Raw genomic sequence first — 57,671 nt, 5'->3', positions numbered from 1 at the left:
ATGCCGCGCCGCTACGCCGACTACCTACCGTCCGACGGCTTCACCACTCTGAATGTCGTCTCCACGATCGGTGCGTTCATCTTGGGTATATCGACGCTTCCGTTCGTGTGGAACGTGTTCAAGAGTTGGCGTTACGGCGAGCCGGTCACTGTCGACGATCCGTGGGGCTACGGCAACTCACTGGAATGGGCCACAAGTTGTCCGCCGCCGCGGCACAACTTCACCGAGCTGCCGCGTATCCGTTCGGAACGACCGGCTTTCGAGCTGCACTATCCGCATATGGTCGACCGCATGCGCGCCGAGGCGCACGTCGGGCGCGCCCATGGGCCAGACGACGGGGACGTGACGCGGCTTGACGATGAACATGTCCGTACCTGATTGAGCGCGGTCGGGCCGGGGCAGGGCGTCGGGCGACGCACTTCATCCGCACCGAACGATCAAACGTAGGTATTGACTCAGTACATGCATACATGCGTATAGTCGCATGTATGACACGTCGCGACGAGTGCGATATGAACCGCGATGCTGATCGTCTCCGGGCGAACGAGACATTGGCGCTTGACCTGGCGGACCTCTTGCCAGGCCGTGACGATCGCTGCGCGGACCGTCTGACGCGCGATTTGGCAGCTAGTCCGCTGATTGACGAAGTTCACGTCGTCGACGGCGGGACGCTCACGCCGCGCCTGTGCGTGCACTACGACGCTGCCGCGGCGACGGCAGTTGATGTGCAACGACGCGCTTGGCAGGTCGCCGAAACCATCAGTTCGCATTACGGCCATCTGCGCTGGTTGCTGACCGGAACCGCCGAGGATGACGAATCGACGAGGACGGCACTGGTCGGCAGGTTAACCAGCATGCCCGGCGTCGTCGCCGCAACCGCTACGACGACCTCACTCGAAGTGGAGTTCGAACGATCTTCGGTCACGGCCCAGGAATTGGTAGACGTGATCGCCGCCGTCGCCGGGCCAGACACGACACCTGCGACTGTCGCCGAGACGGACCATGCAGTGGACCACGGTGTAAAAGAAGGGGAGCACACCGGGCACCAGCATGAGCACGGCGGAATCTTTGGCGAGCGCACCGAGCTGATCTTCGCGGGCCTGGCGGGGACGCTTCTCCTGGTGGGTTGGTTGCTAGCGACCTTCGCCGACACACCGCGTTCCGCGGAGTTGGTGGTCTACTCCCTGGCCTTTTTCTTCGGTGCGTTCTTCACCGTGCAGGAAGCCTTCGCCAGCGTCCGTCAGGGTCGGTTCGAGATCGACTTCCTGATGCTGGTGTCGGCCGCCGGTGCGGCGGCGCTCGGTGAAGTCGCCGAAGGCGCGCTTCTGCTGTTCTTGTTCAGCGTCGGCCACGCGCTGGAGGGCTATGCGATGGGGCGAGCCCGCCGGGCGATCGAAGCGCTCGCCGAGCTCGCTCCGAAGACGGCACTGGTCCGGCGCGGCGGCACGGGCGACACTGTGGAAGTGCCGGTGGGCGACCTGCGCATCGGGGATATCGTCGTCGTGCGACCCAACATGCGGCTTGCTGCCGACGGCTTCGTCGTGGCTGGCGCCACTAGCGTTGATCAGGCCCCCGTGACCGGGGAAAGCGTTCCCGTCGATAAGTATCCGGTTCCGGATGTGGCGGCAGCCGCGGCGTCGCCCGACCTCATTGACGCGGCATCGCGGGTGTTCGCCGGGACGATTAACGGTGCCGGCGCCATCGAGATCCAGGTGACTCGGCTCGCCAATGACTCCACTCTGGCCCGAGTCGTCCGGTTGGTGGCCGAGGCGCAAACCAAGACGACATCCACCCAGCGGTTCACCGACCGGTTTCAGCGGATTTTCGTGCCGACGATCCTCATCGGAGTCGTCCTGCTGCTGTTCGCAGGTTTCGTGGTCGATGAACCGTTCACTGCCACCGTGTATCGCGCACTCGCCGTGCTGGTGGCTGCCAGTCCGTGTGCGCTGGCGATCGCCACGCCCAGTGCGGTTTTGTCGGCGGTGGCGCGAGCGGCCAGAGCCGGAATCCTGATGAAAGGCGGAGCCGCGCTCGAAGAGTTGGGCCGGGTGGATGTGCTGGCTTTCGACAAGACCGGCACCCTCACCGAGGGCAGGCCCAGGATCGCCGACGTCGTTGCCAGCACGGACAGCGATGAGGTGGAGCTTCTTACTGTCGCCGTCGCCGTTGAGGAGCAGAGCGATCATCCGCTGGCCCGTGCCATCGTCCGCGACGGCCGCGAGCGCCTCGCTGGGGCGACGGTACCCCGCGCGACGGACGTTCGAGCTCTCACAGGCCGCGGCATCGTGGCGTCCGTCGAAGGGGTCGACGTCCGCATCGGCAAGACCGAAATGTTCACCGGCGCCAACGAGCGACCGCCAGCCTATTTGGCCGGCGAGGTGGAGCGCCTCGAACAGGCCGGGCGCACCACGATGCTCGTCCGCGCAGGCGAGCGTTGGCTGGGTGCGATCGGACTGATGGACGTTCCTCGCGCAGAAGCGTCGGCGGTCATCGCCCGTCTCGCCGAGATCGGGGTTTCAAAGACCGTGATGCTGTCCGGAGACAACCAGCGGGTGGCCGACGCCGTCGCCGACGAAGTCGGTGTTGCCTACGCCCGCGGCGACCTGATGCCCGAGGACAAGGTGGCTGAGATCGCTGCTCTGCGTGAGCGTTACGGACGCGTGGGCATGGTGGGAGACGGCGTCAACGACGCGCCCGCAATGGCGGCCGCAAGCGTAGGCATCGCGATGGGTGCGGCCGGTTCCGACGTTGCCTTGGAAACCGCTGACGTCGCGCTGATGGCCGACGATCTGCGAGCGTTGCCGTTCGCCGTGAGCCTGAGTCGCCGCTCCTCACGGATCATCAAGCAGAATCTGTGGGCGAGTCTCGGCATCGTCGCGCTTCTCATTCCAGCGACGATCCTCGGATTGGGCATCGGTCCCGCCGTGCTCATTCACGAGGGCTCGACACTGATCGTGGTCGCCAATGCACTTCGGCTCTTAGGGATGCGGATGGAACCCGTGAGAGCCCGAGCGGGGGACCGGTCGCCATCACCGAGTCCCCCAGAACCGAGCGTTACGGCGGACGCGAGGCTCGGACAGGATCCGTGATGATGTTGAGTGCAGCAGCGAACTTCGAGCACGCCGATGTCGAAGCAGCCGTCGTCTTCGTCGACATGTCTGGCTTCACCGCGTTCACCGAAACCCACGGCGATCACATCGCTGCACAGCTGGCAGAAACATTCGCCGCCTCAGCCACACGGGTTCTCGGTCCCGCCGACGAGGTCATCAAGACAATCGGCGATGCGGTGCTGGTGGTGTGTGAGAACCCGGCTACGGCAGTGACTTTCCTCCGAAGACTCACCGCCGAGATCAGTCGCGTCCAAGGCTTTCCGATGTTGCGGGCAGGCATCGCCGCTGGCCCCGTGGTGAAGCGGAACGGAGACGTCTTCGGTTCGACAGTCAACACCGCGGCGAGGCTCGCTACCGCCGCGCAGGCCGGACAGATCGTCGTCAACGACGGTGTCGCATTAGCGCTTTCGGCAGCGGATCTCGCTGCGATGACCGCGTTGGGATCGCTGGCGCTGCGCAACGTCGGATCGCCTATCGACGCATTCGCCCTCGACATTGGTACTCATCACCAAGAGCATGTGGATCCGGTCTGCCGGATGCACGTCGCGGAGGGCGCCCCAGAATTGACGATCGCACATTCGGGCACGTCGTACCGGTTCTGTTCAACGGCCTGTATGCAGCAGTTCGCCCAGCCCATCGTCCGCGACAACGCCTCGCCTCCTGATAACGAGGGGGCGTGGCCGTCGACTCGCTGAGGCGAGAAGACCCGTCACGGGACAGCTAGATTTGCCAGTCCTGCGCACCATCGTTCTCGTCGTAGACACCGACGGAGTTCTTGACCACGACCGGGTCGCCGCTGCCAAACGTGTCGTAGAACCATTGGGCGTTGGCCGGACTGAGGTTGGGGCAGCCGTGGCTGACGTTGCGTTTGCCTTGGTCCGCCACCGACCAGGGTGCGCCGTGAACGAAGATGCCCGCGTTGTTGATGCGCACCGCATCTTTGACTTTGAGCTTGTAGCCCTCGGCGGAATCGATGGGCACGCCGTAGGTCGAGGAGTCCATCACCATGTCGGCGAACTTCTCGAGCACATAGTAGGTGCCGTTGGGCGTGTCATAGCCCGGCTTCCCTAGAGACACCGGAATTGTCTTCTCGAGTACACCGTTTCGCATCACCTCCATCTGAAGGGTCGCGTTGTCGATGGTCGCCACCAACGAATCACCGGTGCGAAAGCTCGACTTCGTGCCTCCCGCGTCAATCGTGACAGTGGTGTTGGCGGGCCAGAAGTCGATCGGGCGCCACCTGAGCTGGGTAGCGCTCATCCAGTAGAACTTCCCGGGAACCGGCGGGTTGGAGGAGACGTGGACTGCCTGCTCGGCCATAGGCCGATCGGCGATTGGCCGCTGAAAGTTGATGATGATGGGTTTGGCCACGCCGACCGTCGCGCCGTTCACCGGATTGAACGAAGGAGGCGCGAAGACCGGCGGGCCGAGGTACGGCTCGGGATTCTGGCCTGCGGGCGGGTTTGCCGCAGCTGCCGACAGCGGAGCGGGGACGGGAGCGAACGGGTTCGGTGCTGTGGGCGCGGGAATCGCCAGCGGGTCGCCAGGCGCCGGCGCAGGTATAGGCGGCTGAGCGGAGGCCGACGTCCCAGTAAGCAGCGTCATCGCCGCTAAGGCCGATACCATTATCGCTGCGACTGGCCTGAGCGGCGGACACCGCATATGACTGCTCCTATTCAACGCCCCCCAGCTTGCTACGTAGCTACATAGTAGATGATGCTGCAGTCGGTACTGGAGCATCACTGCTGACCTACGTAGTAGATGTCCACCGTTGAGGACAGGTGAAGGTGAAGAGTTTGGAAACCCGTGTCTAGTTTCACGGAGATCGCCACGTCGGGACACGTGCTGCTGGCCGTGTTGGTCTCGGTCTTGGCTGGGCTGGTGTCATTCGCATCGCCGTGCGTTGTTCCGCTCGTACCTGGATACCTGTCCTATCTGGCGGCCATTGTTGGCGTCGACGACGAGGCACGTGCCCAGCCGCACATCATTGCGCGCTTACGGGTGGCCGGCGCCGCGGGATTGTTCGTCGCCGGCTTCACGGCGGTGTTCCTGATGGGCACGGTCGCGATCCTCGGGCTGACGTCAACCGTCATCAGCAACGGATTGTTGTTGCAACGGGTGGGTGGCGTCATCACGATCGTGATGGGTCTGGTGTTCATGGGTGTCATCCCTGCACTGCAGCGCGAAGCACGCCTCGCGCCCAAGACGCTGTCAACGGTCGCGGGTGCGCCGCTGCTTGGGGCGGTCTTTGGGCTCGGCTGGACCCCCTGCTTGGGTCCGACGCTGACGGGTGTCATCGCAGTGGCCTCTGCGACTGAAGGGTCGAATGTCGTGCGTGGCGTCTTGCTCGTCGTTGCCTACTGTCTTGGGCTGGGTGTTCCCTTCGTACTGTTGGCAGTCGCATCTGGTCGCGCAGTTGGGGCGCTGGGATGGCTCCGTCGAAACACGCGGCGAATACAGATTTTCGGCGGCGTGCTCCTCGTCGTCGTCGGCATTGCCTTAGTGACCGGATTGTGGAATGAGGTGGTGACGTGGGTGCGCGATGTCTTCGTCAGCAACACCACACTTCCGATATGACGGTGCGTGAGCGGCCTCCTGCGCTGACGGAGCGCAAAACGTGACGGCGACTTCCGTTGCCGGCGAGCGTCGCCGGGTGGTGTGGCCGGTGTTGCTCGGTGTCGCATTGGTGGCGGGCGTGACCGCCGGCGCGATCGGCGCCCTCATGTTGGACGACGCGCTTGAGGTAACAGGACTCAAAGATCCTGGGCCGATCACTGCCTACGGGCTGCCCTTCCTGCGCGGCGCCGGTGAGATCGCTGCGATGGTGACGATCGGGCACTTCTTGTTCGCCGCCTTCCTCGTGCCGCCACAAACCGGTGGAGTGCTCGACGTTGATGGGTACCGCGCGGTGCGGGTCGGCGCGGTCGCTTGTGTGGTGTGGGCGATGTGCGCTGCGCTATTGGTGGCGCTGACCGTCTCCGATGTGTCGGGGGTGCCCTTAGCTGAGCTGACACCGCTGGATGTTTGGTCGGCGGCCGGCCTTATCGAAACCACTGCGGCGTGGCGCACCACCTCCATCCTGGCCGCAGTCGTCGCCGTGGCGAGTCTGACGGTATTGCGGTGGTCGTGGACACCTGGCCTATTGATCGGGGGGCTGGTGACTTTGGTGCCGGTCGCCGTGACGGGGCACTCTTCCACGGGCGGTTCACACGATATTGCGACCAACAGCCTGCTCATCCATCTGGTTGCCGGGTCGTTGTGGGCCGGTGGACTGCTCGCGCTGGTCGTACACGCGCTGCGCCGTGGCAGTTACACCGACCTCGCCGTTCGACGATTCTCGCGACTGGCGCTTGGATGCTTCGTCGCGATGGCTGCCAGTGGGTTCATCAATGCCGCGGTTCGGATCGACCTGACGAACCTCTGGACCAGTACCCATGGACTCTTGATTCTGGCGAAGGTGGCGGCGCTTGTTAGTCTCGGTGTTCTTGGCTGGCGCCAACGGCGTTCGGCAATCGCTGCGCTGCAGCATGATTCGACTGCACGTCGACCGCTCCTGCGGCTCGCGCTCGGCGAGGCTGCCCTGTTCGGCATCGCGGTCGGAGTCGCGGTCGGGCTTGGTCGCACTCCGCCGCCTCCGACGAGAAGCGAGCCCTCGCCAGCTGAGGTTGCGCTCGGATTCGACCTTTCCGAGTCGCCAACGATTGCTGCAGTGTTTACCGATTGGCGATTCGACCTCATCTTCGGTACAGCAGCGGTCGTCATGGCAAGCATCTACCTCGCTGCGGTGTACCGGCTGGCCCGCCGTGGGGACCCGTGGTCGAAGCGACGCACCATATGTTGGCTGATCGGTTGTATCACAATGCTATTCGCTACCTCGTCGGGACTGGGCATGTACATGGCGGCGATGTACAGCATGCACGCCATCGTTCAATTGCTGCTCACCATCGCGGTGCCGGCGCTGCTCGTCCAGGGCGCGCCTGTGACGCTGGCACTCAAGGCGCTGAAGGCAGCTGAGCCGAATTCTGCTCCCGGCCCACGCGAATGGGTTCAGAGCGTCGTGGCCGCACCGATGACGCGCCTACTCACCCAACCGTGGACGGCGCTGGCGATACTCATGGTGGGCGTCTACGGCCTATGCATTGCGGGCGTCTACGACGTCGCAATGAGCGACCATGCCGCGCACATGGCGACGATCGGCTTTTTCCTGTTCAGTGGCACGCTGTTCTTCGTTGCCGTCAGCGGCGCGGGGCCAATGCCAGGGCCGATGTCCAAGCAGCGTCGAGTCGCAATGACGTTGTTCGCGCTGTCCCAGTTCGTGGTCGCAGGCATTGTGGTGGTGCAGATGCAGGCTGTCCTTGGTGGCAACTTCTACCGTTCACTGAGGCTGAACTGGCAGACGAACCTTCTGAGCGACCAGAGAATGGGCGGTGTAATCGTCTCAGTCAGTAGTGCTGTGGCGATGTTGACGGTCATCGCAATCGTCGCCGCAAAGCGTACCGGTTGCCTGCGAACGGACAACCTACGTGCGCCGACCATTGACGCGTGAAGGTGGCCACCTACCGCAAGAGGGCATACCCGCCCATCCTTTACGGCTGCTCCTTCAAGGCTTTCTCAACCGCGGCCGACAAGTCTTCGTAGCTTCTGAATTCCACTTGGTTTCCGTTGAGGAAGAAGGTCGGGGTGCCCTGGACGCCGAGGGCCTGACCGTCGGCGACGTCCACGTTGACGCGCTCGAGCGTGGCGGGATCGTCGTATGCGGCGTCGAACGCGGCCATGTCGAGTCCCAGTTCGGTGGCGAAGCCGCGGAAGGTGGAGTCGGCCGGAGTCCGCTGTTCACCCCACTGGCTCTGGGTTTCATACATCTTCTTGTACATCGGCTCGAACTTGCCCTGCTGGGCGGCTGACTCGACCGCACGTGCTGCTCGCTCGGCGTTGAAGTGAGACGGAATGGGGAAGTAGCGGATGACGAAGTTGACGCGGTCCCCGTACTGGGATCGCGCCTGCTCGACCATCGGGAATGCTGCGCGGCACGCCTCGCATTCGAAGTCGAGAAACTCGACAAGGGTGACATCGCTGTCCGGGGCGTTGTTGAGGCGGCGGCTGTTGTCCCGGACCAATTGACCTTCCTCGCCGCCTCCGGCCTGCGCTGCGGCGGGCGTGTCCTTATTCTGGACCGAGAGGTAAACGCCGGCCCCGATGATCACGGTGATGACTGCAAACGCGGTCAGCAGAATACGTGTGATGGGTGCCATCTAAGTACGTCCTTCTGTCACAGAGCGTCCGTTCTGCGTGGGCGGCCGCGCACCGTAGCGGCGCATCGGAACGGACGTGAAAATATGCATCTCTCCTGTGACTATATACGTAGCGACACCGTAGAACTGCGGCGTGCCCGCTGGCGCACAGCTAACCGACGATGAAGCAGCAGCGCCGTGCGTTACCGTTTGCACGGTCGCCTTAGGTGATGGATGGCGCTCGAGCGAGACGCCACATTCCCCACCAGGCGGCTGGAGCGAGCGCGATCACGCTCCACATTCCGGGCACGTAGCCGGCGCCGGTGGGATCGAGCCACGGAAACACCAGGAAGTGCGCCAACTCGGTCAGGCCCATCGAGGCAAAGAACGTCCATGCGAGATAGCGGCCGATTGGCCGCCGGCGCTGCATGAGGACTGGCACCAGCAGCCAGGCGCCAGCCGAAACGACGACCAGCAAGACCACGGGAACTGACGTCACCGCGGGAGTGGGCACCCCTGTGACCTCCGCCAGGAACGCGAAGAATTCCATCTGCTTTTCTTCGACGCGGTGAATCACAAACAATGTCAACGCCATCCAATATGGCGCGCGAATGTCGGCCCAGGTGCCGCCATCCGGCCGCACCAGCCATAGGAGTAAGCCTCCGACGAACCCGGCGGTGAAGATGAGCATGGTCGCCAGCCCCAGGGCCCAATAGCCCACGCCCAGCGTCCCGGCCGTCAACGCTACGGCGATAGCGACGGCCGGCGCGGGCAGAGCGCTGCTGTTCGATTTCGTGACTTTCATGGTGATGGCGTCCGGCTAACCTCTCGCAAGCGAGGCAAACTCAAATTTGCGGGTTGTCCGCTGAACCCCGTGATGCGGAATTCGAGCGAGCACCACACGACAGCTTGTACCGGAGGCGTTCAGCATCATTCCGCCGACAGCGACCGGTCATGCTAGCGCGAGGAACAACTTCTCCAGTTCGGCTTCGGTCATCGGCTCGACACCCTCGGTGCTGTCTCCGGTGATGCATTCGCGCAGACCGGTCGCGACGATCTTGAAACCCGCCCGGTCCAGGGCGCGTGAGACGGCGGCGAGTTGGGTGACGACGTCTTTGCACTCGCGTCCCTGCTCGATCATCGAGATCACACCGGCGAGCTGTCCTTGAGCGCGCCGCAGCCGATTCAATACGGCGGCAAAGCTGTCTTCGTCGCCAACCATCGCGGTTTCCCTTCTGCGGTTTCGAGCAGGTCAACATTACCCGTGGGGGTATTCTTCCCGGTGCCTTCGCCTGGTCAGGCCGCGGCGGCTGGGTGCACGCGAGGGATGAGCCGCCGCAGGGGACAGTAGGCGGTTCGACGGCAGGTGACATAAGTGCCGACGCCGATCATGATCAGGGCTGCAGACGCGGCACCGACAGCCAGGGTTGTCTCCTGCGCGAGGAGCACCGACGCCATCACCAGAACGAACCAGCCGAAGAGCGTGCGCAACGCATCGGGATCGACCGCGCCGGTAAAGCGTGCGCCGATCAGAGCGCCCACAACGGCGGCGGCGGTGACCACAGCGGCCACTGGCCAGTCGACCTGTCCGCTGGCCAGATGCCCCGTCAGACCGGCGAACGATTGCATCGCGATCACCACCAGGGAGGTGCCGACCGCGGCGGGCATCGGGAGCCCGGTCAGCACGGCCAGCGCAGGCACCAACAGGAAGCCGCCACCCGCGCCGACCAGCCCGCTGACCGCGCCGACGGCAACACCCAGCACGGCCATCTTTACCATGGGCACGCGCCGGACCGCGTCGCACGCATGGGTGTTGCTGCGGCCGCGCAGCATCGCACCCCCGGCGGCGAGCATGATCACCGCGAATGCAATCAGCAGCGCGGTCCCGGGAATGAAGCGGGCTAGCAGACCGCCGCCCACTGCCCCGGTCATGGCCGCCGCGCCGAACGGCAGCGCGACGCCCCACCGCACCCGCCCGGCCCGCACATGGGCGATCGCGCCGACCGCGCTGGTGACCGCGATCACCAGAAGCGAACTTGCGATCGCCCGCGTGGCGTCCAGGCCCCCGACATAGGCCAGCAGCGGGACGGTCAGGATCGCGCCGCCCCCGCCCAGCAGCCCCAGCGCGACCCCGACCAACACGGCCAAGGCGACGGTCAACGCCATCATGGCGACCTCATCGCGGCAGATTCGAACCTCGCCTTGTTCAACATCTCGTGTCGTCCTGTCTGTCGGGGCCGGGACCGAACCGCGCCATCTCCGGAATACCTCGGGGGGTATGCGGGCTATAGTAGTCGATACCCCCCTGGGTATACATCGGATGACGCCGGTATGCGCCAGGGGTATCGGCTGAGACCGCACGGGTTTCTGCGTATCCGCGGGACATAGGAGAAACGGATGATTCTGGAGCAGTACTACATCGAGTGCCTGTCGCACGCGTCGTATCTGGTCGGCGACGAAACCACCGGGCGCGCAGTCGTTGTCGACCCGCGCCGCGACATCACCGAATACCTCGACGACGCCGCCAAACACGGTTTGACAATCGAAGGCGTAATCAACACCCACTTTCACGCCGACTTCGTCTCCGGTCACCTGGAATTGGTGCAGGCCACCGGGGCGTGGATCGGCTTCGGCGCGGCCGCCCAGACCGACTACCCGATCCGCCGGTTGTCTGACGGGCAGCACCTCTCGCTCGGTGAGGTCGACCTGGAGATCCTCTCCACCCCCGGGCACACCTGGGAATCGATCAGCGTCCTGGTGCGTGAACGTGCCGGGGTCGACCCGGTCGCGGTGCTGACCGGTGACGCGCTGTTCATCGGCGATGTGGGACGCCCGGACCTGGCCAACCTTGGTGATGGCTCAACTACCGACCTGGCTCGGGCGATGTATCGAACCATCCACGACCGGCTGCTGAGGCTGCCCGACCACGTCACGGTGATGCCGGCCCACGGCGCCGGGTCGTCGTGCGGCAAGAACCTCTCTGCTGAACTCACCTCAACCATCGGTGTGCAGCGCCGCACCAACCCGTCCACGCAGCCGATGACCGAGGCCGAATTCGTGGAGCTGATCACCCACGGCCAGCCGGCGGCGCCCGCCTATTTCTCGGTTGACGCCGCGATGAACAAACGCGTGCATCCACTGCTGGATCAGCACCGCAACATCCCCGAACTGACCGCGGCCCAGCTGTGGTCCGCTCTGGCGGCCGGTGTCCGCATGGTGGATGCCCGGTCGGTAGACGACTTCGCTGCCGGTCATCTCCGCGGATCGGTCAACGTCGGTTTCGACGGCCGCTTCGCCGAGACCGGCGGCATGGTTGCCGAGGTGGGTGCGACCATCGCGCTGGTCACCTATCCCGGTGAGGAGCAGGCGGCGGCCATGCGGCTGGCCCGCGTCGGCTCCGACAACGTGATCGGCTATCTCACCGTCGCGCATGACGGAAATTTCCCCGCCGAGCTGACCGACCTTGTTCAACCCGCACCGCGAATCGATGTCGCTGAGCTCGACCGCTTGCGGGCCGCGCATGCGGTGACGGTGATCGACATCCGCAATCCCGGCGAACGCGAAACCGGGACGATACCCGGCGCGGTGCACATCCCGCTGGCACAACTGCGCACCCAACTGGCGCACATTGCCGGTGACAAGCCGATCGTGGTGCACTGCGCCGGCGGCTGGAGATCCAGTGTGGCCGCCTCCATGATGCGGGCCGACGGATTGGGACGGGTGAGCGACCTGATCGGCGGTTACAACGCATGGGCGCAGACCCACGCCGCAGCTGAAAGACAACAGGGCGAATCGATCTGAGCCCCGGCGCCAGGTGAGCCGGATTGGCGCTCAGTCCCGGGTAATCCCACGCTGCTGGTGATCGCTGACTGTGTCGACACTCGCGTATTGCGCTGGTGCGGCGGCGAATCGTTGAGCGCACTCTGGTGAGCAGAACCACCAGTCATGATCGGCGTGACGCAGATGGCTGGCCGCCGTGCCAGGGTCGACCCGCACGCGGCACACCGGGTCGGTTGGGTAGCGAGCCGCCGCCAGGCCCACCGCGTACACCTCCATCGGTGTCGCAATGTTGCGGAGTTTCTTGGCGCCCAATGGATCTGGCGATAGACCGAGCTGCGCGCAGGCCTGACGAACATTGTCGGTGACCACAGCCTGCCCGGCGCCGGCCAGCGCCGTGATGCGGGCGGCCACATTCACGCCGTGTCCGAAGTAGTCGTTGTCGCGGTGCACCGCGCTGCCGTGGTGCATGCCAGCCCGCAGTGCAAGGAAGCCGTCCTCATCGGCGGCCCGGTCAGCAAGCTGCAGGATGGTCGCCACCATCTGCTCGGGTTTGCTGGAGCGCAGCATGACCGCATCACCCATCGTCTTGACGATGGTGACGCCCGGCCACAGCGCGTCACGGGTCACGGTAAGCAGGCGGCCCGCCAGACTGGCCGCCTGTTCATCACCGCACATTTCAGTCAGGACGCTGAACCCAGACAGATCGACGAACGCGAACGTCGCCTCGACACTTTCCGATTCAGTCACCTGATCGTCCCTCCATCATCGGATGCGCTGATGTCTGGCGGCGCATCTGAACCGAAGCATCACCCGCCACGGGCTCAGCAGCGCTCGTACCCGCAAGCCCATGGCGGACATGCGCGCTATTCGCAGCAGGCCGCGAGATCCTCGAGCATCATTCGGTGCCACCTCCTCGAGCATCCTTGTGCCGGCGGTGTTCGACCGCCAACAAGCGCCGGAGTGATTCGGTTGTGACGCAGCACTTTTGGCGGCTACTTTTGTGGGCCGCAGCCCGCGATCACGGCGCGGTGAGTAACGCAACGGATCGCTCCATTTCGCCCGCATCGGTTAGCTCCGGTACTGGTGTTCGGGTTGCAGGCGTCCGATCCCGGGTAGGAAGCGACCCACGCGGGAGGCGTAGCTGGTGTAGGCCACGCCGTGGACGCGGCGTAGGTAGGGTTCTTCGGCGAAGCGCACCTGTGCTTCTATGCCGATCACCGAGACCACAAGGCCGGCGACTGCCACCGCGTTGGGCACCATGAGCGCCAGGCCGATAAACGCGACAGTTGCGGCGGCGAAGACCGGGTTGCGAACGACCCGGAAGGCACCGGTGGTTACCAGAGTCGTGCGTTCCGCCTCGTCGATCCCGGTCCGCCAGGACGCGCCCATGGCCATTTGAGCGGTGAAGGCCAAGACTATGCCGAGCACTGCTACCGCGACACCGACCCCGCGCAGCATCGAATGATCCAAGATCGCCAGCGGCGACATGCCGGCCAAGTCGGCGACGGGTGCCCCGATCCCCACAGTCAGCCAACCGAGGTCGGTTCCGGCCAGCGCCCACCACTCCAGGGAGCCGTCAGGGCGCATCGAGCGCCGCGTGCCGATCTCTCCGGTGTGGCGCCGTTGAATCGCTGCGCGCAGGGCGCCCATCACCAACATCATGGCGGCGAACAGGGCCAGCACAGCATTCGCCATCACCGCTCACCCCCGGTGGGCACGGGCTTGGTTGCAGCGCCGAGCAGGTAATCACCCTGGGTTCGGGTGAGCGATCCGAGCACCACCAGGCCGTGGTGGGCCAGTTCATCGAGGAACTGTTCGGCGCTGAATCGGTCGTCGGTGGGGTGATCGAACAGCCGCCGGTAGATGGGGCGCGCCAGGGCGTGCGAGGTGACCTCCTCGAAGTAAAACCGCCCACCCGGTGCGATCACCCGGGCGACTTCGGCGATGGCTTTTCGCCAGTCCTGGATGTGGTGCACGATCCCGAAATCGAAGACCCCGCCGTAGCTGTCGTCGTCGGCATCCAGTGCGGTGCGCAGATCGGTGGCGCTGCCCTGGACCAGCCGGACCCGATCCCCGTAGCGGGCGAGGCGCCGGCCGGCGCGACGGATCATCGCCGGGTCCAGATCCACCGCGTCCGCGGTACCCGCCCCGAACCGTTCCAAGATCAGCTCCAAGCCGTATCCGGACCCACACCCGATCTCCAAGGCTGGTGGGCCGGGCAGCAGGCGACCGCCAAACCGCAGCAGCACCGGCACCTCATAGATGCGTTGCAGCCAGCGCCGCGGCGGCGAATTCACCAGCCCGATCTCGGCCCGGTTCATCAACATCGCAGCCATCCCTTTCTACGATCGACGACGGTGTTTGAGTCATCCCACCGCTCGGTCCACTGATTGGGTTGTGACCGAACGCTTTTCGGCCCGAGAACGGGTGGGTTGTGTGTCGAGCAGACGCCACGTTCATGATCGTGATGTCGAACCCGCGATCAGCGACCCCGCCAAGATCCACCACCGCTTGCGTTTCCTACTGGATCTTCTCCGCCTCCCGAATCAGCGCCATTGAACGCTATCACCGTAATTTGACGATCGATGCACCTCGCACGCTATCATCGTCGAATGGCGATGACAACGGGTAGATCCTCAACGCGACCCACCACAGACCTGGCACCGGCTGTGGCGCTGTTTCACGGCCTGTCCGACCCGACCCGGCTGGCGATCCTGGAGCGACTCACCGAAGGCGAAGCCCGCGTGGTGGATCTGACCGGCCTGCTGGGAGCGGCGCAGTCGACCGTGTCGGCGCACCTGGCCTGTCTGCGCGAGTGCGGCCTGGTCACCGGCCGTCCCGAGGGCCGGCAGATGTTCTACTCGCTGACCCGCCCGGAGCTGATGGATCTGCTGGCCTCGGCCGAGACGCTGCTGGCCGCCACCGGCAACAAGGTGGCGCTGTGCCCCACCTACGGAGTCCGCGCCGGGGCAACGACCAAGACGAGGGGAAGTAAATGAGCGACGCGTGCGGCTGCGGCCACGACGAACCCACCACCGACGAACAGGCCGAAGAGCACGAGCCCGAACGCCTGTGGCAAGTGCGCGAACTGCAGTTCGCCGCCATTTCGGGGGTGCTGCTGCTGGCCGCTTTGATCGCCGGGTTCGCTGATGCCGCACGCCCAGTGGTGCTCACGCTAGAAGCGCTGGCCCTGGTCGTCGGCGCCTACACCTTCGTCCCCTCCACGCTCAAGCGGCTGGCCAAGGGCAAGATCGGCGTCGGCACACTGATGACCATCGCCGCCGTGGGCGCGGTCATCCTCGGCGAGGTCGGCGAGGCCGCCATGCTGGCGTTCCTGTTCTCCATCAGCGAAGGCCTAGAGGAGTACTCCCTAGCGCGCACCCGCCGCGGCCTACGCGCACTACTGTCGCTGGTGCCCGAAGAGGCCACCGTGCTGCGTGAGGGCACTGAAACCGTTGTCGCACCAGGAGAATTAAGGGTCGGCGACCGTATGCTGGTCAAGCCAGGCGAGCGGATCGCCACCGACGGGGTCATTCGCGAAGGGCGCACCGCGCTGGACGTTTCGGCCATCACCGGTGAATCGGTGCCCGTCGAAGCAGGACCCGGTGCCGAGGTGTTCGCCGGGTCCATCAACGGCACCGGTTCACTCGAGGTCGAGGTCACCACCACCGCCGAGGACAACTCGCTGGCCCGCATCGTGCGCATCGTGGAGGCCGAACAATCCCGCAAGGGCGCCTCGCAGCGCCTGGCCGATCGCATCGCCAAACCCCTCGTGCCCGGGGTAATGATCGCCGCGACGCTGATCGCGGTGATCGGCAGCCTGCTCGGTGACCCGACCACCTGGATTGAACGCGCGCTGGTGGTGCTGGTCGCGGCCTCGCCGTGCGCCTTGGCGATCTCGGTGCCGGTCACCGTGGTCGCGGCGATCGGCGCCGCCAGCAAGCTTGGCGCCCTGGTCAAGGGCGGCGCCGCACTCGAGGCTATGGGGGCCGTCCGCGGTGTCGCCCTCGACAAGACCGGCACCCTGACCGCCAACCGGCCCGCCGTCATTGATGTAGCCGTCGCCGACGGCGCCACCCGCGAACACGTCCTGGACCTGGCGGCGGCCCTGGAAGCGCGCAGCGAACACCCGTTGGCCGCGGCGATCCTTTCCGCCGTCGATGACGTCACCCCGGCCACCGACGTCGAAGCTGCGACCGGAGCCGGCCTCACCGGCCGCCGCGACGGACACACCATCCGTCTGGGCCGCCCCGGCTGGCTCGACGCCGGATCACTGGCCGGCGATGTGGCGCGCATGCAACAGGCCGGCGCGACCGCCGTCCTCGTCGAAGACAACGGCCAGGTGATCGGAGCGATCGCCGTGCGCGACGAACTGCGGCCCGAGGCCGCCGAGGTCGTCGCCCAGCTGCGCCGCGACGGCTACCACGTCGCCATGCTCACCGGCGACAACCACACCACCGCATCCGCGCTCGCCCGCGACGTCGGCATCGACGCCGTGCACGCCGAACTGCGTCCCGAAGACAAAGCGCGGCTGATCGAAGCGCTGCGCGCCGAGCGCTCCACCGCCATGGTCGGCGACGGCGTCAACGACGCCCCCGCGCTGGCCACCGCCGACCTCGGTATCGCCATGGGCGCGATGGGCACCGACGTGGCCATCGAAACCGCCGACGTGGCGTTGATGGGCGAAGATCTACGGCACCTGCCGCAAACTTTCACCCACGCGCGCCGGGCCCGCCGGATAATGCTGCAAAACGTCGGCCTATCACTGGGACTGATCGCTGTATTGATTCCGCTGGCGCTGCTCGGCATTCTCGGCCTAGCCGCCGTCGTGCTGGTCCATGAGGTCGCCGAAATCGTCGTCATCGCCAACGGTGTCCGGGCCGGCCGCGCCACAGTGCTGGTCACCGCGCCGGGGGAACGCTCCGTGAGCCGGATTTCCGCGGCGCCGGTGGGCGCAGGTCAGTGAATGCCGGCAGATCCGCCTTCGCTCTCGCCGAGGCATTCGTAGTCGCCTCGATCGTTCGGTGTGCAAGCGATCCCGGAGACACCGCGACTTGCACATGATGCTGTCTTCGGTTCTGCCCGCAATCGGCTTGTTCATCGCCACCAACGTCGACGACATCATCGTGCTCTCGCTGTTCTTTGCGCGCGGCGCGGGGCAGCGCGGGACAACGGCACGGATCACCGCAGGCCAGTACCTAGGTTTCGCCGGGATCCTCGCTGCGGCCGTGCTGGTGACAGTTGGTGCGGGGGCATTCCTTCCCCCCGAAGTCGTCCCCTATTTCGGACTTATCCCCTTAGCCCTGGGACTGCGGGCGGCATGGGAAGCGCGGCGCGGCACGAATGAAGATGACAACGATGGAGGGATCGCAGGCAAGAACGTCGGTATCTGGGCTGTCGCAGGAGTTACTTTCGCCAATGGCGGCGACAACATCGGCGTCTACGTTCCCGTCTTTCTCAACGTCGTACCCGCGGCGGTAGTGGCCTACTGTGTCGTCTTCCTCGTCCTCGTCGCAGTGCTGGTTCTCGCCGCCAGATTCGTCGCCACCCGCCAGCCGATCGCCGACGTCCTCGAACGCTGGGAACACGTGCTATTCCCCATCGTTCTGATCAGCCTGGGCATCTTCATCCTGGTGAGCGGCCTCGCTTTTTGAGAGGCAGAACCGCGATCTACATCTACGTAAGCGAACAATAGGAAGCGGCGTATGCCGCGGCGTGCCTTCGTCCGTCGTGCGTATGGGGCTGTGAAGCTGAACCCTTGAAGGCGCTCGCAACTGGACTTGTCGCGATGGTGGTGCGGTGTTCGTCCAGACGCCGGTCGCAAAAGCCGACAGGGCCCAACGCGTTGCGCAGGCGAACGCATACCTGGCCACCCGTCCCGGCACGATAGGCTACGCCCTGCGCGATCGGGCAACGGGACAGGGCTGAGCGCAATGCGGCAGCCGGCACCATGATGTGGACAGCGTCCACGATCAAACTCGCAATGGTGGTAGATCTGCTGACTCAGGCGCGGGCTGGCACAATCAGCTTGACCCTTTCGACAGTCGACTCATGGCCTATACGATGCATTCCTCTAATAGCGACGCCGCCGATACGTTCTGGGAGCGTTACAGCGGACCTGACAATATGGCGTTCAACCGCAATATCCCCGCATACGGAATGACCAATCTTCAGGCACAACAAAGGTTCAGCGAAACGCATCCCCATTTGGCGTTTCCAATGATCGACGAGTGGCGATCTCGACTACGTGATGAACTACACACTCATCAGATTGCCGCCGGCGCAGAGCGCGGCGACTGTCGCGGAGATTCAGCGCCGCGATTCGAACCAACGATGGGGCGTGTGGGGCGCGGTTGAGGCCATGTCTCCCGGCAGCAAGATCGGACGGGCTCAGGCACGAGGCGGATGGGTGGTCACTAGCGTCGGTTTCGCGGATCCACCACAGCGATATAGCTTCGCGGTCATGAGCTCACTTGAAGGGGAGGGTGGCTACGAAGACGGCGTGGAGACGACATCGCGCCTTGCCCAGATGCTGCTGTCGGCGCCTAGGGACTGTCCGCAATAGTCGGTGTCGCGAGTCCGCGCGCGGGCACATGATGCCATCGCAATTCTGCGTCAAAAATGCTGCCCGACTAAGTAAGTCGATAACCAACAACGGAGTGAGGCGTGGTCATTGCCTCGACGGCTGAGATGGACACGAAGGGCTATTGCATGGACCGTCCAGTGTCACGTTTCGATGATCCTAACGACGTATGGGGTCATACCGGCCATACGCACCGGTGAAACCTTAATGGGAACGCCGGTCTGCTGCGCTTCGATCATCTGCCCCTGGCCGAGGTAGATGGCTTCATGCTGGCTACCGCCGGGTCCCCAGAACAATAAATCTCCGCGCTTGGCTTGGGACGGCGGCACTTTGCGGCCGGCGTCGTATTGGTCTCCGGAGTATCGCGGAAGCAAGATCCCCACACCGGCGAATGCGTATCGCGTTAGTCCGGAGCAATCGAATCCGACGGTGTTCGCGCCGGAGTCGATACCCTTGCTCGGGCCGTCGAGGCTGCCCCCGCCCCATGAGTACGGGACGCCGATCTGTGTACCGGCTCGCCGGATCACGTATTCGATTGCTTGTGCACCGTACACACGGTTGCCGCGCACGCTCGCTTCCGGAGTCGCGGCGGGGGGGCTGAGAATTCCTATGCTGGTCAGGAACTTGCGGCCCATGTCCATGGTTGTCTGCGTCGCAAGGGCACTCGCTTGGAGGGAGGCATTTGCGATTGCCAGCGGATCACCCGGCGCGCCTGCGCTGCGCAACATTGGAAGCAACGGGTCCCACTGTCCAGCAGTAGGTTCCGCCGAACTCGCAGGAATGAACACACTGATGAGCACTACCAACAACCCCATGATCCAGCAGGACCGTCTAACCAACATATGGCAGATGTTGCGCGTCATGCGCAGGGTGGGTCGGTCCGGCGGCCACATCTGTCGGGCAAGGAAATTCATGCCGGCTCTCCTTAATGTGCTGGAGGAATCGCGTGCATGATGCAACGGTGCGGCCCACGCAATCCGACAACTTGTTTACGGCGTACGTAACTATTACGCAGAAGAGGCTAACTCACCAAAGTCACATTCGTAACACTAGTCACATAATTACAAAGTTGAAATTCTGCAAAGCAGCTGAATACCGGTGATAAGCGTGACATCTGTCGGTGGTGCGAAGCTTCACTTGGCTATCTCTCGCGTGGACAATGCGCGAATGCTCTCGGCCCACCTCGCGGTCATGATGAGCGGCGCAATTCTGTGAAGGAGCGGTCATCCACCCGCGACACTTTTTCGACGTATGCAATGTGACGGCGCCAAGGCTGTCGCCGTTTGAGCTATCGCGTTCGACAGCCGCCTCCGTTAGCGAGGAATCACTCGCGGAACTTCGATGCTGACATCCGGCGCTGGCAACGAACGCGGAACCTCGATGCTGTTCTCCTGCACGATAATCGGGTCACCGATGTTGACCGTGTTGAAGTACCACTCAGCGTCGTCTGGGCTAAGGCTGATGCAGCCGTGGCTGACGTTCTCATAACCCAACGAATTGATCGCCCACGGAGCGGAATGTACGAAGAGGCCACGTCCGGTGAAACGGACGGCGTACTCCACGTCCAGCAGGTATCCGTCGGGTGAGTCGACGGGGATGCCGACACTGCTCGAATCCATCACCACGTTGCGCTCTTTGGCCAAAACGGTGTAGGTGCCCACGGGTGTGGGGTACTCAGGGCGACCCATCGAGGCCGGGAACACGCCCGGTTTGCCCCAGTTGGGACGGTGGTGTGGTGCTGGTAATTCAGCCGCGTCGACGCCATCGATGGTCACGGTGAACGTGTGATCCGCGGTATTCGCTACACCAACTACGGCCGGACCCGTTGCAAAGTTCGTTTTTATCCCGCCTACTGACAGCGCGATTGCGCTATGTGCGGGCCAGAACTGGTCAGGAACCCATTGCACCACTCTGCTGTTTACCCAGTCGAACTTGCCTGTCATCGCAGGCGACGAGTTGATGTTGATGTCTCGCTCGGCCGCGAGCTTGTCGAAGACTGGTTCGCCGAAAGTCACCACCACGGGGTGTGCAACGCCGACATCCGCGCCCTTAGCAGGTAACACTGAAACGATGTGGTCCCTCGGTGACTGCTTGGCTGCGGCCATGCTCGTTTCCACTGGACCCGCAACCACACTCGTCGTGATCATGATCGCTACAACAACACACCGAACAACCCCACGCATGGCTTCGGTCTCCCTCAAAATGTCAGCAATGTCAATCGATGCTATGAGCGCTGTCGCGAATGAATGCCTAAGGGCGTGCGAGCAATTCGATCAAGCATTCATAACGTTTCTGCTACAGCAAGCGACCTGAAGAGGCCGTCAACGCTCTGACTGACGCCGGGCTTATCAGGTGAGACCGTGGTAGTCGCCGCGATGGCACGATAGTCCCGCTCGAGAAGATGGCGGTCAAGCCGGAGGATTCGTCGACGTCGGCAACGTTTGTTGTTCTCCTGCTCCGAACCGACGACAAACTGGGAACTTGCCTGCATGCCACCAGCGCAGCGTCCATAGGGGCTCTGACAGCGCAAGTACTAAACCGGTTAGTACTATCTGGAACGTATACGTTGAAGGGAGACTGGTGAGTTGTCATGCGGCCCAAACGGCGTGTTCCGCGCAGCCGTAAACCATCGATCTCCACCCCGGCGTACCAGCGCGGAAAATCTCGGCGGTCGCTGGGCTGGCTGCTAGTCGCCGTTGGCTCGGTAATGGCGCTCGTGCATGTCTACACCCACTTGGCACAGCAGAAGATCATCGGCTAGCAGGATCCGCTGTTGGGGTACCCGATGGCGGGAATGCCGGTCCTCGCTGGCTTCATGCTCCTAGGATGGTCCGCCAGGCCCAGCCGATGACGCTGCGCTATGGCCAATTAGCCGAACTGCCTGGAGCAGGGCATCCAGACCGCATGTGATCAGCTTGATGGCACGTGGGCCCCCGACCCGGCTGAATCTCGGCCCGACGCGCCGGAGACGATGCCCAGAACGAACTACGTAGTAGTGCAGTATTACGTAGATGCGCCGCACTCCCGCTTTGAACGTGCTCCTAGTCGACGGAGACGCGGGCTGGGCCGACGCGTTATCCGATCACTTGGAGCGGGAAATGTTGTCGGTCATAGTCACAAGTGCTAGTGAGGATGCCTTGGCTGATGCCAGAGACCTCAAACCGCAGCTGATAATCCTGGACCTGGATATGCCCGGTGATGGCAAGCTGGAAACGTGTCGTCGGCTGCGGGCAGTCTCGGACGCATATCTCATAGTGTTGAGTGTGCGTTGTGATGAGTCGATGACCATCTCGGGACTGGCTGCCGGCGCCGATGACGTTCTTACCAAACCGGTTAGCAGCCATGCCGTCGCTGCGCGGATCGAGGCGATTTTGCGTCGCCATCCGTCGTCATTTCCTGTTGCCGCTAGGGCGCGTGCCGGCAATACTTCGGGAAAGTTTGTGTACGGTCAGCTTTCGATCGATGTCGACCGCCGTGAAGTGTTTGTGGCCGACGAATTGATTAGGTTGACGCGGACGCAGTTCGAAATCCTCATGACACTGGCTCAGCGGCCGGGCACCGTGATAACCCGTCGTGAGCTTATGGACACTGTGTGGGGACCGCATTGGTCGGGCAGCCCAAATATCGTTGACGTCCATATCGGTCAGTTACGCAGACGGTTAGGAGACGATCCGGTTCGCCCACTGCGGGTGGTGAATGTTCGCGGAAAGGGCTACCGCTTGGCCGGGTAGTAGCAGACGTCCGAAGTGAAGACAGGCTGCGGTGTGCAAGTTTCCTAGCCGGTGTCTGAGCCTGCTCTGTCGATGTCTGCATAACGAGCTCACGCTGCTAGCGGCCTGGTGAACGTGGGTTGTGGTGAAACGGCATCGCCCAGCTACGGTTTGTACCGCCTACTCGTCGGTGGTTGGCCGTACGAGTTGAGAACGGAAGCGACGCAATCGCAGGCTGTTGCTGACGACGAATACTGAGCTGAATGCCATAGCGGCTCCAGCCAGCATCGGGTTGAGCAATCCCGCCGCTGCCAGCGGCAGGGCGGCCACGTTATAGGCGAAGGCCCAAAATAGGTTGCTCTTAATGGTGCGCAAGGTCTGTCGAGATAGTCGGATCGCATCCGCGGCGGCACGCAGGTCGCCGCGAACTAACGCGATGTCGGAAGCTTCTATGGCCACGTCGGTTCCGGTGCCCATGGCCAGCCCGAGGTCGGCTTGGGCAAGTGCGGCAGCGTCATTGACACCGTCGCCGACCATGGCCACGGTCTTGCCCTCCCTCTGCAGGTAGGCAATAACATCGGCCTTGTCCCTCGGCATCACCTCGGCTATCACCTCATCGATGCCCACCTGATCGGCGACCGACCGGGCGACGGTGGCGTTGTCACCCGTAAGCAGAATCGGTGTCAAACCCAGTCGACGCAGCTGGCTAATCGCCTCGGCGGAGGTGGACTTGACGGCATCGGCGACGACGAGGATTCCGCGGGCGGTGCCGTCCCAGCCTACAGCTATTGCAGTCTTGCCCTCCGATTCCGCGGAGTGCATGGCTTCCATCAGCTCAGCCGGCAGATGCTGGGCCCAGTCCGCGAGCAGACCGGGGCGCCCGACTACAACGGCGCGCCCCTCCACGACGCCTTGAACACCCAGCCCTTCGACGTTGGTGAACTCTTCCACTGTTGGAAGTTCACCCAATTCGGCGGTTGCAGCTTTGGCGATGGCTTGCGCGATCGGGTGCTCCGACGCGTTCTCCAAGGCCCCGGCCAAGCGGAGCAGTTCGGCATGATCTTGCCCATCGGCGCCAATCACCGCGATGAGCGTCATATGCCCCCTAGTCACCGTGCCGGTCTTGTCCAGCACGACCGTGTCGACCTTGCGGGTGTTCTCTAGGACCTCGGGACCCTTGATCAGAATCCCGAGCTGAGCGCCGCGACCCGTACCGACCATGAGGGCCGTGGGTGTGGCGAGACCCAGCGCGCCAGGGGCACGCGATGATCAGCACGGCCACCGCGGCCGTGAAGGCCACCGCGACGCCGTTGCCGGTTCCGACCCAATAGCCCAAGGTGGCGGCGGCCAGAATGATGACGATCGGCACGAAGACTCCCGAGATGCGGTCGGCCAGGCGCTGCGCTCGGGCCTTTCCGTTCTGCGCCTCTTCAACCACCCGGGCCATCTGCGCCAATTGGGTGTCGGAGCCGACGCGGGTTGCGCGGACCAAAAGGCGACCGCCCGCGTTGACGGTTGCGCCGACGACGGTGTCGCCCGCGCCGACCTCGACTGGCATGGATTCACCGGTCAACATGGACGCGTCGACCGCAGAGCTGCCAGATACGACGACTCCATCGGTGGCGATCTTTTCGCCTGGACGCACCACGAATTCGTCACCGACGGCGAGCTGATCTATCGGAATCCTTTCTTCGCGACCATTTCTGACGATGGTGACGTCCTTGGCGCCGAGCTCGAGCAGAACCCTTAACGCCGCGCCGGCATTGCGCTTCGACCGGGCCTCGAAGTACCGGCCGGCGAGAATGAAGGTGGTAACCCCGGCAGCGGCTTCCAGATAGATGTTGCCTGCGCCGTCGCTTCGCGCCATAGTCAGCTCGAAGGGATGGGTCATCCCCGCGATCCCGGCCGTGCCGAAGAACAAGGCATACAGTGACCATCCCAGTGCCGCAAGGGTTCCCATGGAGATCAGGGTGTCCATCGTGGACGTGGCGTGACGCAAATTGGCCCAGGCGGCCCGGTGGAAAGGCAATGCGCCCCATACCACCACGGGCGCCGCCAGAGTCAGCGACAGCCACTGCCAGTTGGTGAATTGCAGGGCTGGCACCATCACCATCGCAATGACCGGCACCGACAGCACTAGCGAAACGATCAACCGCTGACGCAACGCGCGAGTGGGGCCGTTCATGTCGGGGTCGGCTTCCGATACCGGCGTATCAGCCGCGCGGGGCAGCTCGGCGGTGTATCCGGCATTCTCGACCGCGGTCACCAGTGCTTGGGTATCGACCGTGCCTTCGTAGCTCACCTTCGCTTTCTCGGTCGCGTAATTGACTGTGGCGCTGACCCCGTCGAGCTTGTTGAGCTTGCGTTCGATCCGGTTAGCGCATGAGGCGCAGGTCATCCCGCCGATGGACAGCTCGATCTCCCGGGCGCCAGCCGTGGCCGTGCTGTCGTGGATCGATGTCATTACATTCTCCTCAGAACGAATCGCTGGTAATGATGGCGAGCGCCATGACTCAGTGGTAGACCCCGGGGTGGCCGGCGGCGGGTGGCGGCGGCGGTATCGCTTCGGCGGGGGCCTGACTGAAATCCGCAGCCGTGGCTGTGTATTGCGCGGTGGGCACGACGCCGTTGTGCTGCGAATCCAGGAAGATTCGGAATGGCAGGCCGTGACTGTCGTCCCATGACATAGACGTTCCTTCAGAGGGGAACGTGTAGCCACGTTCGGTGGCGGTCGGCCCGGTTCGACTGTCATCGTCCATCGACGCCGCGGGATCGTCATCAATGGACGCGACTGGGGCCTCGGCCGCACCAAATAATGATGGCGGGCAGGCGGGCGTGCATGATGTCTAAGCATGAGCGTTGTGCTCAGCGCTCTCAGCAGGGGGTAGCTGCGATCCGGTGGTGTTGCCGACGACGACCGAACCGGTGAATACTGCTGCGAGGACCACCGCGAAACCGCCCAGCTTTATCGGAGTGTTCATGACTCCTGTGCCTCCGTTCCGGTACCAGAGGCGGCGACGGTGTGGCAGGCCAACTCGACAGCAGCGAGAAGCGCGGACTGATCGATGGGAGTGGCGATGGTCACCGCGACCTGGCTGCGGGACGGTTCAACCGCAACGACGCGAACGCCGTCAATTTCGCTGAGCTTTCCGGAGGTCCTGCGGACGCCGCCTCCGAAGCCCGTCCCCACGACTGCAAAAGCCGCTGTATCCAGCACGATTTCCCCAATCAATCCAACCCTCGCCGAGGCTGTACCAATCGATCATGCGGCACAGCCATTGCATTACAAAATACCCCCAGGGGTATATGACAACAGCGGCAAGTCATGCCAGCTTGCCCTCGGCACACGATGCGACCGCGCAGGGCCCGATGCGAAGTTCGCGGTGTTTGAGGGCGAGTCGGCAGCGGGGGGTTGCCGTCGTGAACGTAAGTCCGCGACCGTCCGACCCGTTCATCGATCGGTTGATCATGGCCGACGCGACTGCCACCGCGCCTGTTACTCCAAAGGGGACTGAACGTCCTTTCGCTACCGCGGGCAGCCAGAACGACCGCGTCAAGTTGACTGGCCCGGGTCAAACGCGTTCCGACGAGCGCAAGATATGCGATGCACGAGGCGGTTGGCTAGTGCACTACGCGATCCGCCGAAACGTCCCAGTGGAAGTCGCCCTAAAGTTGCCAGTCTTGGGCGCCGTCGTTCTGATCGTATAGGCGTCCGCTTGTGTTCTTGATGACAACGGGGTCGCCGCTGCCAAAGTTGTCGAAAAACCACTGTGCGTTTGCGGGGCTGAGGTTGATGCAGCCATGACTGACGTTCTCCTCGCCCTGCGAGCCGACCGACCATGGTGCGCTGTGCACGAAGATGCCGCTGTTGTCGATGCGGACGGCGTCCTGGACCTTGAGCTTGTAGCCCTCTGGTGAGTCGACCGGCACTCCGTATGTCGAGGAGTCCATCACCATGTCGGCGAATTTCTCCAAGACGTAATAGGTCCCGTTTCTTGTCTCGTAGCCCTTCTTGCCCAATGACACCGGAAACGTCTTCTCCAGCTCGCCATTGCGGTGGATCTGCATCTGGTGTGTCTCGTCGTCGATGGTGGCTACAAGCGACTCGCCGGTGCGGAAACTCGACTTGGCGCCGCTCGCATCGATCTTCACCGTCGTGTTGGCTGGCCAGAAATCGCTTGGGCGCCAACGCACTTGTGTGTCACTCATCCAGTAGAACTTGCCGGGAACCGGTGGGCTGGACGAAATGTGGATGGCTTGTTCGGCCATCGGCCGGTCGGCGATCGGACGCGCGAAGTTGATGATGATCGGCTTGGCCACACCGACCATCGACCCGTTGACCGGATTGAACGTCGGAGGCGCGAACACCGGTTGACCGACGTATGGCATCGGATTCTGCCCTGTTGGCGTGCCCTCCGGGATCGGCTGGGAAGCGGCTGCAAGTGGGTCGGCCGGTGGCGGCAAGAATGGGTTCGGCGGTGACGGTGGAGCTAGCGGATCTACCGGCGGGGGCGACGGAAGTGCGAATGGATTGGCAGGAGGCGGGGGAGCGAGTGGACCGACCGGCGGCGCCGGCACCGCAGCCGGATCGACGGGCGCAGGAGGCGGCGGCACACCGGGCTGTGCCAGCGCGGACGGGCTGACCATAGCTAGGCCCGGGGTCAGGCCGACCATAATGATCGCCGCGGCGAGCGTGAACCTCATGTGCTTGCGCATTGCCACCTCCGGTCATACACGAACGTCGTCGAGTGTCGTACGGTGCGCAGGCTGCGATGCCTCGTCCGTCAGTCTACTGTGTACGTACCCGGCCAGTAGGTCGGACGGTTTACGACACATCGATACATTTGGATTGGAGTGAGGCCGGAAGATCATGGTGGGCACGGTTTGTGGTGGATAGCCCAACCGTAATCAACGGTAACGAAGCGTTCGAGAGGGATCGACGCTCACTTGGCTTGAGGTCTCGAGTTGGCAGCCGGATTCCTCTCCGTTGCAGAGGTTTGGCCGGCACGTCGACGGAATACAGGAGGGTGCCATACCGGTCCGGGGTGAGCAACTCCCGACGCGCCGCCGGACTTCGACAAGACCGCCAGAGCGGGAAACCATTTGAGGCGTTGCGGTGACGGGTCGCATGAGCTCGAGAATGATCTCCAGCCAGATCGTTCGGAAGTTTCGGATGAGAAACTGCGCTGCTCAACTAAGGCTCTCCACGGTCACTGGGGGTCGAAGGCATAGAAAGTCTCGAATGTGGTCCCATTGTCGGTTGAGCGCTGAATCCCCGTTTCGGTCGCGACGAACACCACCCCACCGCTACGTGCAAGGACCGCCTGCGGACGCTCGCCCAAGGCCCGTCCTGCTTGCCACGTAGCCCCGGAATCCCCGCTGGAATAGACCGCTCCGATGGGGTCAATCCCGATAAGCGGGCCATCATCGGGCCAACTGAGCAAGATCAGCTGCGGTTGCGCAGCGACTGGCGTGAACGTCATGCCTTGATCGAGGCTGCGCGTCAGACCGGCGGAGGTCGTCGCCAGGATCTCATTCGAATTGGTCGGTGACACCGCGATGTCGACGGCGCTGATCGCGGCGCGACGATCCCACGCGCGTTTGTCCGGGCTCACCATCACGGTTTGGCTGCCGCTGTCAAGGCCGTACACGAGGCCGTGACGATAGTCGAGCGAATGAAAATCGACCTCGCCGTTTAGCGACACCGATGTCCAGGACTGTCCGCCGTCGGTGGTTTCAATCAGCCGCAGCACCGGTGGGGCACTACCGTCGTCCGCGCCGGGATGGCCACTGCCGAGAAAGTGATTGGGTCCGGCAACGGTGAAGCCCATGAAATCCTGCACGACGCCGCCGACGAGTTCGGGATCGCGCTCGCTGGCGAGCCGGTATACGCCGTAATGTGTGCCCGCGTACAGCGCGTCGTCGGCGGGATTGATGCCGAGGCCGTGGATATGCGCAAGACCCCTGGAGTCACCTTCGCTCGACTTCGTCTCAGTGGTTGAGCAGGCGCCGACCACCAAGACCGCAATGCCCAGCAGCGCAACCAGTCTTGAGCGCATGCTTACTCCGTTCCCGCTCATGAAGCGCCGCTACGAACCCAGATCGTAGTAGTGCCCACATGAATCCTGCGCGCACAGTCGGCGGTGTCACAGGTTCGCGTTGCCTGCCCGCCACTGCTCCCATGGGATGTTCCAGTCACCGAGACCGTCGGTGCCCGATAGCGTCGGGCCCACGGTGTTGACGACCTCGACGATGTCGCCGCGTTTGGTGTTGTCGTAGAACCAGATCGCGTTGGCGGGGCTCACGTTGAGGCACCCGTGGCTGACGTTGGTGTTGCCTTGGCTGCCCACTGACCACGGCGCGGAATGCACATAGATGCCGCTGTAGGACATCTGCGTGGCCCAATCCACCTCGAGGCGGTAACCCTCTGGGGAGTTGACGGGCACACCGTAGGTCGAGGAGTCCATGATCAGGTGTGAATACCTGTCTCCGATGATGTAGGCGCCATTGTCGGTAGGCGTGCTGTCCTTGCCCATGGACAGCGGCATGGTTCTGACCACTTCACCGTTGCGCCGCACGGTCAGCGTCTTGGTGCTGTCATCAGCCGTGGCGATGACCACGTCGCCTATGCTGAACCGGGTGGTGATGTCGTCCTGGCCGAAAAGGCCATCACCGAGATCCACCCCGTAGGTGTCGACCGCCACCTCGACTTTGGTTCCGGGCTTCCAGTATTCGGCTGGGCGCCAACGCACTTCGCGGCTGTTGAGCCAGTAGAACGCGCCCTCGACCGGCGGGTTGGTTGTCACCTTGATGGCCTTCTGCGCCGCCAACCGGTTGGGGATGTCCTCATCGAAGCGGACTGCGATGGGCTGGCCGACACCCACCACCTCACCGTCATTCGGCATGACGTAGGGCATCGTCAGGTTCTCCGGCGATGCCGTCGCAAATGTCATGCTGTTGCGGGCGATCCCGCCGAGTCCACGCGCCTCGGCGTTGAGCGTGTATCGCTTGTTGTAGCCCAACGGCTCGGTCGTTGCCCACGTGAGTCCGTCCGGGCTCAGCTGCCCGTCGACAAGATTGCCCTCTTCGTTGACCATGCTTACCGCGCCCAGTACACCGTCGCCGGCGGTGACGGTGACAGGGGAATCCACGGGAACGCCGACGGCTCCATCGGTGACCGACGCTTGCAGCCGGGGCACCAACAGGTCGCTGTACGGATCGCCCTTGTCCGCAATCACCTGAGGCGACGGAGCAGGGGCGTTGCTGCTGCATGCACCGAGCGCCAATGCCAGCGCCGAGCCCGCGGCCACGGTGATCAGCCACAACCGGTACCCCCGTCGGCGTCTTACCGAACCGAGCTGCCGCATTGCTCTTCCCCTCTCTGTTCTCTGCCAATCGAGGAGCAGCCACCGAGCAAATACCGGTGCGCCGCCCACACCGGCGCGCTCCGTGCCGCCATGGTCACCTCCAGAGTTGCCGTCCCGTATATGGCTCAAGTAGTTCTTCGTTAAAGATTCGGTAAAGCTTGTCCGATCGGCCATTTGCCTGCGCCGAATGTCGTCCGCACAGCAGCTGAGCCAGCCCTGCCGTCTACTATCTGTGTACGTACATACTAGCGTTTCGATAGGGGAAGCCTGTTGAGCGCGCCGCACATTTGCAGAAATGTCTGGCATGGACCAGCGCAGTGCTTCGGCCAGCATTGCGGCTGTCACGGACTGGCTGCTGGTGTCTACTAGTTAGAATAGTATGTAGTTGAAGCGTATTTCTTGGGGGGCGCATGTGAGACCGCGGGTGTGTCGATACGCCTTTCGCAACATCGTGACGAGTGAGGTTGAGGTCGACACGTGAAACGGCCTGCACAAGAGTCGATCACCGACCGTCGCCCGACCAAACGTGAATCGGGGGTTCGACCCCAAGGAGTGTGGACCGCCATGCTCACGATGAGTGCAGGATCGCCGAGGTCGGTCCGACGGAGCGCGGCGGTGTGGGGGGCGCTGCTTGCCGCGGCGGTGTCAATGGTCGTCGCGTGCACCACGGTGGTACCTGGTGCACCGGTCATCGCCGGCAATGGAGCGCAATTGAAAGGGCCGCAAATGGTCGTGGACCCCACGTTGCTCGCCGTGGGTGCCTACCCAACCAGGCCGCGGCCTGCGTTGGGTGCCGCCGGCACGCCTGTACAAGGCGTACTGGTCGAGGCTCAGCGGATGGCTAACTTTGTCGTCGGTCCATGGGAGGTTGATCCCGCCCTAAAAACCCAAAACTCGTTCGGTGCCCGCGTGCTGACCGACGCCGGCGCGCTGACACAACTAGGGCCGCCTGAACTGGCGGCCGTATTGGGCCGGCACAACTTCATCAACGGATTCGCCTCTGCACGCCAAGCTGCAAATGGGGAGAACCTGCTCAACGCTGTACTGCGACTTGGTGACTCAGAGTCGGCGGCCGCGGCGGTCGCCGACCTACGGGCGACGAAGTTGACCGAGCCGACCAACTGGACCTCGCCACAACAAGTCTCGGTTCCCGGACACCCCGATGTGCTGGCGATCGGCTACACCGTCGCGGACCCCGAGACGGGACGTCAGTGGATCGCTATGCGCTCCTTTGCTTTCCACGGCTCGTATGTGCTTACCCAGGTGGCCCGAGTGGTTGGCGGCCTGGCGCCGGCGGCTCAGCTTGTTGCAAACACCATCAACTTGCAACGCGTGATCATCGACCGGTTTCCGGCGACCGATCCAGCAGACTTCGCCGAGATCGCGCTCGATCCCACCGGCTTGTTGGCACGTACCCTGCTTCTGCCGCCGGAGGAGGCGACGCCGGTCCAGAATGCGCGATACGGCAAACGTGGGGCATTGCATTTCCAAAACGACCCGATCTGGTCGTCTGCCTTGTTCGACGAGACGGTCATGGATTTAACAGCCAGGGCCAAGACCAACGTATACCGCCTGTCAGACGGTTACGCCGCACTGGTGATGGTCGACGAATTCGCCGCTGATGCCCAAGCGTCAGCTGGGAAACCCGTCGACGGCGTCGAATTCATGCCCGCCAGTCAGTGCATGCAAGTCACACAGGGGGGCTTCTATTGCGTAGCACCGATAGATCGATACGTCATCGAGGCGCGGTCACGGTCACTCAACGATGCGCGTCAGCAAGTTGCGGCCCAGTACACACTGCTGATCGGGCACTGACTTAACGCCCAATTTAGCGCGAGGCCGGGCCGATACGCAGACCAGTACTAGATACTCAGACCAGTACTACTGGCCTCAGTACTAGCTGATCACGTATCGGTCTGAACACGGGTTTGGCCGCCAATGGCCCTGATAACGCCGCTTTCCTACGTTAGTTACAGCATTGATATTCTGTGACTAGAGTTAATAATGAGGCGAAAGTGATATATGTTGTGTTGTGGGAAAACCGATTTGGCTTCTGGTCGACAGCTCGCGGATCTTTCCCAGCGCTACGGGTTACGCAGTGGAGGAGTCTCCGATGGAAAGTGCAGACGCCGGCGCCGTATCGATGCTTCGGGTCATCTGCGAAACGCTGGGCGCCGTAAGGGAACTGAATACAACGGTGAACCGCGATGCAGCAGGTACCCGTAGGCTCCAGGCCCGCAACAGTTTCCACCAGCCCCCGGTCACCGCAGCATTGCGTCAGCTCGCGACCGCGGACGTGACCAGGCGCCGGGATCGGGATATGCGTGGGAGTTGGCGTCACACGCCTTGTCGGTGGAGAAGGTGAGAATCGATGCGCGGTAGGTATCTGGGCGCCACCCGGGCAATCTGGATAGCTTCCAGCGCGCTGCTACTTCTTATCGCGCTGGCCGCGCCCACGGCGGCCGCACCAGAAGACGAGCAGTGGGATCCGACGCTGCCAAAAATCGTGAGTTCTGGTGCGCCGGGCGATCCGGTCGCGATCGCCAACGCTTCGCTCGAGGTGAGCCGGCTTGCCACACAGACGACGATGGAGTTGGGGCGCAAGTTCCTCAGCAGCCTTGGGATTGGCGGCGGCCCGACCGCCGTACCGCCCAGCGCAGTTCCCGGGCGACTCACCGGCGTCAATGGCAGCCAGGCGATCGAGTACGTGATCCGACGCGGGGCTTCACAGACTGGTGTTCCGTACTCGTGGGGCGGAGGCAAGCCCAGCGGGCCGTCGCTGGGGGTGGACTCTGGCGCAAACACGGTCGGCTATGACTGTTCAGGATTCACCCAGTTCGCGTTCGCCGGCGTCGGTGTGCTGATTCCCAAGTTTTCCGGGGATCAATACAACACCGGGCGCAAGATTCCACCGTCGCAGGCCAAGCGTGGAGATCTGATCTTCTATGGACCGGGCGGTACCCAGCACGTGGGCATCTATCTGGGCAACGGGCAAGTGCTGGAGTCCGCGAGCAGCTACGGCGAGGTCGGTGTCCATCCGCTGCGCACCGCCGGCATGTCGCCATACCTGGTGCGCATCATCGAATCCTGAGCACAGCGTCGGCGAAGCGAGCCGGATTCGACGCCGTCACCCATGGGCGACGTTGCATCCTCACATCCGGGAACCTCCGTCACGGCGACGCTGCGCCGCCGTCCCCGGGCCAGTAGGCCGTCGCAGCCTCCGGATAGAGGGGCCCGCGTGCGCGGCGTTAGTACGAGCGCTCGCCAAGTTCCCACTCTGCATAGACAACTCCGATGCCATTTCGTAACCTATTCGAGACTTACGTACTTACACCGGACTTCGGCCGCCGCAGTTAAGGATCGTCCGCTTGAAACTCGATCGCAAAGAGCGCAGGGGTTCTTCGCTGGGGCGATGGCTTGTTGGCGCGCTTGCGTCGCTGTCGGTGTTGGGGTCGATGGTGGCCGCCGATGTGAGCGCAGATCCCGCCGCCGACGCGCTAGCCAGGCTTAACGAATTGTCCCGCACGGCCGAACAGACGACCGAGGCGATGCACTCCGCGCAGATGGACCTCGACGCCAAATTGGCCGCCCAGCAGGCTGCCGAGCAGCGCCAGAGCGCCGACGCGGCCGCACTGGAATTGGCCAAGGCTGAGTTGACCGGGTATCAAGGCGCCGTCGACAAGGTCGCGGCCACCATGTACATGGGCGGCCGCCCCGACGGTGTATCAGCGATGTTGAGCGCCGATTCTCCGCAACAGCTGATTGATCAGTTGGCTCTCGAGCAGGCGATGGCCACCGAAATGACCGACCGGATGCGGGCTTTTCAGAAGGCCAACGAGCGGGCCGTGTTGGCGGCCCAAGCCTCAGCGGCATCGGCCGAAGCTGCCCGTGCCGCGGCGGAGCAGGCGTCCGCGGTCCGCGCGCAGCTGCAGTCCAAGCAAAGCGACCTGCAGCGCCAGATCGCCGCGGTGAAGGCGCAGTACGACGCTTTGACTCCCGATCAGCGAACCGCATTGGCCGATCCCGGCCCGCCGCCCCCGCCACTGCCGGCCGCACCGGCACCAGCTGACCCGGCGATTGTTGCTATGCCCGGTCAGCCGCCAGCCGGGGACGTAGCGCCGCCGGCGGTGCCGGGTGGTGAGGGAGCTGCTGTGGTGCAGGCGGCGTTGTCGCGGGTGGGCTCGCCGTATTCGTGGGGTGCGACCGGGCCGAATGCCTTCGACTGCTCAGGGCTGATCAAGTGGGCTTTTCTGCAGAACGGTAAGTCGCTACCGCGGTCGAGCCAGGCGCTGGCCCAGGGCGGTCAACCGGTCGCGTTCTCAGACCTGCAACCTGGGGACATCGTGACGTTCTACTCCGATGTCTCTCATGCCGGCATCTATATCGGTGACGGGATGATGGTGCATGCCTCGACATACGGCACACCGGTGAAGGTGTCGCCCATCTCGAATGCTCCGTTCCACAACGCGCGCCGCTACTAGCAGCCGGTAGTCAACCGCGGAAGAAGTCGGCGGTGCGCTGGGTCCAGGTTTTGACGTCGTCGACGGTGTGGGCGATGTGCAGTGTCGAGTCGGGGATCAACTGCGCCAGTCTCTGCGGTAGACACCGGATGCAGCGGATCGGTGTCCCACGCAAGGATCAGAGTGGGATGCGGCAGTGAGGCGAGCTTCGCCGGTTCAGGCAGGTCGGATTGCCCCACGCCGCGCAGCGCTGACGACACCAAAGCATCGTCAACGTCCGGATTGAACTTTGCCTGCGGATGCTCGGCGAAAATCGGTAGCGGCGCCGCGTCAGCCCATTGTTGACGCCACGCGGCGGCGCCGATGTCGTCGATGAGCTCAGCCGTGTCGAGGTACCACTGCCGACGCTGGTCGGGGCCTGACTCCCACGCCACGGGTGGAATGAGCAGCGCCAATCGCCGGAACCGATGCGGTGCGGCCAGCGCCGCGTACAGTGCCGCGGCTGCTCCCAGGGAGGAGCCGGCGAAGTCGATTGGTTCGTCGATGTCGGCGGCGTCGAGGAGATCGAGAAGGTCGTCGGCAGCGTGTTCGAAGCGGTAGTCGGCGGGTGTTGACCGGCCGGTGGAGTGTCCGTGCCCGCGCTGGTCGTAGGTGAGCAGGCGGCGATCTGCGGCGATGGCGTCGATGTCGAACAGCTGCAAGCCTCGCACGGCGGCCCTACTGAGCAATACGCCATGGGCGTAGCCGACTGGCCGTCCGCGGCCGGTGAGCTCGTAGGCGATCCTTGCCCCGTCTGCGGTGGTGTAGAACCTGTCACTCGACATAACCCTCCGCCGATACCCCTACAGGGTATATGCCACACGCCGGACGGATCGCTTGTGCCATCTCCGCCGCAGGGGCGTGATCGGGCCGAGGTCCGGCGCAGCCAGCGGTCTTTACCGATTCTTCATCGAAAATCGAGCCGACCCTTAGGTCTTGGCCCCACGCTGGTAGCCGATGAGTGGACAGCCAATCGCCGGGTATGCCAGGCATGCGCTCACCGGCGGGCGCATCGTCCACCAGGGACCACGGCATGGCTGCCGATGACGACGGAAGGAATTCGTGTGCACATTAAACGGTTCGTTACCCTCGCTGCCTCCGCGGCGGCGGTCGCGGTGGCGTTGAGCGCCTGTAGCAACGACACCCCGCAGGGCGAGCATGACATGTCGTCCATGACGACCTCGGCCGCGGCCACGCCGGCACCCTCGACGCCGGCCGGTGGCGGTACGCAGGCCCAGGCCCACAACGACGCGGACGTCAGCTTCGCGCAGGGAATGATCCCGCACCATCAGCAGGCGATCGAGATGAGCGACATGCTGTTGGCCAAGCAGGGCATCGACCCGCGCGTGGTGTCGTTGGCCAACCAGATCAAGGCGGCTCAAGGCCCCGAAATTCAACAACTGCAGGGCTGGCTGACTGAGTGGGGTGTGTCGGCGGCCCCGACGTCTGGCAGCGGCATGCCCGGCATGCCAGGTCATGACATGGGGGATATGAGCGGCGGCGGAGGCATGATGTCGGAGCAAGACATGGCCGCTCTGCGCGACGCGCAAGGTGTCGAGGCCAGCAGGCTGTTCTTGACGCAGATGACCGAGCACCACAAAGGCGCCATCGCTATGGCGCAAACCGAGGTCGACAGCGGTCAGTTCGCGCCCGCGATCGAGATGGCGCGCGAGATCATCTCCTCTCAGCAGAAGGAAATCGACACGATGCAGCAGATCCTCGGGTCCCTGTAGGGCCGAGCCGCCAACCTGAGGCCGCGAACTTTTCTCCGTGTCCCCGTGCCGGTGTTGTCCCTCCGGCACGGGGACCGCTCTTTGATGAGACCGACGTGGTGCCGACCGGCGCCTCGGGCAGCACCGCGTTTGTGTCAACGGACTGGCGGGAACTCGCATCGAAAGCCGATACCCTACCTGGGTAGGGATTGTGCGATACCAGGGAGTTGATATGCGAGTCATCGCCATTGAAGAGCATTACGCTCATCGCGGTCTGCAGCCGGCCGAAGCGCTGGCCAACTTGGGCAAGCATCCTCAACTGGCCCGAATCCAGGACAAGCTGGAAGACCTTGGCGCAGGCCGCTTGGCCGACATGGACGCCGCGGGCGTCGACATGCAAGTGTTGTCGCACACGGTGCCCGGCGCCGAAGCGCTGCCCGCCGCACACGCCGTGGATGTGGTCCGTCAAACCAACGACGATCTGGCCGAAGTCATTGCGGCACATCCGGATCGGTTCGCCGGATTCGCCGCGCTGCCGATGCGCGATCCGCAGGCTGCGGCGACCGAACTGCAGCGGGCGGTGGGAACTCTCGGTTTTTGCGGCGCCATGATCAACGGGCTCATCGAGGGCCGGTTCCTCGATCACCCGGACTTCACGCCGCTGCTGTCTACGGCAGCCGATTTGGGCGTGCCGTTGTATCTGCATCCGTCGTTTCCGCCGCCGCAGGTGGCAGAGATCTACTTCGGCGGCCTGGCGCCGGTTCTGGGCGACCTGCTGGCCACCGCCGGCTGGGGCTGGCACGCCGAGACCGCATTGCATGTCCTGCGGTTGGTTGCCATGGGGGTGTTCGATCGCCTCCCGGAGTTGCGGGTCATTGTGGGGCATATGGGGGAGATGATTCCGTTCGCCTTGGCCCGCATCGACACGGTGCTGAGCCCAGTGGCCGAGCTGCGCCAGCCGGTCGCGCAGTACTTCCAAACCAACGTCTGGTTCACCGCCAGTGGCTACACCACTTTCCCGCCGCTGCAATGCGCGCTGTCGACGGTCGGCATCGACCGGCTGATCTTCTCGGTCGACTATCCCTACACCGACAACGCCTCAGCACGGGCGCTGCTGGACACGGCGCCGATCAGTCCGGTAGACCGCGAGAAGCTTGCGCACGGCACCGTGGAGGCGCTGCTGCGGGTGTGAGAACTCCATCCGCCCAATAGTTTTGGATGCTTGAACGTTCAGCGTGCCCGTTCTACCGTGCCGGCGTGCGCTGCGTTCGCACTGCGTTGCAGCGGAAGCGCGATGGTGAACGTTGTCCCGGTCCCCGCGCCCTGACTGGTGGCGCTGATATGGCCGCCGTGTGCCTCGACGAGCGCCTTGGCGATGGCCAGGCCGAGCCCGGAGCCCCCGTGGTCGCGGGTGCGCGCCGTATCGGCGCGGTACAACCGTTCGAACACATGCGGTAGGTGCTCGGCGGCGATGCCCTCGCCGGTGTCGGTGACCCGCAGCAGGAGTCGGGTGCCGTCGGTGTCGGCGTGCACGTCGACCCGTCCGTGCGGTGGTGTGTGCCGTAGCGCGTTGTCGAGGAGGTTCGCCAGTACCTGGGACAGTCGCTGCTCATCGCCCCACAGCGGCAGCTGGGTGGTGGGCAGGTGCGTCGACAAGGCCACGGCCTTGGCGTGGTAGCGCGCGCTGAGGGCGGCCGCCGTGTTGGCGATCAGCTCGGCGACGTCGAGGTCGGCGAACTCCAGTGAGGTCGTGCTTTCCTCAGCCTGCGCCAGGGCGGCGACATCCTGGGCGAAGCGCACCAGGCGCTGGGTCTGGTCGCGCAGCATCGCGGTGGTGTCGGGAGTCAGTGACCGCACGCCGTCCTCGATGGCTTCGGTGTAGGCCTGCAAAACCGATACGGGAGTGCGTATTTCGTGGGCAAGATCGGCGAATAGTTGGCGGCGGCTGGTGTCGACGGACTGCAGCTGGGCGGCCATTTGGTTGAAAGCCTGTGCCAGTGAGTCGAAGTCCTCGCCGAGGTGCGGCGGTGATACCCGGATCCCGTAGCGGCCCTCGGCGACCGCGGTGGCTGCCGATGCCACTTCGGTGATGGAGCGCTGCAATCTGCGGCTGACGTACCAGCTGACCGTGAACGCGACCAACGCCGAGACGGCAACGGCGCCGCCGACTGATAGCGCGGTGGCGTACTGGTAGGCCTGGTCGGCGTGCAGCTCCTCGGCGGAACCGGCAGCCACGCCGGCCTGATGGAGGTGTTCACGAAACAGCGGAGGCCCCACGATCGCGGCGACCACCCAGGTGGTGATGGCGCCGGCCAGCAACACCATGGTTTGAGCGATCAGCAGCCGCATGCCGATGCCGGGCCGCCGGCGTATCGGCGTGGCCATCACTGCCCGCTTCCCATGCGGTATCCGACGCCGCGAACGGTGATGACGTAACGAGGTGCAGCCGGATCGTCGCCGAGTTTGCGTCGCACATGGCCGATATGGACATCAACGAGGTGTTCGTTGCCGACCCAGGGCCCCTCGCGCACGGTTTCGAGCAACTGGCGGCGGCTCAGTACCACGCCCGGGCGCGCCGACAGGGCGGCGAGTAGGTCAAATTCGGTGCGGGTCAACAGGATCGGTTCACCATCCAGGGACACTTCCCGCGCCGCCACGTCGATACACAACGGCCCAAACGACAGCGGGGCGGCTACGTCGCCGCCGCGGCCGCTTTCGCGCTCGGGGGTGGCACGCGGGCGTCGCAGCATCGCGCGGATGCGCGCCACCAGTTCGCGTGGGCTGAAGGGTTTGGTGACGTAATCGTCGGCGCCGACAGTGAGTCCGACGATGGTGTCCATTTCGGTGTCGCGGGCGGTGAGCATGACCACGTAGGCGTCGGAGAAAATGCGCAGCCGGCGGCACACTTCTAACCCGTCCATGCCGGGCAGCCCGAGGTCGAGGATCACCACGTCGGGGTCGAAGTCGCGGGCCACGGCCACCGCATCGGGCCCGTTGTCGACGATGCGGGTGGTGAAGTGATCGCGGGTGAGGTAGCTGGCCACCACCTCAGCCAGCGCCGCCTCGTCATCGACCACGAGCGCCCGGTAGCCTCGCGCATTTTCACTCGAGGGCACTGATGTGTTGCTCATGGAGTTCATGGTGCCGGGTCACCGCTACGCGGTGACGCCCCGCGGCATTCTTCAACGAATCTTCACACGACCCTTATCGGTTCGCCGGTGTGGCGCGGTCATCGTGGTCAGTGAAGGAGACCGCGATGAGCATGGGAATCACGTCGGTGGCGTTTGAAGCCGTTGGCGACTGGCAGATATGGCTGCCGCTGGCCGGTGTACTGGTGTTGTGTTGGGGACTCGTCGTTGTCGCCACGGCCTCACTGTTCGGCGGCCCGGCGGGTGGGCGCCATAGTCGCCGATTCGCCACCCCTCACAGGGGTGGCATCCGCAGCGACAAACCAACGCGTGACGAATCGCAACAGGAGCCTCGGTAATGGCGGGATCACCGGGGCGCGGGCAGTGGAGTCGACGAAGCTTTCTTGCCGCAACGGTGGCGGCCGGGGCGACTCTGGCGGCATGCACGCGCGACAGCAGCGTCGTTGCGCCGAAGAACGCGGTGGCCGACGCCGAGGCACGGCGCCCGCACAGCGGGCGCACAGTGTCGACGACGCTCACCGCGGATCGGGCGCGCGTGGACCTTGGCGGCACGGTTGCCGAAACGGTGTCCTATAACGGCACGGTCCCCGGGCCGCTGGTGCGGGCATCGGTGGGTGACGAACTGGCTGTCACGGTGCGCAACCGGCTCGACCGCACCACGTCGGTGCACTGGCATGGCATCGCGCTGCGCAACGACATGGACGGCGCCTCGCCTGCCACACCTGACATCGACGGCGGTGCAGACTTCACCTACCGATTCTCGGTACCGCATCCGGGCACCTACTGGGCTCATCCGCACACCGGTTTGGACGCTGACACGGGCTTGTACTTCCCCGTCATCGTCGACGACCCCAACGACCCGGGCAACTATGACGCCGAGTGGGTGGTCATGCTCGACGACTGGACTGACGGCGTCGGGTCGAGCCCGGCCCAGATCTATGACGGACTTCGCAATTCAATGGGCGGACATGACATGCCGGGGATGGGCGACATGCCCGGCATGCCCGGAATGGGAACCGTTCCGGGAGTCGGGGGAGCGGGCAGCAGCACATTGCTCGGTGGCGACGCCGGAGATGTCAGTTACCCCTACTATCTGATCAACGGCCGTATCCCGAAGGCGCCCAGCAGCTTTCGCGTCAAGCCTGGTCAGCGGGTGCGGATCCGGCTGATCAACGCCGGCTCGGACACGGCCTTTCGGGTGGCGTTGGCCGGGCACAAGTTGACGGTGACCCACACCGACGGCTTTGCGGTGGTGCCCACCGACGTTGACGCGGTGCTGATCGGGATGGGGGAGCGTTACGACGTGGTGGTCACCGCAGGCGAGGGCGTGTTCCCGTTGGTTGCGGCTGCGGAGGGCAAGAACGCGTCAGCACGGGCACTATTGGTCAGCGGGGCGGGTTCGCAGCCGCCCGCCGACTATGCGCCTCCGGAGCTGCAGGGTCGTGTCGGCACCATTGACATGTTCGGCGCTGCCCCGGGTGCGGCGTTGCCGGCTGCGCGCGCAGATGTGGAGCTGCCGGCCGATCTGGGCGGGTCGATGATGCCCTATGACTGGACGATCAACGGTCTGCGGTTCGCCAACGCCCGGCCATTGGAAGTTCGTGAGGGTCAACGGGTTACGCTGTCGTTCAAGAACACCTCGATGATGTGGCATCCCATGCATTTGCACGGCCACACTTTCGAGGTGCTCACCGCCGACGGGCGCCCCGGCGCACGCAAGGACACCGTGATCGTGCTGCCCATGCAGCAGCTGCGCGTGTCGTTCGTCGCCGACAACCCCGGCGAGTGGATGCTGCACTGCCACAACACCTATCACCAGGAGGCCGGGATGATGACCAGCCTCAACTACATCACCTGACCGCAGCTCGGCGGTTGACAAGGTGGCGGGCACCTCACAGCCACGCGTGGCGGCGAAGGGGGTAAGACAGCCTGGCCACCTCAAGGGTGTCAGTATTCGATGAGCCGGGTGACGTAGGGCATCATGCCACTGGTACGTACCGGCGCAATGCGCACTTGTGAGCCGGTGTAGGGCGCTTCGATCATCTGACCGTTGCCGAGGTACATCGCCTCATGCTGGCTCGCGTTGGGGCCGTAGAAGATCAGATCGCCGCGTCGCATTTGTGACGAGGGGATTTTGCGTCCGGAGTTGTACTGCGTGCCCGAGTAATGTTCCAGTTTGATGCCCACGCCGGCAAAAGCGTAGAGGATCAGCCCGGAGCAGTCGAACCCCACGGTGTTGGCGCCCTGGTCGATACCTCGGGACGGGCCGTTGGCGTTGCCGCCACCCCACGAATAGGGCACACCCAGCTGCGACATGGCCCGGCGGATCACCAATTCCATTGCCTGCTGGCCATATACCCGTGGGATGCGCCCGTTGGTGAAGCCGGGGTCGGCGGGTGCCGAGGCTTGGGGCAGGATCCCGAGTTGGGTCAGGAACTTTCGGCCCATGTCGGCAGTCAGCTGCGCCGAAGTTGACGAGATCTGCAGCACCGCGTTCACGATGGCAATGGGGTCGCCGGTGACGTTGGCGCTGGGAACCATCGGCAAGGTGGTGTCCCACTGGCTGGCGCTTGTAGGTGCCGTCGCACCTGCCGGGGTTTGCCGGTCCCACCAGTCCGGCGCCGACGCCGCGCCACCAGCGGCAATCAGCGGTGCGGTGTTGGCGGGTGGAGTTTGGGGACGTGCCGCGTCCAGACGCGCTTTGGCGGCGTCACGGGCGGCGGCGAGCCGGTCGACTTCGGCCTGCTGGAGACCGAACTGACGTTGCGCCTCGGTCAGGGCGGCCACCGCTGCTTGTTGACTTCGCTCGGCATCGGTGGCCGCCTGGTCGGCGCGCTGCTGGGCCGCGCGCGCTGCAGACGCTCGATTCGCCTGCTCGGTGCGGGCGCGCTGCAGATCGGTCACCGTATTGCGGGCACTGAGCGCCAGGGTCTGATTGGCGCTGGCGCTGGCGATGATGTCCTCCGGGCCGGCCGCCGAAACCAGCGCCTGCGGTGGGCCATTGACATAGGTGGCGGCGGCGAAGTCATCGAAGCGCCTTTGGGCGGCGGCGATCGCCGCGTTCGCATCGGCCAGACCTTGTCCGCTGGCTTGCACGTCGCGGCGCGCGGCCGCGGCGGCATCGCGGGCGTTGGCCACGTCCACCAGCGCTTTATTGACACCTTCTTGTTGACCCTGGATCTGCGCGCCGATGTCGGCCAGGCGCTGATTGGCCTGTGCGAGGTCGGCGACCAGGGCGGAGATCTGCGAACCCGAATGGCTGGTGCCATCGTGGGATGCCTGCGCGGTGCCGCCACCGTAGACCAGCACGGCCACACCGAGCGTCACGGCGGTGAGGCGGCTGACCCATTCGCGTAGGGGCCTCATCACATGATCTCCCTCAGAGAGGCGCTGGCGCATCACCGTCGTCCGGTCCTCCGTCAGAACACTCCCCTGGCACAGCTACGGCTCCCGCCAGTAAGCAGTTGGTCAGTACGTAAAGGCAACGTACATCACTACTGTCTCACCGGAAACATGCGTCACAGTCTCATTGTGGTAACGGTCTTGAGCCCGCGACCGCCGATTTGTTGCCGCGTCGAATAGTTTGCCGCATGTCGCGCTGGGACTCGTCGAGGTATGAGGTGCGGTGCCACTTCGCTGGGATGTGTATCCCGGCCGACTACTTTTGCTAGGCGCCCCTGGCTACTGAGTGGCTAGTAGCCAGGCGGTTGGGGCTGGTCGGCCGGACCAGTGGCTGCGGGACATCGCGCTGCCAGTGCTCACAATGAGTGTGCCGCAAGGACTGCGTACCGACCTCGATTAACTACTATGACAATTAGTACTAAGCTGAGGACGTGTCGCTGGGCGTGCAGGATGGTGGTCAGATGGTGTTGCGTCGGCTGCAATGGGCGCAATTGGCCGTTGCAGTGGTGGCAGCGGTGGTTGTCGCCCTCGCAGTTGGGGTGCCCAGCGCGCTGCTGGCCAATCCCATTTTCGTGCGCATGACCCCGGTGCCGTGGTGGAGCTATGCCGTGTGGGTACTGACCGCGGTGCTTAGTGGGATTTTGGTCGCCACCTATGTCCGCGGCCCGGCAGCGGCGTCCTCGGTTCCGGGGCGCGCCGGGATCATGGCCAACGTCGGCTCTGTGCTGGCGGTGGGGTGCCCGGTGTGCAACAAGCTGGTGGTGGCAGCGATCGGGGTCAGTGGGGCGCTCAACGTATGGGCGCCGATTCAGCCGCTGCTCGCTGGCGTCTCGCTGGCAGTGCTGGGGTGGGCCTTATGGCGGCGGCTGACGGCGCTGCGCTCCTGCCCGGTGGGCGACGACGACGTCGCGCTGACGCCTCCGACGACCGTGGTGGCTGCTACGCCGGAGCGAGACAGCTAGCGGTGCGGGGTCGACCATTGTCCGTGTTGGTCGCCGCCGCGGCGGCCGCCGTCGCGGGTGTGCTCGTCAGTCACGACCCGGTAGCGGCGCCGGCGCAGCGACTGTCGACCGGCGACGCCGTGCCCGCAGCAGACGCCACGGTGACTGAGGCCGGCGCCGCGCCGTGCCCGGCGCCGGTACCCGGTGCCGCCGCGGTGCCGACACTGTCCGGGGTGATGGCCCGCTGTCTGGGATCCGCGCGGCCGGTGGATGTCGGTGCGGCGGTGGGCGGTGCGCCGACACTGCTCAATCTGTGGGCGTCGTGGTGTGCACCGTGTCGCGAGGAGATGCCGGTGCTCGACGCCTACACAGACACGCCCGGCGCTGTGCGGGTGATCGGTGTCAATGTGCGCGATCGGCCGGCCTCGGCGGCGGCGCTGGTCCGCGACCTGCGCATCGACTATCCCTCGATTGCTGAAGCCGATGAGGTCGCCGGCGCGTTGGGCGCACCCCAACTGCTGCCGCTGAGCTACCTTGTCGGTACCGACGGATCTGTGCGCCGCCTCCCAATGATGGTGTTTCGCGATGTCGCGCAGGTCACTGAAACGGTCGCCGCCGCGCGTGGGGAAAGGCAATAACGATGACAGCGCGCAAGACAACGGGCCGGACGCCGCGGCGCACCGCAGCGCGCCAGACTCGGCCGCTGCCCGGGCTGGGTGAGCTGGAGGCGGCGATCATGGATGTGGTTTGGCGCGCCGACGAGGCGGTGCGCGTCCGTGACGTCCTCGACGAACTCGAACCCGTCCGCAAGCCCGCCTATACGACCGTGATGACCGTGATGGACAACCTCTACCGCAAGGGGTGGTTGAGCCGTGAGCTCGACGGCCGCGCCTACAGCTACCGGGCCACCCGAGACCGCATTCAGGCGGCCACCGACGCGCTGCGCGAGCTACTTGCCGACAGTGGCGATCCCGCCGCGGCTCTGCTGCACTTCGCGCGCAGTGCCACCACCGCGGAGTCGCGGGCATTGACTCGGGGGCTCAAGGAACGGGGTCGGCGGCGGTGACCGCCGTGATGTGGTGGACCATCGGCGGTCTCGCCGTCGGCGTCCTCACACCACCGGTATTGCGGGCGTTGACCCGCCGCGGCACCGACGCCGGGGTGCTGTTGTCGGTGTGGGGGGTGCTGGTGTGCACCACGCTCGCCGCGGTCGCACTTCCGGGGCTGGCAGAGCTGCTGCACCGGTGCTGGCTGGCGCTGCACGCCGGTCCGCCCGGGCAGGTGGATACCATCGCGGGAATCCTCAGTGCAGCCGCGCTGGGCGTTGCGGCGATACGCGGAGGCTGGCAGCTGAGCCGCACGGGACGGCAGCGACGTCGCTTACACGACAAGCATGTCGAGCTGGCCTGGTTGCTGACCGGCCGCAGCCCTCGATCGGGCGCGGTGCTGTGGCTGCCGGCTACCGAGCCGCTGGCCTACAGCCTGGCCGGCAACCCGGCGCTGGTGGTAATGAGCACCGGGCTGCGGCAGTGCCTCGACAGCGCAGCCGTGCGCGCCGTCGAAGCCCATGAGCGTGCCCACGTGCGCCGGCGCCATCATCTGCTGATCGCCGTCGCCCAGGCCGCCGCCGCGGGATTGGGATGGCTGCCGCTGATGCGCCAATCACCGTCATTGGTGCGCACACTGGTCGAATTGGACGCCGACGCGCACGCGGCCCGCTCCCACGGTCACCGCGGTCTGCGCCGGGCGCTGCAGACATTGCAGAGCGCTCCGGCACCGGCCCCGGCGCTGGGCATCGCCAGTGAATGCACCCAGCTGCGGCTGGCCCGGCTGGCCGGCAGGCGCTCTTCTGGGGGCCGCTTGGCCGGATCCAGCGCCGCCTGGGGGGCAGCGCTCGTGCTGGGCATGACCACGCTGCTCACCTTCGCCGCCCTCACAGGCTTGGCGTCATGCACGGCGGGCTGACAACGCCGGACCGCCACAACTGCGGCACTTCTGTCCGTAGAAACGCAACTACCGTAGATCGTATGTTGTGCGCGCCGCTGCGCGGTCGAGGTGTCGGCAGCGACCATCAGTGGCTGACTCAACCCTGCCCTGGATTACGTGTTGGGTCGCAGTGACGCGGCGCCGCCCGCGCCGCCCGCTGGCGACGCTGTTTCACTATCGGTTGTGCGCCAGGAATTTCCGATGATGTCCCGGTTGGCGAACGCAGGTCTGCACCCCGCGGCACCCGGTCCGCCCCGAGCAACACGGCGATCACAGTTGAGCGACCCAACCGCGACGGCTCGGCCCACCGCGGCGCTGGCCGAATATCCAAGCGAGCAGCGCGCTTTCATGGCATTCGCCACTGACGTGGAGGATCTCCGACACGCATACGGGTCTATTGAGCTGAGGCGCCCCAATATTGGTCAAGGTGCGCTGGCAGCCATCACCAGACCGGCTCCCCGCCCGATGCGGGTGACCATCGCCGCCCATGACGGGCCGTTCCTCATTCAGGTGAGCTCGACTGACTTCAAGTACGGCCGTAGCACCTCGAGCGGCTCACGAGGCTCGCCGAGCGCCAGGTATCCACTGCGGTGTCGGCAGGTGGCACGGCCGAATGATTCGGCGTCACGCAGACCCAGCGCCGTTGGCTGGACGCGCCTAAATTGCGACCCGCCGAGCGCCTCCCCGATCCGAGCGCCGTTGAGTACTAACCTGCATAGTAGATCATCGGCCGTATTTGGAACAGGAGCGCCCATGGCGCGAGGCGACACATACCAGGCCATGCGCCAAGGGGTGAACCGAGATCCGCGCCGTTGGGCGCGCTTCGGACGCGCGGTCGGTTCCCTGCTCATTGTGGTGGGCTCGGCAATGGCCACCGCGCATCTGATTGCTCACTTCGCGAGCATGCGAGTCGTCGGGGCACTGGACCTGCTGATCGGCTTTCCGATGGCCGCCATGTTGGTCCTTGTGGGCCTGTTATTGATGGGGCTGGAAACGCCGCGGCCCAGATCGAGTCGTCGACGCGACAGGGACGTGATGTGATCAGCTCTCTGAAAGCTCGCAAGGCATCAACTATCAGACAACCCGCGGCAGCGGCGCAATTTCGTTGCAGGACAACGCCGTAGTTTCTCGATGTGCCATCCGCGCCCCTGCCTGACGGCAGTTCTGGGTATCGACTGAAATTGATGGTGCGAACAGCGCGATCCAGATCGGTAGCTGTTTTGGCATGACCGCAAGACCATCTGCAGGTGCCACCTCCCTCACGGTTTCGCCGAGTCGTCGATCGCCGGGTGTAACACCAGCGCGCCGACCACCGGCATACGTAGTACATACGTAAGATGGTGCTAGTTGCGCATCGCGGTGAAAGGAGGGCTCGTGCACGGCACGCTTCGCGGGCTATTGATACTGACCGTCACGGCCGCCGCGGTGGTGCTGGCGCCACCACCGGTGGGGTCGGGAGCAGGGGCATCATCGGGCTTGGATGGCCGGGTCGCGATGGTGCGTCCAGGACCTGACGCGGTGGTAGGGGTTGGGCATCCGGTGCTGGTGGGGTACAGCGAGCCCGTCGAGGACCGCGCGGCAGCCGAGCGCAGCATCACTGTGACCGCGTCGCAGCCGATGGAAGGTGAGTTCACTTGGCTGAACGATCGTCTCGTGGAGTGGACTCCGGACGGCTTCTGGCCGGCCCATTCGACGGTCACGGTGCGCGTTGGTGGCTTAAAGACCGACTTCACTACGGGGGCGGCGGTGGTAGGCGTGGCTGACATCTCGTCCTATACATTCACGGTGAGTATTGACGACCAAGTCGTGCGTGAGATGCCGGCATCGATGGGTAAGCCGGGCTTCGATACCCCGGTGGGGACGTTCAAAGTGCTGGAGAAGCAGCGCAACGTGGTCTTCGACTCGCGCACAATCGGAATTCCACTCGACGACCCAGAGGGATATTTGATCGACGGGGAGTACGGCGTGCGGGTGACGTGGGGCGGCGTCTACATACATTCGGCGCCGTGGTCGGTCGCGTCGCAAGGCTCGGCCAACGTCAGCCACGGCTGCATCAATCTCAGCCCAGAAAACGCCGAATGGTATTTCAACACTGTCACAGTCGGCGACCCCGTGATCGTGCAGAGCTAGCCACTCAACCCTCGCGTGATGGAACTCCGGGACCCTGCGGAACGCGCACCCGGCGGCCACGTGCCCGTTCCAGGGGCAGTCGCGCCGACATTTTGCGCGTCACAGCACGGGGAAACGCGCGGCGCGAGGTAGGCTCGGCAACGACATTGCTGGAGGCGAAACGGTGCGTGTACGAGGATTCGGTGAGCTGGAAGCCGTGGTGATGGATCGGGTGTGGGATCGCGATCCTGAAATGGTAACGGTGCGTGACATTTTCGAAGAGCTCTCGGCCGAGCGTCGCATTGCCTACACCACGGTGATGTCGACGATGGACAACCTGTACACCAAGGGGTGGCTCGAGCGGGAACGCGATGGCCGGGCCTACCGGTATTGGGCCACCCTGACCCGCGAGGAACACACCGCTCGGTTGATGCGTGAAGCCCTCGATGGGGGAGGCCGCTCGGAACTGGTGCTCAGCTACTTCATCGAGCAGATCGGACCCAAGGAATCCGAGCGGCTCAGGGAAGCGATGCGGCGGCTGGCGAGGCGGTCGAGCAGGGCCAAGAAGAGGTGAACGCCGCAGCGTGCCTGCTGCTTTACAGCGTCGCGGTGATCGTGTTCGGACCACCGGTGTTGGGCTTTCTCACCCGTGGCGGGCATGCGCCCAGATCTGGAGTGGCGGCCTGGTTGATCGCGATCGGCAGTGTCCTGCTGAGCTGGCTGACCGTAGTTGTGGTCGTGATTGTCGACGTGGTTGCGCACTGGCACGACGGGGGGTCATTTGTCGTGTCGTGCGTCAGGTGGCTGTGTGACCTGGCTGCCGGTAAGGCGGGTAGTGCACCGCAGGCGATGCTGCTGGCTTCGGCAGTAGCGGTGTTCGGTGTCGTGGCCGTCATCGGCGTGCGGCTCGTGCGCACCGTGGGGCGGCTGCGAGCGCACGCTTACGGGCATGCGCAAGCGGTTCGACTGGTAGGCCGCCCGACCGGCGAACCCGACGTGTATGTCGTCGACGCCGCCGAGCGCACCGCGTATTGCGTGGCTGGAAAGCCACCCGCGATCGTGGTCACCACCGCAGCCGTAGCGGCTCTCGACGAGCGCGAACTCGCGGCGGTACTTGCACATGAACGCGCCCATCTTGACGGGCACCACCCCCGAATCGTCACCGCGTTGCGCAGCTTGGCGTTGGTATTCCCCCGTCTTGCACTGATGACGCGCGGTGACGCCGAGGTAGCACGGTTGCTGGAAATGTGCGCCGACGATGCTGCCGCACGTCGGCACGGCAAGCGCGCACTGCTCACCGGGTTGATGACTCTGGCCGCAGGCGCGCCGGCCGCGGCGCTGGGCGCGGCCGATGTCGCGGTCTTGAATCGCGCTGAGCGCCTTGCCCTTCCGCCTGCCCATCATGTCCGCGTACGTGCGCAGGCCGCTCTTACCAGCGCGACGGCGATGATGGCCATTGCGCCGCTGGGCACACTTCTGCTCGGCGTATCAGGGATCCTTATGTGCGGCGGCTAGCCGCGGCACTCAGCGCACCGTAGTCACACTTTCGCCGCCTCGCCGGGCGCGGACGGGACCATGCCGGAAACGGCACTGTTTTCTGGCGAGGTTTTGTGCATGGCGCATCCAGCGCAGCCGCACTCCCCGGCGCCCGCGTGGTCGATGTTGTGAACCAGCCCTGAGGGCTACATCACTCCGGCGTAGGAATGCAGTCCGGCTATCACCAGGTTGATGAAGAACAGGTTGAACACCATCGCGGCGAAGCCAGCGACGTTGACCCAGGCGGCCTTGCGGTCGCGCCAGCCCGCGGTCGAGCGGGCATGCAGGTAGGCGGCATACGCCACCCAGGCGATGAACGACACGGTCTCCTTGGGGTCCCAGCCCCAGTACCGTCCCCACGCTTCCTCGGCCCAGATGGCACCGAAGATAACGCCGAATCCGAACACCGGGAAGGCGAAAATCGTGGTGCGGTAGGCGATGCGGTCCAGGGTCTGCGCATCAGGCAGCCGCGCGACGATGCGGGCGATCGCACCGTCGGCTGTGCTGTCGCCGGAAGGCGCGCCGAACCGCGACATCTTGAGCAGGAACAGGATGCTGGCGACGCCGGCAACCAGGAACACCCCGGAGCCGAGGCTGACCACCGAGACGTGGATGGGCAGCCAGTAGGACTGCAGCGCGGGCATGACCGGCGCGGCGTTGGTGTAGAGCCACCGGCCCGACACCGCAAGCAGGATCAGCACCGGAACCAGCACGAAGACCCATAGCGCGCGGTATTGCGGGCGGCGCAACACAAGTGCGGCGGCCACCAGCCCGCAGAAGCAGGTCAGGTTGATGAACTCGTACATGTTGCCCCACGGCACCCGTGAAGTGGCCAGGCCACGCAGCACGACGCAGGCCAGCAGCAGCCCACTGCCGAGATACGTCAGCGCGAGGCCGGCCGTGCCGACGCGTTGGTCGACGGGGCGTCGGGGTATGTCGGCGACGATGCCCGGGGTGGCGCTGTCCGCACCCACGGTCGCGCCCGCGAGCTCGCGAGTTGCGGCCATTCGGCTGCGGTGGTAGGCCAGCTCGACGGCGAGCAGCAGCAGCGCAGCCACCAGCACGACCACCGATGAGGTGAAGGCCCAGTCCGAATAGCGGGCCAAACCCATGTCGATGCGCACCGTGTTCACGTGGCCGATCCGGGCGTGACGTCCACGACTGCGCCTAGTACTGCATACATGCGTGAATTAGACGCGGCACGGTCTGCGGCCGGATTGCCGAGGTCAACGCGTTTGGTCTCGCATCATGCGTGCGGGGCATCGCGGTACCGGATGCCTGGTCATGATGTCGGGGAGACGCCGAGCACGCGCTGGATGTCGGGCTTCATCTGCTGCAGCTGGGCACCCCAGTACTCCCAGCTGTGCGTGCCGCTCTGCGGGAAGTTGAACACGCCGTTCTTTCCGCCCGCGGCAAGGTACTGCTCCTGGAACGTCTTGTTGGTCCGCAGCGTGAAGCTCTCGAGGAACTTCGCGTTGAAGTTGTCGCCCGCCGCAACACCGGTGCCGGTGATGTCGGCCGGTATGCCGTTACCGGAATAGACCCAGATGCGGGTGCCGTTGGCGACCAGCTGGCCGATGTTGACCATCGGGTCGTTGCGCTTCCACGCCGGGTCGGACGACGGGCCCCACATGTCCTCGGACTCGTAGCCGCCCGCGTCACCCATCGACATGCCGACCAGCATCGGCCACCAACCCTCGGACAGATTCAAAAAGCCCGACAGCGACGCCGCGTACTGGAACTGCTGCGGGTAGTAAATGGCCAGCGTCAACGCGGCCGAGCCGGCCATCGACAGGCCCACGGCCGCATTGCGGTTCGGGTTCACGCCCTTGTTGGCCGCCAGGTAGCTCGGCAGCTCCTGGGTCAGGAAGGTCTCCCACTTGTAGGTGGAGCAACCCGCCTTACCACAGGCCGGCTTGTACCAGTCGCTGTAGAAGCTGGACTGACCGCCGACCGGCATGATCACCGAGAGGCCGGAGTCCAGGTACCACTCGAACGCCGCGGTCTCGATGTCCCAGCCATTGAAGTCATCCCGGGCACGAAGGCCGTCGAGCAGGTACACGCCCGGCGCGTTGGGACCACCGTTCTGGAACTGGACCTTGATGTCACGTCCCATCCCCGCAGACGGAACCATGAGGTACTCGACCGGCAGACCCGGACGAGAAAAAGCCCGCGCGGTTGTGGCTCCTAGGACACTCATTGCCGTCAGCAGCAGGACTGCCACGGATAACGCCACCAACACGCGACGCGATAAGGGCAAGCTCAACGGTTCCACAACGGTCCCTTCTCTGTCGCGTTCACAGCGGCCGACAAGAACTACTATCACGAATAGTACTAAACTAACCCGGGCTATAGCTGGCCCGGCATCAATGTCGCCGTCGCGCGCCCAGCGGCTTGGCTTGCGCGTGCCGATCCGGCTCCCTAGAGCGCTCGTGGGCAACGAGTTTCGTCGAATCGCTTGTCATGGGCCGATGGGTTTGGTTAAGTCACCTGATCCAGATAACGATTTGGTCACGGCGCGGAGGTCCTCGGTTTGGCTGAGCAGCGTTGGCCCGCGCCGTCGCGCCGTGTGGCCGACTGGGACGCGGAGATCACTGAGGTCATTCCGTTCAACGAGTTCGGCGCTCTGGCCGAACTGGGGCATCCGGAGCACGGCGCGTTCGACAAAGATTTCCAGGTCCTACACGCCCGCGAAGTGGGCGACGATATCGACGGGGACGCCGATCAGGCACCGCTGCGCCTGCTCGGGCCCGTGGTGCGGCGCCCTGCCGGACTGCGCCACCGACCGGCGCCGTCGGCCGGGCACTCAAGCGCTGCGATGCGACCACCACGGCGAGGGCGCCATCGCCAGGCTGAGGCAGGACCTGAGCGCAGTCGTGTTCTGATCGCAGCGATCGGCCTCGGCGCGGCAGGCGCAGCGGCGCAGTCCGCGCTGGGCCCTGCAAGCATGGATTCCGGGCCGGCAGTGATGACGGCCCAGGCCACTGTTCTCGACAGCGGTACCGGCCTCAGCGGTGGCGGGATGCAGGTGATCGCGGCGGCTCCAGCGGTCAATCCCGCGGTGGCGGCCGAGGAATTCGCCCGCGGTGTGGCGTTCGCGCAACAGCGCGCCGAACGGGAGGCTCGTCTGCAGCGGCCGCTGTACGTCATGCCGACCCGAGGCATCGTCACATCCGGATACGGCTACCGTTGGGGAGCGCTGCACAGCGGGGTCGACATCGCCAACGCGATCGGCACACCCATCTACGCCGTCGCCGACGGCGTCGTCATCGCCGCCGGTCCCGTGTCGGGGTTCGGCATCTGGGTCAAACTGCGCCACGCCGATGACACGGTCACCCTGTACGCCCACCTCAACAGCACCACCGTCAACGTCGGTGAGCGGGTGATGGCCGGCGATCAGGTCGCCACGATGGGAAACACCGGAAACTCCACCGGACCGCACCTGCACCTGGAAGTCCACGTCAACGGCATTGACCGCGTCGATCCTGCCCCGTGGTTGGCCACGAGAGGCCTAACTGTACTGACCATGGACGTTGGTGACGGCGTGGCGTGGTGACATGACGAAGACCTCCGAGTGAAGTGCGAGCTGTCTAGGAAAGCACTCACACACCGGAGGTCTTCGTGTCCCACCGTAATGCCCCTTTGTCGGAGCTGGGTCGTCTGCGTTTAGCGCGTTGCGTGGTCGAAGAAGGCTGGTCGTTGCGGCGGGCTGCTGAGCGTTTCCAGGTCGCGACCACGACGGCGGCCCGCTGGGCGGGCCGCTACCGCACGATGGGAGCCGCGGGCATGGCCGACCGCAGCTCACGACCCCGTCACAGCCCCAACCGGACTCCGACGCGGACTGAGCGGCGCATCATCAAACTCCGCGTTCTGCGCCGGTGGGGCCCAGCACGTATCGGTTATCTGCTGGGCCTGCATCCCTCCACCGTGCATCGGGTGCTGACTCGTTTCGGGATGGCACGGCTGCGCTGGTTAGACCGCCCTACCGGACAGGTGATTCGGCGCATCGAGTCAGACCGTCCGGGCGACCTGGTACACGTCGATATCAAGAAACTGGGCAAGATCCCCGCCTGCGGGGGCTGGCGCATGCTGGGTCGTACCGTCGGTAACCGCAACGCCTGGGCCGATAAGAGCTCTGGAACGTTCAACGCCTATCACCAACCTGTTCGCGGCTATCACTTTCTGCATACCGCCATCGATGGACACTCCCGGCTGGCCTACAGCGAGTTACTCACCGATGAGCGCAAAGACACCGCCGCAGCGTTTTGGCTACGCGCTAACGCCTGGTTCCTTGAGTGCGGCATCACGGTGCGAAATGTGTTGACTGACAACGGAGCCTGCTATCGATCTACACCCTTCGCCCAAGCGCTGGGCGAGATACGACACCGCCGCACACGCCCCTACCGACCTCAGACCAACGGCAAGGTCGAGAGATTTCACCGCACTCTGGCCGACGAATGGGCCTACGCCCGCCTTTACCGCAGCGACGCAGAACGCTGCGCAGCGTTCACCACCTGGCTACACACCTACAATTGTCACCGCGGCCACACCGCACTCGGCGGCTTACCACCCGCCAGCCGCGTACCTAACCTCTGTGGTCAGAACACCTAACCCTTGGAGATCTCGTCGGATAGACCCTCTCCTTGAGGCTGCTCGGCGGCAGCGTTCGATTCTCAACCGGGGCGACGCTGCAGCAGCGGACGAGCCTGCAGTGAGTCATGCTGGCTCACGCGCTTAACCGCACGCCGAAGCATACTAAGGTCAGTAGTACTCCCTTAGTCCGTACAAGTTCGGAAGGTCGGTCGATTGCCATGAGTCCCATCCGGCGCCTGTCACGCAACCCCAAACCGTCGATATACACGCCGGCATACCGGCGGGAACGGTCTCGCCGTCTGCTGGGCTGGCTGCTCGTCGGGGTGGGCTCAGTGATGGCGTTCGCGCACGTCTACACACACCTTGCACAGATGCGCATCGTCGGGTACCAGGATCTGCTGTTGGGCTATCCCATGGCGGGGATGCTGGTGCTGGCCGGCTTCATGCTCGTTGGCTGGGCCGCCAAACCCGGCCGTTGACGCGGTGGTTCGCCGCATCGGCAATGTCACCGGTAGGGGATGCGGGATTGAGGATCCGGCCGATAAGCGTCACGATCACCGTTGCGGCGGCGATCGCGATGAGCGCCCACTGCAATAGCGGCGCCCATCGTGTCGCGGGAGTGACGTTGGTCTGTAACGGGATTCGATTGACCAGGTACGCGGGCTCGAAGAACTCGGTGTCCGCCACGACCGTGCCCTGCGGGGTAATCACCGCGCTGATGCCCGTGGTACCAGCTACGACGACGCTGCGGCCATGCTCGATGGCCCGGATTTTGGCGAATGCCAACTGCTGGCGGCTCATCTGCTCGTTGAACGTGGCGTTGTTGCTGGGGACCGCCAGTATCTGCGCGCCGTTGAGCACTGCTTCGCGCGCGGCCCGATCGAAGATGACCTCCCAGCATGTGGTCACACCGACCGGGACCCCGGCCGCCTGCACGACGCCGCTGCCGGTGCCGGCCGTGAAGTATCCGGCCCGGTCGGCGTAGCCAGAAAGGTGGCGAAGGAACCCGCGCCAGGGCAAATATTCACCGAACGGTTGAACGATCTTCTTGTCATGGCGTTGTCCCGGCCCGCTGAGCGGATCCCACACGATCACCGAGTTGGAACTGACCGGCGCCGATCGACTCCACTCGGGCCGAGCCAAGACGGCGCCGACCAAAATGGGCGCGCCGATGGCCGTGGTGGCCCGCGTGATCTGCCGCCGGGCATCGTCGTTGAGCAGGGGATCGATGTCCGAGGAATTCTCCGGCCAGATGACAAACTGCGGTTGGGCGGCTCGTCCGGACCGGATATCCTCGGCGAGTTGCAGCGTCTGGCGAACATGGTTGTCCAGCACGGCGCGGCGCTGGGCGTTGAAGTCCAAACCGAGCCGGGGGACGTTTCCCTGCACCACAGCCACCGTCACCATGGGTCCGGCGTCAACAGTTGAGTTCCGCACTATCGGTCCGATCGCCGCGGCGCCGATGCTGACCAGCGCAATGCACACGACGCAAACCGCAATGGTGCCCTTGACATCGGTGCGCGCCGAGCGCGGAACCAGCAGGGCAAGGGCGGCCACACAGAAGCCCAGCAACGCCGCGGTAAACGACACCAGCGCCACCCCTCCCAGGCGCGCGAAAACCGCCAGCGGACCATCGGCCTGGCTGAATCCGACAACGCCCCAGGGGAATCCGCCGAACGGAACCACACTCTTGAGCCATTCGACGGCCGCCCACCAGGCTGCCCACCACAGCGGCCAACCCGTCAGTCCTCGCAGCAACACGGCCACGACGGCGAACACGGCGGGGAAAAGCGCACACATCAAGGCCAGTGCTACCCAGGGTGCCGGGCCCACCAGATTTCCGACCCAGGGTAATAGGGGTAGATAGAACGCCAAGCCGAACAGCAGCCCGTACCCGAAGCCACCGAGAGGTCGGGTGGATGGGCCGGCCAGCACCCACGCCAACACCGCCAGGCCGGCTATCGCGCTCAACCACCAGCTCAAGGGTGAAAAACTCGCCGCTAACAGCAGACCGCCGGCCACCGCGCAGGCTCCTCTGGCCAGCCGCCGCTGCAGCGGCCGACCGGCCTTTACCTCCCCCACAACCGATTCCAATCCGAACCAGTCCAAATACGCGGACCGATGCCGCCCCGCACAATCCACGCTGTCTTTACCATGTCCGACCGCCCTCACCGGCTTGACCATCGGATAGCCGCACCCTTTGTCAGCCTACGGGATTATTACGTACGGCCACTGACCGTAGGCCTTGGCGGCTGGCAATCCTCACTCCAAAACCGTACGGCGCAAAGGCCCCTGCATGGACCCAACGGTTATGCGCGCCAGGCGGTGTTCGGATCGTCGCGTGGGGCGCGAGGATTGAATGAAGGGCGCACTGACCGCTCCGCGTTAAGCGCCCTTATCTCAGGCAGCAAGCGATCGATGACTACAACGATGTCGCAAATTAGGCGTCGCTAGATAAAGATTTCTTGAAGACACTCCGCACCCGGCGCGTCACCACCCTACGAAGTACGTAGTACGGCAGTATTGATCGAGTGCATAACAGCGCGCCCAGCTCAGCACTGCGAATTCTCGTCGTCTCTACCGGCGCGGGCTGGACCGATCGCCTCGCCGAACAACTTCCCGCTGAGGAGGTGGCGGTCCTCGTCACCGACAGTAGTGCCGAAGCGCTGGTCGCGGCGAGAAATCTGCGGCCCCGGATAATTCTGCTTGATTTCGATCTGCGTGGAGGCGACGGCGTGCAACTCTGCCGTCGAATGCGCACGGTATCCGACGCGCATATCACGATGTTGACCGCGCGAAGTGATGAAGCCACTACGATCGCTGGCCTCGCCGCTGGAGCCGACGACGTGCTAGCCAAACCATTCACCAGCCGTGAGGTGGCTGCCCGTATACGGGCTGTCCTACGTCGCTTCCTCCCGCCCCCGACGGCCTACGGAGTCCGGCCGTATTCCGAAAATACGCCAGGAAGGAAGGAATTCGGGTGGCTTGCTATCGATCTCGCGCGGCGCGAGGTCTTTGTCGCCGACGAGCAGATCACCCTGACCCGCACGGAGTTTGAGATTCTGGCGATACTGGCTCAGCGGCCGGGTGGTGTGACGACTCTGCAACAGATGTTGGACGCGGTGTGGGGGCCGCGGTGGGCGGGCAGTGTCGCCAAACTCCACGTGCATATCGGTAATCTGCGCAGAAAATTGGGAGACGACCCCGCTAGGCCATTGCTGGTGTTGAACGTCCGCGGAATCGGTTATCGACTAGCGGTATAGCGCGATGAGCAGGGGGCCACCGCCCTCAGCGCGACGCCTCAACATTCAGGCGCCGCCGAGCAGGATTCTTCCCGGGTTGGTCAGCGTCTGGCACAGTCGGCGCAGATCGATGATGCCAAATAGGTTGGCGGCCACGGCCTGGCAGTTGGTGGGGCGCGTAGGCGCGTACCAGCCGACGTGTTCAACTCCCTGGCGGCCGCAGACTGGCCACGCCCCTAATCCTTGCGTGCCGATGACACGCTCAGCGATGAGGATCTGCTCGGTTCGAGCTGCGTTGGCAGGATTGCCTCGACCGCCATGCTCGGCCCATGTCGACGGTTTGAATTGGAGCCCGCCGAAGTATCCGTTGCCGGTATTGATAGACCAGTCGCCTCCAGATTCACATTGCGCAATGGCGTCCCAATCGATTGCGTTGGCGTAGGCCGATGTAGGGGTTGCGGCAGTCGCTGTAGAAATGAGCGCTCCGATTACGGCGGTGCTGGTGAGAATCCGGCAGATTGCACGCATTGTGGTCCTTCCTCGGCACGGACGCAGAATCCGCGCTCACGGTGACGTGGTGTCTTAGATCAACACTGTGGCAATACTGCACCTCCGATAGGGGAGCGACTAGTGGTGCAGTAGTGAGAAAAGTGTGGCAAGTGTCTTACGTCCAACGACCGGCACGCCGAACGCGAAAGGGACGCACACCGGGGCTGGACTG

The 57,671-nt window shown here is 64.5% G+C and carries 51 protein-coding genes and 1 pseudogene (1 of these 52 only partly in view); 29 read left to right on the top strand and 23 right to left on the bottom strand.

Going from position 1 to position 57,671, the window contains the following annotated elements:
* The 3 genes from ctaD to AU194_RS07205 all read left to right on the top strand — a co-directional run.
* Positions 1 to 378 carry the 3' end of a cytochrome c oxidase subunit I gene (gene ctaD / locus AU194_RS07215; RefSeq protein WP_059088542.1) on the top strand. The gene continues 1,368 nt to the left of window position 1, outside the view, so 378 of the gene's 1,746 nt are visible here — the last part of the coding sequence; its start codon lies beyond the left edge, outside the window; the stop codon is at positions 376 to 378.
* 110 nt (positions 379 to 488) lie between these two features.
* Positions 489 to 3,089, top strand: coding sequence for a heavy metal translocating P-type ATPase (locus AU194_RS07210; protein ID WP_231743211.1), 2,601 nt, complete (start codon positions 489 to 491; stop codon positions 3,087 to 3,089).
* Entirely contained in the window at positions 3,089 to 3,805 is a 717-nt protein-coding gene (locus AU194_RS07205; RefSeq protein ID WP_059088541.1) for an adenylate/guanylate cyclase domain-containing protein, read from the top strand. The genes AU194_RS07210 and AU194_RS07205 overlap by 1 nt, the downstream gene beginning before the upstream one ends.
* 25 nt (positions 3,806 to 3,830) lie before the next feature.
* Here AU194_RS07205 and AU194_RS07200 read toward each other — a convergent pair whose 3' ends face one another.
* Positions 3,831 to 4,772: an Ig-like domain-containing protein gene (locus AU194_RS07200; protein WP_059088540.1), complete on the bottom strand. Its 942-nt coding sequence runs from the start codon at positions 4,770 to 4,772 to the stop codon at positions 3,831 to 3,833.
* Positions 4,773 to 4,916: 144 nt separating this feature from the next.
* Between AU194_RS07200 and AU194_RS07195 the strand changes: the two genes are divergently transcribed.
* Positions 4,917 to 5,687 carry a cytochrome c biogenesis CcdA family protein gene (locus AU194_RS07195; RefSeq protein ID WP_059088539.1) on the top strand — a complete coding sequence of 257 codons (771 nt, stop codon included), beginning with the start codon at positions 4,917 to 4,919 and terminating at the stop codon, positions 5,685 to 5,687.
* A 40-nt stretch (positions 5,688 to 5,727) separates the two neighbouring features.
* Positions 5,728 to 7,656, top strand: a complete 1,929-nt coding sequence (locus AU194_RS07190) for a cytochrome c oxidase assembly protein (RefSeq protein ID WP_059088538.1) — start codon at positions 5,728 to 5,730, stop codon at positions 7,654 to 7,656.
* 40 nt (positions 7,657 to 7,696) lie between these two features.
* Here AU194_RS07190 and AU194_RS07185 read toward each other — a convergent pair whose 3' ends face one another.
* The 4 genes from AU194_RS07185 to AU194_RS07170 all read right to left on the bottom strand — a co-directional run bounded on the left by AU194_RS07185 (position 7,697) and on the right by AU194_RS07170 (position 10,510).
* Positions 7,697 to 8,362: a thioredoxin domain-containing protein gene (locus AU194_RS07185; protein WP_059088537.1), complete on the bottom strand. Its 666-nt coding sequence runs from the start codon at positions 8,360 to 8,362 to the stop codon at positions 7,697 to 7,699.
* A 202-nt stretch (positions 8,363 to 8,564) separates the two neighbouring features.
* Positions 8,565 to 9,146, bottom strand: coding sequence for a hypothetical protein (locus AU194_RS07180; RefSeq protein WP_173839578.1), 582 nt, complete (start codon positions 9,144 to 9,146; stop codon positions 8,565 to 8,567).
* Between the two features lie 147 nt (positions 9,147 to 9,293).
* Complete coding sequence (locus AU194_RS07175; protein ID WP_059088536.1) at positions 9,294 to 9,563, bottom strand: metal-sensitive transcriptional regulator; 270 nt, start codon at positions 9,561 to 9,563, stop codon at positions 9,294 to 9,296.
* 74 nt (positions 9,564 to 9,637) lie between these two features.
* Complete coding sequence (locus AU194_RS07170) at positions 9,638 to 10,510, bottom strand: sulfite exporter TauE/SafE family protein (RefSeq protein ID WP_059088535.1); 873 nt, start codon at positions 10,508 to 10,510, stop codon at positions 9,638 to 9,640.
* 228 nt (positions 10,511 to 10,738) lie between these two features.
* On the opposite strand from AU194_RS07170, the gene AU194_RS07165 reads away from it, so the two are divergent.
* Positions 10,739 to 12,142, top strand: a complete 1,404-nt coding sequence (locus tag AU194_RS07165) for a rhodanese-like domain-containing protein (RefSeq protein ID WP_059088534.1) — start codon at positions 10,739 to 10,741, stop codon at positions 12,140 to 12,142.
* Between the two features lie 30 nt (positions 12,143 to 12,172).
* Here the strand turns inward: AU194_RS07165 and AU194_RS07160 are convergent, their stop codons facing one another.
* The 3 genes from AU194_RS07160 to AU194_RS07150 form a co-directional block, all read right to left on the bottom strand.
* Entirely contained in the window at positions 12,173 to 12,868 is a 696-nt protein-coding gene (locus AU194_RS07160) for an adenylate/guanylate cyclase domain-containing protein (protein WP_059088533.1), read from the bottom strand.
* 321 nt (positions 12,869 to 13,189) lie between these two features.
* Positions 13,190 to 13,816, bottom strand: coding sequence for an isoprenylcysteine carboxylmethyltransferase family protein (locus tag AU194_RS07155; RefSeq protein ID WP_082698526.1), 627 nt, complete (start codon positions 13,814 to 13,816; stop codon positions 13,190 to 13,192).
* On the bottom strand, positions 13,816 to 14,457 hold the full coding sequence (locus tag AU194_RS07150) for a class I SAM-dependent methyltransferase (protein ID WP_369804047.1): 642 nt from the start codon (positions 14,455 to 14,457) through the stop codon (positions 13,816 to 13,818). Before AU194_RS07150 ends, AU194_RS07155 begins: the two co-directional genes overlap by 1 nt.
* Before the next feature lie 276 nt (positions 14,458 to 14,733).
* On the opposite strand from AU194_RS07150, the gene AU194_RS07145 reads away from it, so the two are divergent.
* The 4 genes from AU194_RS07145 to AU194_RS32540 all read left to right on the top strand — a co-directional run bounded on the left by AU194_RS07145 (position 14,734) and on the right by AU194_RS32540 (position 18,478).
* A complete protein-coding gene (locus tag AU194_RS07145; RefSeq protein ID WP_082698525.1) occupies positions 14,734 to 15,120 on the top strand; it encodes a metalloregulator ArsR/SmtB family transcription factor in 387 nt (128 codons plus the stop codon).
* Positions 15,117 to 17,087: a cation-translocating P-type ATPase gene (locus tag AU194_RS07140; protein ID WP_059088531.1), complete on the top strand. Its 1,971-nt coding sequence runs from the start codon at positions 15,117 to 15,119 to the stop codon at positions 17,085 to 17,087. The genes AU194_RS07145 and AU194_RS07140 overlap by 4 nt, the downstream gene beginning before the upstream one ends.
* A gap of 94 nt (positions 17,088 to 17,181) precedes the next feature.
* Positions 17,182 to 17,775 carry a cadmium resistance transporter gene (locus tag AU194_RS07135; protein ID WP_059088530.1) on the top strand — a complete coding sequence of 198 codons (594 nt, stop codon included), beginning with the start codon at positions 17,182 to 17,184 and terminating at the stop codon, positions 17,773 to 17,775.
* Positions 17,776 to 18,172: 397 nt separating this feature from the next.
* Positions 18,173 to 18,478: a hypothetical protein gene (locus AU194_RS32540; RefSeq protein ID WP_231743209.1), complete on the top strand. Its 306-nt coding sequence runs from the start codon at positions 18,173 to 18,175 to the stop codon at positions 18,476 to 18,478.
* 369 nt (positions 18,479 to 18,847) lie between these two features.
* On the opposite strand, the gene ripB (AU194_RS07130) is transcribed toward AU194_RS32540, so the two are convergent.
* Entirely contained in the window at positions 18,848 to 19,519 is a 672-nt protein-coding gene (gene ripB / locus AU194_RS07130; RefSeq protein WP_231743217.1) for an NlpC/P60 family peptidoglycan endopeptidase RipB, read from the bottom strand.
* A gap of 498 nt (positions 19,520 to 20,017) precedes the next feature.
* Positions 20,018 to 20,887: a L,D-transpeptidase family protein gene (locus tag AU194_RS07125; RefSeq protein WP_059088528.1), complete on the bottom strand. Its 870-nt coding sequence runs from the start codon at positions 20,885 to 20,887 to the stop codon at positions 20,018 to 20,020.
* An 828-nt stretch (positions 20,888 to 21,715) separates the two neighbouring features.
* On the opposite strand from AU194_RS07125, the gene AU194_RS31025 reads away from it, so the two are divergent.
* Positions 21,716 to 22,435: a response regulator transcription factor gene (locus AU194_RS31025; RefSeq protein WP_082698523.1), complete on the top strand. Its 720-nt coding sequence runs from the start codon at positions 21,716 to 21,718 to the stop codon at positions 22,433 to 22,435.
* Between the two features lie 159 nt (positions 22,436 to 22,594).
* Here the strand turns inward: AU194_RS31025 and AU194_RS07120 are convergent.
* The 5 genes and pseudogenes from AU194_RS07120 to AU194_RS07100 all read right to left on the bottom strand — a co-directional run bounded on the left by AU194_RS07120 (position 22,595) and on the right by AU194_RS07100 (position 29,781).
* A pseudogene (locus AU194_RS07120) lies at positions 22,595 to 24,878 on the bottom strand (heavy metal translocating P-type ATPase).
* A 382-nt stretch (positions 24,879 to 25,260) separates the two neighbouring features.
* Positions 25,261 to 25,395, bottom strand: coding sequence for a hypothetical protein (locus tag AU194_RS32835; RefSeq protein WP_255374827.1), 135 nt, complete (start codon positions 25,393 to 25,395; stop codon positions 25,261 to 25,263).
* Between the two features lie 685 nt (positions 25,396 to 26,080).
* Positions 26,081 to 27,130 carry an Ig-like domain-containing protein gene (locus AU194_RS07110; protein ID WP_157575936.1) on the bottom strand — a complete coding sequence of 350 codons (1,050 nt, stop codon included), beginning with the start codon at positions 27,128 to 27,130 and terminating at the stop codon, positions 26,081 to 26,083.
* 494 nt (positions 27,131 to 27,624) lie between these two features.
* Complete coding sequence (locus tag AU194_RS07105) at positions 27,625 to 28,473, bottom strand: F510_1955 family glycosylhydrolase (protein ID WP_059088527.1); 849 nt, start codon at positions 28,471 to 28,473, stop codon at positions 27,625 to 27,627.
* A gap of 87 nt (positions 28,474 to 28,560) precedes the next feature.
* Positions 28,561 to 29,781, bottom strand: coding sequence for an Ig-like domain-containing protein (locus tag AU194_RS07100; RefSeq protein WP_059088526.1), 1,221 nt, complete (start codon positions 29,779 to 29,781; stop codon positions 28,561 to 28,563).
* A 615-nt stretch (positions 29,782 to 30,396) separates the two neighbouring features.
* Between AU194_RS07100 and AU194_RS07095 the strand changes: the two genes are divergently transcribed.
* The 3 genes from AU194_RS07095 to ripC all read left to right on the top strand — a co-directional run bounded on the left by AU194_RS07095 (position 30,397) and on the right by ripC (position 34,262).
* Positions 30,397 to 31,596 (top strand): hypothetical protein, encoded by a 1,200-nt coding sequence (locus AU194_RS07095; protein WP_231743208.1) that lies wholly within the window; start codon positions 30,397 to 30,399, stop codon positions 31,594 to 31,596.
* Between the two features lie 556 nt (positions 31,597 to 32,152).
* On the top strand, positions 32,153 to 32,872 hold the full coding sequence (gene ripB, locus AU194_RS07090; protein ID WP_059088525.1) for an NlpC/P60 family peptidoglycan endopeptidase RipB: 720 nt from the start codon (positions 32,153 to 32,155) through the stop codon (positions 32,870 to 32,872).
* 277 nt (positions 32,873 to 33,149) lie between these two features.
* The gene (gene ripC / locus AU194_RS07085) at positions 33,150 to 34,262 is read left to right on the top strand and encodes a peptidoglycan hydrolase RipC (protein WP_059088524.1); all 1,113 of its coding nucleotides are present in this window, start codon (positions 33,150 to 33,152) and stop codon (positions 34,260 to 34,262) included.
* Here ripC and AU194_RS07080 read toward each other — a convergent pair.
* On the bottom strand, positions 34,259 to 35,065 hold the full coding sequence (locus AU194_RS07080; protein ID WP_231743207.1) for an alpha/beta fold hydrolase: 807 nt from the start codon (positions 35,063 to 35,065) through the stop codon (positions 34,259 to 34,261). The genes ripC and AU194_RS07080 overlap by 4 nt on opposite strands.
* Positions 35,066 to 35,344: 279 nt before the next feature.
* Here AU194_RS07080 and AU194_RS07075 point away from each other — a divergent pair, with 279 nt between their 5' ends.
* Both AU194_RS07075 and AU194_RS07070 read left to right on the top strand, forming a co-directional pair.
* Complete coding sequence (locus tag AU194_RS07075) at positions 35,345 to 36,013, top strand: DUF305 domain-containing protein (RefSeq protein ID WP_059088568.1); 669 nt, start codon at positions 35,345 to 35,347, stop codon at positions 36,011 to 36,013.
* Positions 36,014 to 36,224: 211 nt separating this feature from the next.
* Positions 36,225 to 37,184 (top strand): amidohydrolase family protein, encoded by a 960-nt coding sequence (locus AU194_RS07070; RefSeq protein WP_059088523.1) that lies wholly within the window; start codon positions 36,225 to 36,227, stop codon positions 37,182 to 37,184.
* Between the two features lie 38 nt (positions 37,185 to 37,222).
* On the opposite strand, the gene AU194_RS07065 is transcribed toward AU194_RS07070, so the two are convergent.
* Together AU194_RS07065 and AU194_RS07060 are read right to left on the bottom strand one after the other, a co-directional pair.
* Positions 37,223 to 38,377, bottom strand: coding sequence for a cell wall metabolism sensor histidine kinase WalK (locus AU194_RS07065; RefSeq protein ID WP_059088567.1), 1,155 nt, complete (start codon positions 38,375 to 38,377; stop codon positions 37,223 to 37,225).
* Complete coding sequence (locus AU194_RS07060) at positions 38,377 to 39,132, bottom strand: response regulator transcription factor (protein WP_059088522.1); 756 nt, start codon at positions 39,130 to 39,132, stop codon at positions 38,377 to 38,379. Before AU194_RS07060 ends, AU194_RS07065 begins: the two co-directional genes overlap by 1 nt.
* Positions 39,133 to 39,478: 346 nt before the next feature.
* Between AU194_RS07060 and AU194_RS07055 the strand changes: the two genes are divergently transcribed.
* Complete coding sequence (locus AU194_RS07055) at positions 39,479 to 40,999, top strand: multicopper oxidase family protein (RefSeq protein WP_059088521.1); 1,521 nt, start codon at positions 39,479 to 39,481, stop codon at positions 40,997 to 40,999.
* An 89-nt stretch (positions 41,000 to 41,088) separates the two neighbouring features.
* Here the strand turns inward: AU194_RS07055 and ripA are convergent, their stop codons facing one another.
* Positions 41,089 to 42,507, bottom strand: coding sequence for an NlpC/P60 family peptidoglycan endopeptidase RipA (ripA, locus tag AU194_RS07050; protein ID WP_059088566.1), 1,419 nt, complete (start codon positions 42,505 to 42,507; stop codon positions 41,089 to 41,091).
* 497 nt (positions 42,508 to 43,004) lie between these two features.
* Here ripA and AU194_RS07045 point away from each other — a divergent pair, with 497 nt between their 5' ends.
* The 8 genes from AU194_RS07045 to AU194_RS07010 all read left to right on the top strand — a co-directional run bounded on the left by AU194_RS07045 (position 43,005) and on the right by AU194_RS07010 (position 49,094).
* Positions 43,005 to 43,505: a hypothetical protein gene (locus AU194_RS07045; RefSeq protein WP_059088565.1), complete on the top strand. Its 501-nt coding sequence runs from the start codon at positions 43,005 to 43,007 to the stop codon at positions 43,503 to 43,505.
* A 23-nt stretch (positions 43,506 to 43,528) separates the two neighbouring features.
* Positions 43,529 to 44,122, top strand: a complete 594-nt coding sequence (locus tag AU194_RS07040; RefSeq protein ID WP_231743216.1) for a TlpA disulfide reductase family protein — start codon at positions 43,529 to 43,531, stop codon at positions 44,120 to 44,122.
* Between the two features lie 2 nt (positions 44,123 to 44,124).
* Positions 44,125 to 44,550 (top strand): BlaI/MecI/CopY family transcriptional regulator, encoded by a 426-nt coding sequence (locus AU194_RS07035; protein ID WP_011856816.1) that lies wholly within the window; start codon positions 44,125 to 44,127, stop codon positions 44,548 to 44,550.
* Entirely contained in the window at positions 44,547 to 45,449 is a 903-nt protein-coding gene (locus tag AU194_RS07030; RefSeq protein WP_231743205.1) for a M56 family metallopeptidase, read from the top strand. The genes AU194_RS07035 and AU194_RS07030 overlap by 4 nt, the downstream gene beginning before the upstream one ends.
* 774 nt (positions 45,450 to 46,223) lie before the next feature.
* Positions 46,224 to 46,511 carry a hypothetical protein gene (locus AU194_RS31685; RefSeq protein ID WP_059088519.1) on the top strand — a complete coding sequence of 96 codons (288 nt, stop codon included), beginning with the start codon at positions 46,224 to 46,226 and terminating at the stop codon, positions 46,509 to 46,511.
* 306 nt (positions 46,512 to 46,817) lie between these two features.
* Entirely contained in the window at positions 46,818 to 47,600 is a 783-nt protein-coding gene (locus AU194_RS07020) for a L,D-transpeptidase family protein (RefSeq protein ID WP_082698522.1), read from the top strand.
* A 163-nt stretch (positions 47,601 to 47,763) separates the two neighbouring features.
* Entirely contained in the window at positions 47,764 to 48,153 is a 390-nt protein-coding gene (locus tag AU194_RS07015; RefSeq protein WP_059088518.1) for a BlaI/MecI/CopY family transcriptional regulator, read from the top strand.
* On the top strand, positions 48,150 to 49,094 hold the full coding sequence (locus tag AU194_RS07010) for a M56 family metallopeptidase (protein ID WP_059088517.1): 945 nt from the start codon (positions 48,150 to 48,152) through the stop codon (positions 49,092 to 49,094). Before AU194_RS07015 ends, AU194_RS07010 begins: the two co-directional genes overlap by 4 nt.
* Before the next feature lie 167 nt (positions 49,095 to 49,261).
* Here AU194_RS07010 and ccsB read toward each other — a convergent pair whose 3' ends face one another.
* On the bottom strand, positions 49,262 to 50,227 hold the full coding sequence (gene ccsB / locus AU194_RS07005) for a c-type cytochrome biogenesis protein CcsB (protein ID WP_157575938.1): 966 nt from the start codon (positions 50,225 to 50,227) through the stop codon (positions 49,262 to 49,264).
* A gap of 170 nt (positions 50,228 to 50,397) precedes the next feature.
* Positions 50,398 to 51,390, bottom strand: a complete 993-nt coding sequence (locus AU194_RS07000) for an alpha/beta hydrolase family protein (protein WP_082698521.1) — start codon at positions 51,388 to 51,390, stop codon at positions 50,398 to 50,400.
* 258 nt (positions 51,391 to 51,648) lie between these two features.
* On the opposite strand from AU194_RS07000, the gene AU194_RS06995 reads away from it, so the two are divergent.
* From AU194_RS06995 to AU194_RS06990, 3 genes are all read left to right on the top strand, one after another.
* Positions 51,649 to 52,671: a M23 family metallopeptidase gene (locus AU194_RS06995; RefSeq protein WP_059088514.1), complete on the top strand. Its 1,023-nt coding sequence runs from the start codon at positions 51,649 to 51,651 to the stop codon at positions 52,669 to 52,671.
* A gap of 65 nt (positions 52,672 to 52,736) precedes the next feature.
* The gene (locus AU194_RS31005; protein ID WP_082698520.1) at positions 52,737 to 53,726 is read left to right on the top strand and encodes an IS481 family transposase; all 990 of its coding nucleotides are present in this window, start codon (positions 52,737 to 52,739) and stop codon (positions 53,724 to 53,726) included.
* Positions 53,727 to 53,926: 200 nt separating this feature from the next.
* A complete protein-coding gene (locus AU194_RS06990) occupies positions 53,927 to 54,187 on the top strand; it encodes a hypothetical protein (RefSeq protein ID WP_059088513.1) in 261 nt (86 codons plus the stop codon).
* Here AU194_RS06990 and lnt read toward each other — a convergent pair.
* Entirely contained in the window at positions 54,150 to 55,892 is a 1,743-nt protein-coding gene (lnt, locus tag AU194_RS06985; RefSeq protein WP_082698519.1) for an apolipoprotein N-acyltransferase, read from the bottom strand. The two genes, AU194_RS06990 and lnt, sit on opposite strands and share 38 nt — an antisense overlap.
* Positions 55,893 to 56,239: 347 nt before the next feature.
* Here lnt and AU194_RS06980 point away from each other — a divergent pair, with 347 nt between their 5' ends.
* Positions 56,240 to 56,971, top strand: coding sequence for a response regulator transcription factor (locus tag AU194_RS06980; RefSeq protein ID WP_059088511.1), 732 nt, complete (start codon positions 56,240 to 56,242; stop codon positions 56,969 to 56,971).
* Positions 56,972 to 57,016: 45 nt separating this feature from the next.
* On the opposite strand, the gene AU194_RS31000 is transcribed toward AU194_RS06980, so the two are convergent.
* Positions 57,017 to 57,478 carry a transglycosylase family protein gene (locus AU194_RS31000; RefSeq protein WP_082698517.1) on the bottom strand — a complete coding sequence of 154 codons (462 nt, stop codon included), beginning with the start codon at positions 57,476 to 57,478 and terminating at the stop codon, positions 57,017 to 57,019.
* Positions 57,479 to 57,671 lie beyond the last annotated feature (193 nt).

Origin of the sequence: Mycobacterium sp. GA-2829, assembly GCF_001499965.1 — a bacterium.
Taxonomy (GTDB): domain Bacteria; phylum Actinomycetota; class Actinomycetes; order Mycobacteriales; family Mycobacteriaceae; genus Mycobacterium.
The sequence above is the reverse complement of the archived record's forward strand: the minus strand, read 5'-3'. Positions and strand labels throughout refer to the sequence as shown.

Bases quoted from the DNA above. Each gene is read 5' to 3' on its own strand.
- AU194_RS07210 (WP_231743211.1), top strand. From the start codon at position 489: ATGACACGTCGCGACGAGTGCGATATGAACCGCGATGCTGATCGTCTC.
- AU194_RS07205 (WP_059088541.1), top strand. From the start codon at position 3,089: ATGATGTTGAGTGCAGCAGCGAACTTCGAGCACGCCGATGTCGAAGCA.
- AU194_RS07200 (WP_059088540.1), bottom strand. From the start codon at position 4,772: ATGCGGTGTCCGCCGCTCAGGCCAGTCGCAGCGATAATGGTATCGGCC.
- AU194_RS07185 (WP_059088537.1), bottom strand. From the start codon at position 8,362: ATGGCACCCATCACACGTATTCTGCTGACCGCGTTTGCAGTCATCACC.
- AU194_RS07180 (WP_173839578.1), bottom strand. From the start codon at position 9,146: ATGAAAGTCACGAAATCGAACAGCAGCGCTCTGCCCGCGCCGGCCGTC.
- AU194_RS07175 (WP_059088536.1), bottom strand. From the start codon at position 9,563: ATGGTTGGCGACGAAGACAGCTTTGCCGCCGTATTGAATCGGCTGCGG.
- AU194_RS07170 (WP_059088535.1), bottom strand. From the start codon at position 10,510: ATGATGGCGTTGACCGTCGCCTTGGCCGTGTTGGTCGGGGTCGCGCTG.
- AU194_RS07165 (WP_059088534.1), top strand. From the start codon at position 10,739: ATGATTCTGGAGCAGTACTACATCGAGTGCCTGTCGCACGCGTCGTAT.
- AU194_RS07155 (WP_082698526.1), bottom strand. From the start codon at position 13,816: ATGGCGAATGCTGTGCTGGCCCTGTTCGCCGCCATGATGTTGGTGATG.
- AU194_RS07150 (WP_369804047.1), bottom strand. From the start codon at position 14,457: ATGGCTGCGATGTTGATGAACCGGGCCGAGATCGGGCTGGTGAATTCG.
- AU194_RS07145 (WP_082698525.1), top strand. From the start codon at position 14,734: ATGGCGATGACAACGGGTAGATCCTCAACGCGACCCACCACAGACCTG.
- AU194_RS07140 (WP_059088531.1), top strand. From the start codon at position 15,117: ATGAGCGACGCGTGCGGCTGCGGCCACGACGAACCCACCACCGACGAA.
- AU194_RS07135 (WP_059088530.1), top strand. From the start codon at position 17,182: ATGATGCTGTCTTCGGTTCTGCCCGCAATCGGCTTGTTCATCGCCACC.
- AU194_RS32540 (WP_231743209.1), top strand. From the start codon at position 18,173: ATGGCCTATACGATGCATTCCTCTAATAGCGACGCCGCCGATACGTTC.
- ripB (WP_231743217.1), bottom strand. From the start codon at position 19,519: ATGGGGTTGTTGGTAGTGCTCATCAGTGTGTTCATTCCTGCGAGTTCG.
- AU194_RS07125 (WP_059088528.1), bottom strand. From the start codon at position 20,887: ATGCGTGGGGTTGTTCGGTGTGTTGTTGTAGCGATCATGATCACGACG.
- AU194_RS31025 (WP_082698523.1), top strand. From the start codon at position 21,716: ATGCGCCGCACTCCCGCTTTGAACGTGCTCCTAGTCGACGGAGACGCG.
- AU194_RS32835 (WP_255374827.1), bottom strand. From the start codon at position 25,395: ATGAACACTCCGATAAAGCTGGGCGGTTTCGCGGTGGTCCTCGCAGCA.
- AU194_RS07110 (WP_157575936.1), bottom strand. From the start codon at position 27,130: ATGCGCAAGCACATGAGGTTCACGCTCGCCGCGGCGATCATTATGGTC.
- AU194_RS07105 (WP_059088527.1), bottom strand. From the start codon at position 28,473: ATGCGCTCAAGACTGGTTGCGCTGCTGGGCATTGCGGTCTTGGTGGTC.
- AU194_RS07100 (WP_059088526.1), bottom strand. From the start codon at position 29,781: ATGCGGCAGCTCGGTTCGGTAAGACGCCGACGGGGGTACCGGTTGTGG.
- ripB (WP_059088525.1), top strand. From the start codon at position 32,153: ATGCGCGGTAGGTATCTGGGCGCCACCCGGGCAATCTGGATAGCTTCC.
- AU194_RS07080 (WP_231743207.1), bottom strand. From the start codon at position 35,065: ATGTCGAGTGACAGGTTCTACACCACCGCAGACGGGGCAAGGATCGCC.
- AU194_RS07070 (WP_059088523.1), top strand. From the start codon at position 36,225: ATGCGAGTCATCGCCATTGAAGAGCATTACGCTCATCGCGGTCTGCAG.
- AU194_RS07065 (WP_059088567.1), bottom strand. From the start codon at position 38,377: ATGGCCACGCCGATACGCCGGCGGCCCGGCATCGGCATGCGGCTGCTG.
- AU194_RS07060 (WP_059088522.1), bottom strand. From the start codon at position 39,132: ATGAACTCCATGAGCAACACATCAGTGCCCTCGAGTGAAAATGCGCGA.
- AU194_RS07055 (WP_059088521.1), top strand. From the start codon at position 39,479: ATGGCGGGATCACCGGGGCGCGGGCAGTGGAGTCGACGAAGCTTTCTT.
- ripA (WP_059088566.1), bottom strand. From the start codon at position 42,507: ATGAGGCCCCTACGCGAATGGGTCAGCCGCCTCACCGCCGTGACGCTC.
- AU194_RS07045 (WP_059088565.1), top strand. From the start codon at position 43,005: ATGGTGTTGCGTCGGCTGCAATGGGCGCAATTGGCCGTTGCAGTGGTG.
- AU194_RS07035 (WP_011856816.1), top strand. From the start codon at position 44,125: ATGACAGCGCGCAAGACAACGGGCCGGACGCCGCGGCGCACCGCAGCG.
- AU194_RS31685 (WP_059088519.1), top strand. From the start codon at position 46,224: ATGGCGCGAGGCGACACATACCAGGCCATGCGCCAAGGGGTGAACCGA.
- ccsB (WP_157575938.1), bottom strand. From the start codon at position 50,227: ATGGGTTTGGCCCGCTATTCGGACTGGGCCTTCACCTCATCGGTGGTC.
- AU194_RS06990 (WP_059088513.1), top strand. From the start codon at position 53,927: ATGAGTCCCATCCGGCGCCTGTCACGCAACCCCAAACCGTCGATATAC.
- lnt (WP_082698519.1), bottom strand. From the start codon at position 55,892: ATGGTCAAGCCGGTGAGGGCGGTCGGACATGGTAAAGACAGCGTGGAT.
- AU194_RS31000 (WP_082698517.1), bottom strand. From the start codon at position 57,478: ATGCGTGCAATCTGCCGGATTCTCACCAGCACCGCCGTAATCGGAGCG.